At 68.3% G+C, this 56198-nt stretch carries 52 protein-coding genes, 3 tRNA genes, 1 pseudogene and 1 riboswitch; of the genes and pseudogenes, 22 read left to right on the top strand and 34 right to left on the bottom strand.

The window, feature by feature from the left end:
- The first annotated feature begins 181 nt into the window (after positions 1-181).
- Complete coding sequence (locus tag AC5RVZ_RS31170; RefSeq protein ID WP_494069471.1) at positions 182-6049, top strand: Ig-like domain-containing protein; 5868 nt, start codon at positions 182-184, stop codon at positions 6047-6049.
- A gap of 261 nt (positions 6050-6310) precedes the next feature.
- Here the strand turns inward: AC5RVZ_RS31170 and AC5RVZ_RS31165 are convergent, their stop codons facing one another.
- The 7 genes from AC5RVZ_RS31165 to AC5RVZ_RS31135 form a co-directional block, all read right to left on the bottom strand.
- Positions 6311-7117 carry a carbon-nitrogen hydrolase family protein gene (locus tag AC5RVZ_RS31165; RefSeq protein WP_494069470.1) on the bottom strand — a complete coding sequence of 269 codons (807 nt, stop codon included), beginning with the start codon at positions 7115-7117 and terminating at the stop codon, positions 6311-6313.
- 215 nt (positions 7118-7332) lie between these two features.
- Positions 7333-8730, bottom strand: a complete 1398-nt coding sequence (locus AC5RVZ_RS31160) for a pyridoxal phosphate-dependent decarboxylase family protein (protein ID WP_494069469.1) — start codon at positions 8728-8730, stop codon at positions 7333-7335.
- Positions 8731-8914: 184 nt separating this feature from the next.
- The gene (locus tag AC5RVZ_RS31155) at positions 8915-9730 is read right to left on the bottom strand and encodes an energy-coupling factor transporter transmembrane component T family protein (RefSeq protein WP_494069468.1); all 816 of its coding nucleotides are present in this window, start codon (positions 9728-9730) and stop codon (positions 8915-8917) included.
- Complete coding sequence (locus AC5RVZ_RS31150; protein ID WP_494069467.1) at positions 9727-11490, bottom strand: ABC transporter ATP-binding protein; 1764 nt, start codon at positions 11488-11490, stop codon at positions 9727-9729. The genes AC5RVZ_RS31155 and AC5RVZ_RS31150 overlap by 4 nt, the downstream gene beginning before the upstream one ends.
- The gene (locus AC5RVZ_RS31145; RefSeq protein WP_494069466.1) at positions 11477-12103 is read right to left on the bottom strand and encodes an ECF transporter S component; all 627 of its coding nucleotides are present in this window, start codon (positions 12101-12103) and stop codon (positions 11477-11479) included. The genes AC5RVZ_RS31150 and AC5RVZ_RS31145 overlap by 14 nt, the downstream gene beginning before the upstream one ends.
- Before the next feature lie 16 nt (positions 12104-12119).
- The gene (locus AC5RVZ_RS31140) at positions 12120-12791 is read right to left on the bottom strand and encodes a YkoF family thiamine/hydroxymethylpyrimidine-binding protein (protein WP_494069465.1); all 672 of its coding nucleotides are present in this window, start codon (positions 12789-12791) and stop codon (positions 12120-12122) included.
- 32 nt (positions 12792-12823) lie between these two features.
- Positions 12824-12934: riboswitch (TPP riboswitch) on the bottom strand.
- Between the two features lie 166 nt (positions 12935-13100).
- Complete coding sequence (locus tag AC5RVZ_RS31135) at positions 13101-14390, bottom strand: adenylosuccinate synthase (RefSeq protein WP_494069464.1); 1290 nt, start codon at positions 14388-14390, stop codon at positions 13101-13103.
- Positions 14391-14898: 508 nt separating this feature from the next.
- Here AC5RVZ_RS31135 and AC5RVZ_RS31130 point away from each other — a divergent pair.
- Positions 14899-15762 (top strand): DUF72 domain-containing protein, encoded by an 864-nt coding sequence (locus tag AC5RVZ_RS31130; protein ID WP_494069463.1) that lies wholly within the window; start codon positions 14899-14901, stop codon positions 15760-15762.
- An 89-nt stretch (positions 15763-15851) separates the two neighbouring features.
- Positions 15852-16430, top strand: coding sequence for a hypothetical protein (locus tag AC5RVZ_RS31125; protein ID WP_494069462.1), 579 nt, complete (start codon positions 15852-15854; stop codon positions 16428-16430).
- On the opposite strand, the gene AC5RVZ_RS31120 is transcribed toward AC5RVZ_RS31125, so the two are convergent.
- Positions 16400-17020 (bottom strand): thymidine kinase, encoded by a 621-nt coding sequence (locus AC5RVZ_RS31120; RefSeq protein WP_494069461.1) that lies wholly within the window; start codon positions 17018-17020, stop codon positions 16400-16402. The two genes, AC5RVZ_RS31125 and AC5RVZ_RS31120, sit on opposite strands and share 31 nt — an antisense overlap.
- A gap of 206 nt (positions 17021-17226) precedes the next feature.
- Positions 17227-17655, bottom strand: coding sequence for an SRPBCC family protein (locus AC5RVZ_RS31115; protein ID WP_494069460.1), 429 nt, complete (start codon positions 17653-17655; stop codon positions 17227-17229).
- A gap of 105 nt (positions 17656-17760) precedes the next feature.
- Between AC5RVZ_RS31115 and AC5RVZ_RS31110 the strand changes: the two genes are divergently transcribed.
- Complete coding sequence (locus AC5RVZ_RS31110; protein ID WP_494069459.1) at positions 17761-18054, top strand: ArsR/SmtB family transcription factor; 294 nt, start codon at positions 17761-17763, stop codon at positions 18052-18054.
- Positions 18051-18443, top strand: coding sequence for a VOC family protein (locus AC5RVZ_RS31105; RefSeq protein WP_494069458.1), 393 nt, complete (start codon positions 18051-18053; stop codon positions 18441-18443). The genes AC5RVZ_RS31110 and AC5RVZ_RS31105 overlap by 4 nt, the downstream gene beginning before the upstream one ends.
- Before the next feature lie 57 nt (positions 18444-18500).
- Here the strand turns inward: AC5RVZ_RS31105 and AC5RVZ_RS31100 are convergent, their stop codons facing one another.
- The gene (locus AC5RVZ_RS31100; protein ID WP_494069457.1) at positions 18501-19286 is read right to left on the bottom strand and encodes a cyclodeaminase/cyclohydrolase family protein; all 786 of its coding nucleotides are present in this window, start codon (positions 19284-19286) and stop codon (positions 18501-18503) included.
- Positions 19287-19457: 171 nt separating this feature from the next.
- Here AC5RVZ_RS31100 and AC5RVZ_RS31095 point away from each other — a divergent pair, with 171 nt between their 5' ends.
- A complete protein-coding gene (locus tag AC5RVZ_RS31095; protein WP_494069456.1) occupies positions 19458-19979 on the top strand; it encodes an immunity protein CdiI family protein in 522 nt (173 codons plus the stop codon).
- A gap of 18 nt (positions 19980-19997) precedes the next feature.
- On the opposite strand, the gene AC5RVZ_RS31090 is transcribed toward AC5RVZ_RS31095, so the two are convergent.
- Together AC5RVZ_RS31090 and fbaA are read right to left on the bottom strand one after the other, a co-directional pair.
- On the bottom strand, positions 19998-20420 hold the full coding sequence (locus AC5RVZ_RS31090; protein WP_494069455.1) for a DUF3151 domain-containing protein: 423 nt from the start codon (positions 20418-20420) through the stop codon (positions 19998-20000).
- Positions 20421-21443 (bottom strand): class II fructose-bisphosphate aldolase, encoded by a 1023-nt coding sequence (gene fbaA / locus AC5RVZ_RS31085; RefSeq protein ID WP_494069454.1) that lies wholly within the window; start codon positions 21441-21443, stop codon positions 20421-20423. It abuts the gene before it with no gap.
- 222 nt (positions 21444-21665) lie between these two features.
- Here fbaA and AC5RVZ_RS31080 point away from each other — a divergent pair, with 222 nt between their 5' ends.
- Positions 21666-22748: an NUDIX domain-containing protein gene (locus AC5RVZ_RS31080; protein ID WP_494069453.1), complete on the top strand. Its 1083-nt coding sequence runs from the start codon at positions 21666-21668 to the stop codon at positions 22746-22748.
- A gap of 354 nt (positions 22749-23102) precedes the next feature.
- Here the strand turns inward: AC5RVZ_RS31080 and AC5RVZ_RS31075 are convergent, their stop codons facing one another.
- Positions 23103-23720: a TrmH family RNA methyltransferase gene (locus AC5RVZ_RS31075; RefSeq protein WP_494069507.1), complete on the bottom strand. Its 618-nt coding sequence runs from the start codon at positions 23718-23720 to the stop codon at positions 23103-23105.
- 366 nt (positions 23721-24086) lie between these two features.
- Between AC5RVZ_RS31075 and AC5RVZ_RS31070 the strand changes: the two genes are divergently transcribed.
- On the top strand, positions 24087-24578 hold the full coding sequence (locus AC5RVZ_RS31070; protein ID WP_494069452.1) for a YciE/YciF ferroxidase family protein: 492 nt from the start codon (positions 24087-24089) through the stop codon (positions 24576-24578).
- Positions 24579-24751: 173 nt separating this feature from the next.
- Here AC5RVZ_RS31070 and AC5RVZ_RS31065 read toward each other — a convergent pair whose 3' ends face one another.
- From AC5RVZ_RS31065 to AC5RVZ_RS31050, 4 genes are all read right to left on the bottom strand, one after another.
- A complete protein-coding gene (locus AC5RVZ_RS31065; RefSeq protein WP_494069451.1) occupies positions 24752-25765 on the bottom strand; it encodes a thioesterase domain-containing protein in 1014 nt (337 codons plus the stop codon).
- A gap of 23 nt (positions 25766-25788) precedes the next feature.
- Positions 25789-26367, bottom strand: a complete 579-nt coding sequence (gene pyrE, locus AC5RVZ_RS31060; protein WP_494069450.1) for an orotate phosphoribosyltransferase — start codon at positions 26365-26367, stop codon at positions 25789-25791.
- 137 nt (positions 26368-26504) lie between these two features.
- On the bottom strand, positions 26505-26927 hold the full coding sequence (locus tag AC5RVZ_RS31055; protein WP_494069449.1) for a hypothetical protein: 423 nt from the start codon (positions 26925-26927) through the stop codon (positions 26505-26507).
- Between the two features lie 94 nt (positions 26928-27021).
- Entirely contained in the window at positions 27022-28224 is a 1203-nt protein-coding gene (locus AC5RVZ_RS31050) for an ROK family protein (RefSeq protein WP_494069448.1), read from the bottom strand.
- Between the two features lie 116 nt (positions 28225-28340).
- On the opposite strand from AC5RVZ_RS31050, the gene AC5RVZ_RS31045 reads away from it, so the two are divergent.
- From AC5RVZ_RS31045 to AC5RVZ_RS31005, 9 genes are all read left to right on the top strand, one after another.
- Positions 28341-30041 carry a sugar ABC transporter ATP-binding protein gene (locus AC5RVZ_RS31045; protein ID WP_494069447.1) on the top strand — a complete coding sequence of 567 codons (1701 nt, stop codon included), beginning with the start codon at positions 28341-28343 and terminating at the stop codon, positions 30039-30041.
- Complete coding sequence (locus AC5RVZ_RS31040) at positions 30038-31087, top strand: ABC transporter permease (RefSeq protein ID WP_494069446.1); 1050 nt, start codon at positions 30038-30040, stop codon at positions 31085-31087. The genes AC5RVZ_RS31045 and AC5RVZ_RS31040 overlap by 4 nt, the downstream gene beginning before the upstream one ends.
- Complete coding sequence (locus AC5RVZ_RS31035; RefSeq protein ID WP_494069445.1) at positions 31084-32190, top strand: ABC transporter permease; 1107 nt, start codon at positions 31084-31086, stop codon at positions 32188-32190. Before AC5RVZ_RS31040 ends, AC5RVZ_RS31035 begins: the two co-directional genes overlap by 4 nt.
- A gap of 1 nt (position 32191) precedes the next feature.
- A complete protein-coding gene (locus AC5RVZ_RS31030) occupies positions 32192-33427 on the top strand; it encodes a substrate-binding domain-containing protein (protein ID WP_494069444.1) in 1236 nt (411 codons plus the stop codon).
- Positions 33428-33633: 206 nt separating this feature from the next.
- Positions 33634-34482 (top strand): sugar phosphate isomerase/epimerase family protein, encoded by an 849-nt coding sequence (locus AC5RVZ_RS31025; protein WP_494069443.1) that lies wholly within the window; start codon positions 33634-33636, stop codon positions 34480-34482.
- An 89-nt stretch (positions 34483-34571) separates the two neighbouring features.
- On the top strand, positions 34572-35765 hold the full coding sequence (locus tag AC5RVZ_RS31020; RefSeq protein ID WP_494069442.1) for a Gfo/Idh/MocA family protein: 1194 nt from the start codon (positions 34572-34574) through the stop codon (positions 35763-35765).
- Positions 35755-36750 carry a sugar phosphate isomerase/epimerase family protein gene (locus tag AC5RVZ_RS31015; protein ID WP_494069441.1) on the top strand — a complete coding sequence of 332 codons (996 nt, stop codon included), beginning with the start codon at positions 35755-35757 and terminating at the stop codon, positions 36748-36750. The genes AC5RVZ_RS31020 and AC5RVZ_RS31015 overlap by 11 nt, the downstream gene beginning before the upstream one ends.
- Positions 36751-36991: 241 nt before the next feature.
- Entirely contained in the window at positions 36992-37816 is an 825-nt protein-coding gene (nadE, locus tag AC5RVZ_RS31010) for an NAD(+) synthase (RefSeq protein WP_494069440.1), read from the top strand.
- A gap of 47 nt (positions 37817-37863) precedes the next feature.
- On the top strand, positions 37864-38214 hold the full coding sequence (locus tag AC5RVZ_RS31005) for a DUF5655 domain-containing protein (RefSeq protein ID WP_494069439.1): 351 nt from the start codon (positions 37864-37866) through the stop codon (positions 38212-38214).
- 80 nt (positions 38215-38294) lie between these two features.
- Here the strand turns inward: AC5RVZ_RS31005 and AC5RVZ_RS31000 are convergent, their stop codons facing one another.
- Positions 38295-38897 carry a uracil-DNA glycosylase family protein gene (locus AC5RVZ_RS31000; RefSeq protein WP_494069438.1) on the bottom strand — a complete coding sequence of 201 codons (603 nt, stop codon included), beginning with the start codon at positions 38895-38897 and terminating at the stop codon, positions 38295-38297.
- A gap of 227 nt (positions 38898-39124) precedes the next feature.
- On the opposite strand from AC5RVZ_RS31000, the gene AC5RVZ_RS30995 reads away from it, so the two are divergent.
- Both AC5RVZ_RS30995 and AC5RVZ_RS30990 read left to right on the top strand, forming a co-directional pair.
- Complete coding sequence (locus tag AC5RVZ_RS30995; RefSeq protein ID WP_494069437.1) at positions 39125-39928, top strand: exodeoxyribonuclease III; 804 nt, start codon at positions 39125-39127, stop codon at positions 39926-39928.
- Between the two features lies 1 nt (position 39929).
- Positions 39930-40754 (top strand): DUF8083 family protein, encoded by an 825-nt coding sequence (locus AC5RVZ_RS30990; protein ID WP_494069436.1) that lies wholly within the window; start codon positions 39930-39932, stop codon positions 40752-40754.
- A 25-nt stretch (positions 40755-40779) separates the two neighbouring features.
- On the opposite strand, the gene AC5RVZ_RS30985 is transcribed toward AC5RVZ_RS30990, so the two are convergent.
- From AC5RVZ_RS30985 to AC5RVZ_RS30970, 4 genes are all read right to left on the bottom strand, one after another.
- Complete coding sequence (locus AC5RVZ_RS30985; RefSeq protein WP_494069435.1) at positions 40780-41790, bottom strand: LacI family DNA-binding transcriptional regulator; 1011 nt, start codon at positions 41788-41790, stop codon at positions 40780-40782.
- 7 nt (positions 41791-41797) lie between these two features.
- Positions 41798-42754, bottom strand: a complete 957-nt coding sequence (locus AC5RVZ_RS30980; protein WP_494069434.1) for a carbohydrate ABC transporter permease — start codon at positions 42752-42754, stop codon at positions 41798-41800.
- A complete protein-coding gene (locus tag AC5RVZ_RS30975) occupies positions 42751-43716 on the bottom strand; it encodes a carbohydrate ABC transporter permease (RefSeq protein ID WP_493977241.1) in 966 nt (321 codons plus the stop codon). The genes AC5RVZ_RS30980 and AC5RVZ_RS30975 overlap by 4 nt, the downstream gene beginning before the upstream one ends.
- Positions 43717-43813: 97 nt before the next feature.
- Positions 43814-45163: an ABC transporter substrate-binding protein gene (locus tag AC5RVZ_RS30970; protein ID WP_494069433.1), complete on the bottom strand. Its 1350-nt coding sequence runs from the start codon at positions 45161-45163 to the stop codon at positions 43814-43816.
- Between the two features lie 242 nt (positions 45164-45405).
- Here AC5RVZ_RS30970 and AC5RVZ_RS30965 point away from each other — a divergent pair, with 242 nt between their 5' ends.
- Positions 45406-47259 (top strand): glycoside hydrolase family 13 protein, encoded by a 1854-nt coding sequence (locus tag AC5RVZ_RS30965; RefSeq protein ID WP_494069432.1) that lies wholly within the window; start codon positions 45406-45408, stop codon positions 47257-47259.
- Here AC5RVZ_RS30965 and AC5RVZ_RS30960 read toward each other — a convergent pair.
- The 12 genes and pseudogenes from AC5RVZ_RS30960 to AC5RVZ_RS30905 form a co-directional block, all read right to left on the bottom strand.
- On the bottom strand, positions 47256-47867 hold the full coding sequence (locus AC5RVZ_RS30960; protein ID WP_494069431.1) for a hypothetical protein: 612 nt from the start codon (positions 47865-47867) through the stop codon (positions 47256-47258). The two genes, AC5RVZ_RS30965 and AC5RVZ_RS30960, sit on opposite strands and share 4 nt — an antisense overlap.
- The gene (locus AC5RVZ_RS30955) at positions 47864-48478 is read right to left on the bottom strand and encodes a hypothetical protein (RefSeq protein WP_494069430.1); all 615 of its coding nucleotides are present in this window, start codon (positions 48476-48478) and stop codon (positions 47864-47866) included. The genes AC5RVZ_RS30960 and AC5RVZ_RS30955 overlap by 4 nt, the downstream gene beginning before the upstream one ends.
- Entirely contained in the window at positions 48475-48939 is a 465-nt protein-coding gene (locus tag AC5RVZ_RS30950; RefSeq protein ID WP_494069429.1) for a hypothetical protein, read from the bottom strand. The genes AC5RVZ_RS30955 and AC5RVZ_RS30950 overlap by 4 nt, the downstream gene beginning before the upstream one ends.
- Positions 48936-49127 carry a hypothetical protein gene (locus AC5RVZ_RS30945; protein ID WP_494069428.1) on the bottom strand — a complete coding sequence of 64 codons (192 nt, stop codon included), beginning with the start codon at positions 49125-49127 and terminating at the stop codon, positions 48936-48938. Before AC5RVZ_RS30945 ends, AC5RVZ_RS30950 begins: the two co-directional genes overlap by 4 nt.
- Before the next feature lie 31 nt (positions 49128-49158).
- Positions 49159-49638 (bottom strand): Asp23/Gls24 family envelope stress response protein, encoded by a 480-nt coding sequence (locus tag AC5RVZ_RS30940; protein WP_494069427.1) that lies wholly within the window; start codon positions 49636-49638, stop codon positions 49159-49161.
- Between the two features lie 107 nt (positions 49639-49745).
- Positions 49746-50312, bottom strand: coding sequence for a hypothetical protein (locus AC5RVZ_RS30935; protein WP_494069426.1), 567 nt, complete (start codon positions 50310-50312; stop codon positions 49746-49748).
- Between the two features lie 185 nt (positions 50313-50497).
- Positions 50498-51409: a DUF1963 domain-containing protein gene (locus AC5RVZ_RS30930; protein WP_494069425.1), complete on the bottom strand. Its 912-nt coding sequence runs from the start codon at positions 51407-51409 to the stop codon at positions 50498-50500.
- 210 nt (positions 51410-51619) lie between these two features.
- Positions 51620-52243: pseudogene (locus AC5RVZ_RS30925) on the bottom strand (alpha/beta fold hydrolase); the annotation flags it as partial.
- Positions 52244-52363: 120 nt separating this feature from the next.
- Positions 52364-53134: an MBL fold metallo-hydrolase gene (locus AC5RVZ_RS30920; RefSeq protein ID WP_494069424.1), complete on the bottom strand. Its 771-nt coding sequence runs from the start codon at positions 53132-53134 to the stop codon at positions 52364-52366.
- Positions 53135-53230: 96 nt separating this feature from the next.
- Positions 53231-53306 (bottom strand) — tRNA-Phe (locus AC5RVZ_RS30915).
- A gap of 58 nt (positions 53307-53364) precedes the next feature.
- A tRNA-Asp gene (locus AC5RVZ_RS30910) sits at positions 53365-53438 on the bottom strand.
- 85 nt (positions 53439-53523) lie between these two features.
- Positions 53524-53596, bottom strand: a tRNA-Glu gene (locus tag AC5RVZ_RS30905).
- Positions 53597-53742: 146 nt separating this feature from the next.
- On the opposite strand from AC5RVZ_RS30905, the gene AC5RVZ_RS30900 reads away from it, so the two are divergent.
- Both AC5RVZ_RS30900 and AC5RVZ_RS30895 read left to right on the top strand, forming a co-directional pair.
- Complete coding sequence (locus AC5RVZ_RS30900) at positions 53743-54114, top strand: metallopeptidase family protein (protein ID WP_494001987.1); 372 nt, start codon at positions 53743-53745, stop codon at positions 54112-54114.
- A 361-nt stretch (positions 54115-54475) separates the two neighbouring features.
- On the top strand, positions 54476-56053 hold the full coding sequence (locus tag AC5RVZ_RS30895) for a C40 family peptidase (RefSeq protein ID WP_494069423.1): 1578 nt from the start codon (positions 54476-54478) through the stop codon (positions 56051-56053).
- Positions 56054-56198: the final 145 nt, after the last annotated feature.

Here is a 56198-nt window from a genome sequence, read left to right as displayed (position 1 = left end):
GAGGCCCGCCGCCCGCAGCGAAAAGCCCGCCCCTTGTCCCCGGCCTCCCACATGGAGGGCCGGGGCATGGGGCGGGTTTTTTCCTGCCCGCAAGTGGCTAGAGAAAGCCTTCAAGGATTTCCCCAAGGTCCTCGTCGGATGCTGTGGCCAGCCACACATCACACGACTAGGGGGAGTCACCGTGTTTACTGCACCAACCGATCCACAACCAAGGAGGGGCACCGAACGTGCCCACAAGGGGAAGCCATCCTTCCCCCAAAAAGTCACGGCCGGGCTCGCCGCGCTGGTGCTGGGCGCGGGCGTGCTGCCCTCCGCCCTCGCCCCCGCGGCGTTGGCGGCGCCGGTGGGCCAGGGCCTGACCCTGAATGCCGGGGACATGCGGTTCATCCTGAAGCAGATCAAGATCGCGGAGAACCACGCCACCAAGGAAGACGCCGATGGCAAGCCCGTGCCGGGCCAGCCGCTCCTCGGCCCCGGCCCCAACCAGATAGCCAATCCGCTGCTGCCCTACGGGCTGCGCACCGTTGACGGGTCCGACAACAACCTGGTGCCCAACCAAGGGCATTTCGGCGCCGCCAGCCTGCCGTTCCCGCGCCTGGCAGATCCGGAATGGCGGACCACCGCCGGTGGGCAGTCGTACAAGTCGGTCAACGTTCCGATGATCCGGGACGCAGACCCTCGTTTCGTCAGCAACGTCATCGTGGACCAGACCTCCAGCAATCCGGCCGCGATCGCCGCGGCCGGCAAGGCGCATCGGTCGGTGAACGACGGCCCGACGGCGGTTCCCTGCGATGCCGAGAACCTGCCCGAGAACTGCGTGCCCGAAGGCGAGACACTCGACATCCCGAATGTCACCACCGACTTTGGGCTCTCGCCGCCATACAACGGCTTTTTTGCCCTGTTCGGCCAGTTCTTCGACCACGGCATCGACTTCACCAAGAAGACCAGCAACGTCGTCATGATGCCGCTGCTACCGGGCGATCCGTTGTACGTGGAGGGCTCACCGACCAACTTCATGATGCTCAACCGGGCGGAGAACCAGCCCGGGCCTGACGGCGTGCTCGGCACGCCGGACGATATCCAGGACGCCACAAACACGGATTCCCCGTGGGTGGACCAGAGCCAGACGTACTCCTCGAACCCGTCCCACCACGTCTTCCTCCGCGAGTACGAGCTGAACGAAAACGGCGATCCGGTCTCGACCGGCGAACTGCTTGAGGGCGGCCCAGGCGGTATGGCGACTTGGGCGGATATCAAGGACCAGGCCGCATCCCTGCTCGGCATGAAGCTCTCCGATAAGGACGTCGTGAACATCCCGATGCTGGCCACTGACCAGTACGGGCGCTTCCTGCGTGGTCCTAACGGCTTGCCGCAGTACATCACCCAGGACAAGCAGTTCGTGGAAGGAAACCTGGAAGATCCCGTGGCGCCGCCGGCCGATGTCCAGCGAATTGGCATCGCGTTCTTGGACGACATCTCGCACAACGCGGCACCGTTCGACTCGCGGGGCGCGGCCCTGACTGCCGACGGCGACACCGACATCACCCCCACGAGCGGCCAGCAGGCCGCCGGCACCTACGACGACGAAATGCTCAACGCGCACTTCGTTGCCGGCGACGGCCGCGTGAACGAGAACATCGGACTCACCGCCGTCCACCAGGTCTTCCACTCGGAGCACAACCGACTGGTCACCTACATGGAAGAACTGCTGACGTCCTTGAACCTGGACCTGAACGAGTGGAAGCTCCCCAACGGCGAATGGAACGGGGAGCGTCTCTTCCAGGCCGCACGGTTCGTCACGGAGATGGAGTACCAGCACATCGTCTTCGAGGACTTCGCGCGGAAGATCCAACCGGGCATCAATCCGTTCAACGTCTTCACCCAGGCGGACACGGGAATCGACCCGGCGATTGAGGCGGAATTCGCCCACGCGACGTACCGGTTCGGACACTCCATGCTGACGGAAACGGTGGACCGGAAGACCAACGGCGGCGCAGATATCGGCCTCCCGCTGCTGGACGCATTCCTGAATCCACCGGCCTACTACGCAAACGGGGACAGCACGATGACCCCCGAACAGGCCGCCGGCGCGATCGCGATGGGCATGACGGACCAGGTGGGCGCCGAACTCGACGAGTTCGTCACCGACACGCTGCGCAACAGCGTTCTCGGCCTGCCCCTGGACCTGGCCGCACTCAACATCGCCCGGGGGCGGGACACGGGCGTTCCGTCGCTGAACAATTTCCGCAAGGATCTGTACGCGAAAACCAGCGAATCGTCCCTGAAGCCCTACAGCAGCTGGGTGGACTTTGGGCAGGCGCTGAAGCATCCGGATTCGGTGGTCAACTTCATGGCCGCTTACGGGACGCACCCCAGCATCACCGAGGCCACGACCATTGATGCCAAGCGCGCCGCGGCGCAGAAGCTCTTCGACATGAGCCCCGACCCGGCGGCGGAAACACCGGCCGACGCCTATGACTTCGTCAACAGCAACGGCGAGTGGGCGAACGGTGGCGACGCTTCCAAAACCGGCCTGGACAAGGTAGATCTGTGGGTCGGAGGCCTGGCTGAAGCCCAAAATCTCTTCGGCGGGCTGCTTGGTTCCACCTTCAACTACATCTTCGAACGCCAAATGACGGAGCTGCAGGACGGGGACCGGTTGTACTACCTGTCCCGCACCTCGGGCCTGAACCTGCGGACCCAGCTCGAAGGCAACTCCATGGCAGAGCTGGTGATGCGCAATACCGACGCCGCCGCCCTCAAGGCGGATGTCTTCGGCGTCGCAGACTGCGAGTTCGAGATGGGCAATATCGTCCACACCTCGGGCAACAACGTGGCCGATGACCCCGCCTCCGCCTGTGACGAGTCAGCGCTGCTGCTCCGCATGGCCGACGGCACCATCCGCTACCGCGTCTCCAACACCGTGGACCGCCCGGGCCTGAACGCCCAGGCGACCTACAACGGCAAGGACGACACCGACGGCGCCGACGGGACCGACCGGATCTGGGGCGGCGTCGACAATGACACCGTCTGGGGCAACGGCGGTGATGACATCATCGAAGGCAACGACGGCGCGGACACCATCCTGGGCGGCGCCGGCAACGACCGGATCACCGACTCCCACGGGGACGACGTGCTCAAGGGCGGACCGGGCAACGACGCGATCGACGCCGGTCCCGGACTGGACATCATCATGTCCGGCGAGGGAGACGACTTCTCCAACGGCGGGCTCAACGGTAACGAAACCTTCGCCGGTGAGGGCAATGACCTCATCATCGCCGGCGACGGCCCGGACACCGTGTTTGGCGGCGGCGGTGATGACTGGGCGGAAGGCGGCAACGCAAACGACCTGCTCCAGGGCGACAGCGGCGCACCGTTCTTCGACGACATCAACAACCCCGGCCACGACGTCCTCATCGGCGACAGCGGCGAGGACGACTACGATGCCGAGGGCGGGGACGACATCATGGTCGCTGGCCCGGGCATCGAGCGCAATCACGGCGTTTACGGCTTCGACTGGGTGACCCACGCCCGGTCGGTCGAGGCGGCCGATTCCGATATGCGCATGGTCGTTGTGGAGGGCCCGAACGCCCTCAAGGACCGGTTCCTGCTGGTCGAGGCCCTTTCCGGCTGGGACAAGGACGACGTCCTGCGCGGCGATGACGTGATTCCGGCGGACCCCGACAACGAGGTGGCCGTGCCCGGCCTCAGCAACACCCTCGACGCCGAGGGAATCAAGCGGATCGCCGGACTGGCCGACCTGCTGCCCGCCGGTGCCACCGAGTTCGGCGCCGGCAACATCATCATCGGCGGCTCCGGGAGCGACCAGATCTGGGGCAACGGCGCGGATGACATCATCGATGGCGACAAGTGGCTGAACGTGCGACTGAGCGTGCGCGACGCCCAGGGCGCTGAACTGCGGTCCGTCACCAGCCTGAAGAGCATCCAGGCCGACATCATGGCCGGCCGGATCGACCCGGGCAACGTCGTCATCGTGCGGGAAATCCTCAACAGTGCGGCTTCCACGGACATCGACACCGCCAACTTCTCCGGCGAATTCGAGGAATACGACATCACCACCGTCGACGGAGTCACAACTGTGGCGCACGTCCGGGGCACCGGGGACGACGGCACCGACACCATCACCAACGTCGAGCGCCTCCGGTTCACGGACCAGACGATTGATCTGACGGACAAGGTAGCCCCCACGGTGACGGAACGCGCGCCGGCTCCCGAAGCTACTAATGTGCCGGTGGACACCAACATCATGGCAACGTTCAGCGAGGCCGTCACCGGGGTTAACGGGACAACGGCAACGTTGACGGCCGCGGGAGCAACCGCACCCATCGCCGCCACCGTGACCTACGATCCGGCCACCCGAACGGCGACGCTGGACCCGCAGGCGAACCTAGCGCTTAACAGGGTCTACACGGTTCGGCTCACCAGCGGAATCCGGGACGCGGGACGCAACACCCTCGCTGATACCAGCTGGAGGTTCACTACTGTCGGACCGGTTCCGTCGGTAACTGGGCGCACCCCGGCGGCGAACGCCACCGACGTGGCGGTCAACAGCAACATCACCGCTACCTTCAGCGAACAGGTCACCGGAGTCAACGGGACCACCTTTCGGGTCACCAACCCTGCCGGCCAAGCAGTGGCTGCGACAGTAAGTTACAACCTGTTCACCAGGACAGCCACGCTCAACCCGAGTGCCAACCTGCTGAACAACACCACCTACACCGTGACGTTGACCAATGGCATCCGGAATCTGCAGGGCGGCGCCCTTCCTGCGACCACGTGGGATTTCACGACCATCGGGACTGCACCGGTCATCACCGGGCGGAATCCGGCGGCGAACGCCACCAACGTAGCGGTAAACAGCAACATCACCGCTACCTTCAGCGAACAGGTCACCGGAGTCAACGGGACCACCTTCCGGGTCACCAACCCGGCCGGCCAAGCAGTGGCTGCAGCAGTAAGCTACAACCTTTTCACCCGGACGGCCACGCTCAACCCGAGTGCCAACCTGCTGAACAACACCACCTACACCGTGGCGTTGACCAATGGCATCCGGGATCTGCAGGGCAACGCCCTTCAGGCGACCACCTGGAACTTCACCACCGCAGCCGCTCCTCGCATCGCAGGACAGGCACCGGGGGCGAACGCCGCCAACGTGGCAGCCAACGGCAACGTCACCGCTACCTTCAGCGAAGCGGTCACCGGAGTCAACGCCAACACCTTCCGGGTCACCAACTCGGCAGGCCAGGCGGTGACTGGCGCAGTGAGCTACAACGCTGCAAACCGGACGGCCACCCTCAATCCGAACTCCAACCTGTTGACCGGCCGCACCTACACCGTGCAGTTGACCAATGGCATCAGGAACCTGGCGGGTGACCCGATCACGGCAACCACGTGGAAATTCACCACCGAAGCCGGGCCGTCCGTCACCGGACGGACTCCGGCGGTGAACGGCACCAACGTGGCCACCAACCGGAACCTGACGGTGAAGTTCAGCGAACCCGTCAAGGGCGTCAGCGCCAGCACCGTGACGCTGAAGACCTCGGCGGGCAAGCTGGTACCGGCCACCGTCAAGTACGACGCTGTAAAGCGCACGGCGACCGTGGATCCCAAGGCGATTCTGCCGAGCAGCACCCGCTTCACGGTCAGCCTCAGCAACGGCATCACGGACGTCAACGGCAACCGCCTGGCGGCCTCCAGCTGGAACTTCACGACGGAAAGCCGGCCCACCGTGTCCAAACGGACACCAGCAGCCGGAGCCAAGTCGGTCAGCCGGAGCGGCAACGTCTACGTGAAGTTCAGCGAGGCTGTCTCCGGAGTCAGCGGGTCCAGCTTCAAGCTGGTCGACAGCAAGGGCAAGACCGTTTCGGCCAAGGTCAGCTACAACTCGCGCACCAAGACGGCAACCCTGAACCCGTCGAGCACCCTGAAGGCCAATGCCAGCTACAAAGTTCAGCTGAGCAGCAGCATCAAGGATGCCTCGGGCAACCGGCTGTCGGCCACCAACTGGTCCTTCCGGACCGGACGGTAGATAACCGCCTCAACCAGTAAAGAGTCCAGGCCTCGGAGAAATCCGGGGCCTGGACTCTTTTCGGGGCCCAAGAGCCCGGAGCTTCACTGTCGCCCACACACCCCGTCCGGCGGGATGACAGAAGCCGCGCCACAGCTTGTTGGGGGGATAAGCTGTGGCGCGGCTTCCTCATCTACGTAATCGCGGGCGGGTACGAAAAAGTTACGGGTTCGGCGAAACTTTTTTAAGATAGTTTTTGGGCCGCCGCCGCCCGCTGCACCATCAGTGCGCCGCGACGATCTCCACGGTGCTGGCGAGCCGCCGGTTTTTCAGCACCGGCAGGAACTCGCGCACCTCGTCGATCCGGCGCCTGGTCACGTCAACGGTGACCACGCCGCGGAGTTCGTCGTCCAGGAAGCCCTTCGGAATGCCCATCGGGTCCAGGATGGCCGAATGCCCCACTGTGTTGGTGCTCGACGTCCCGGCCGCGGCCACCCAGCAGGTGTTCTCGATGGCACGGGCGCGCAGCAGCGTTTCCCAGTGTTCGATCTTGTGGTCTCCCTTGAACCAAGCGGCGGGCACGCACAGCAAGTCGGCGCCCTCCGACGCCAGCGCGCGGGCGAGCTCGGGGAAGCGCAGGTCGTAGCAGGTGAGCACCCCGATGTTCAGGTCGCCCAGCTGCACGATCTTCAGGCCGCCGTCACCAGGCTTGATCCGCTTGGACTCCTGGTAGGAGAACGCGTCGTAGAGGTGGAGCTTGCGGTAGGTGTCGACGATCCGGCCCGTGGCATCGACGATCACCAGCGTGTTGTACGGCCGTTCCTCGCCGCTGGATTCGTAGCCGCCGGCGATGATCGCGATGCCGACTTCAGCGGCGATGAAGGACAGCTGCTGCACGAACTTGCTCCAGTTGGCGTCGACGGCCGCGGCCAGGTCGCCCTCGACGTGGCGCACGGTGAACATCGATTCCTCGGGAAACACGACCAGCTCGGCGCCGTCTGCCTTGGCTTCTTCCGCGAGTGAGCGCACCGTCTGGAGGTTCTCCGTCACGTCCCCGCTGGGGTTGAGCTGTCCGACGCTGATCTTCATACTGCGCTCCCGTCTTGATGGCGGCGTGTGTCCTTCCAGCCTACCTAAGACCAACCTGCCCGGCGCTTCCGCGGGGGCAGTGGATCCACGGCCCGACGGCAGCGCACCGGGGAACGCAGAGGATTCACAGCCCGACGGCGGCACACCGGCTCAGTGGTTGCCGGCGCCAACCCCTTGGCCCGGCTTGCGGAGAGCCCCGCCCATCCCGGAAGGGCTCAGTGGTTACCGGCGCAGCGCAGGATCGCCTCGACGGAGCGGTCGGCGTCTTCTTCCGTAGTGGACCAGTTGCTGACGCTGATCCGCATGGCGGCCTGACCGTGCCACGTGGTCCCCGAGAGCCAGAGTGTTCCGTCCTCCTGCACCCGGCGCACCACCTCGCGGGTGAAGTCGTCCGGGTCGGAGCCGTCCTGCGGGGTGAACCGGACCAGCACCTGGTTGAGCACCACCTCGTTGAGGATCTGAACGCCGTCCGCCTCGGCCAGCCGCCCGGCCATCCGCGACGCCAGCGAACAGCAGCGCCCCACGAGGTCCGCCACCCCCTCGCGGCCGAGCGTCCGCAGCGCGGCGTAGGCCGGGAAGCCGCGGGCACGGCGGGAGAACTCAGGCACCCAGGCCACCTCGTCCCGTTCGGCCCCGTACTCCAGATAGGCGGCATGCGGCGGGGACATGGTGCGCTGGTGCACCTCGGCGTCGCGGACAATGGCAACGCCGGAGTCGTACGGGACGTTGAGCCACTTGTGCGCGTCGGTGGCCCAGGAATCGGCAAGGTCCACGCCGTCCACCAGGTGCCGGTACTCCGGGCTGGTGGCGGCCCACAGCCCGAACGCGCCGTCGACATGGACCCAAGCCCCGTCCCGCCGTCGAACACGGTCCACCGCCGGCCGGATGGGATCGAAGGACCCGGTGTTCACATTGCCGGCTTGCAGGTTGACGATCAGCGGCATGTCGGCGGGAATCCGCTCAAGCACGGCGTCGAGCGAGTCCAGCCTGATGCTGCCCTGCGCGTCGGTGGCCACCGAGTAGATTCTGCGGCGGCCCAGGCCCAGGTACTGCAGCGCGGTCAGCACGGTGCTGTGGGCTTCTTCCCCTACAACGACGGCGATTTCCGGCGCGCCGAACAGGCCGTCGCCCACCACGTCCCAGCCCACCCGTTCCAGCACTGCCGTCCGTGCCGCAGCCAGGCAGGTGAAGTGTGCCATCTGGCAGCCGGTCACCAGGCCGAAGCCGGCATCCGCGGGCAGCCCGAACAGGTCCAGCAGCCAGGCGCCCACTGCCTCTTCCACCACGGAGGCGGCCGGACCGGCCACATACAGCCCAGCGTTCTGGTCCCAGGTGGAGGTCAGCCAGTCGGCCGCGAGCGCGGCGGGCTGGGCGCCGCCGATCACGAAGCCGAAGTAACGCGGACCGGCCATCGCCACGGCGGCCCGCCCGCCGACGTCGGCCAGGTGCTCAATGACCGCTTGCGGGTCTTCGCCCTGCCGCGGCAGGTCCCCCGCCAGTTCACGGCGCAGGGCAGCCACATCCAGCCCAGATTTCACCGGCCGCCCGGGCAAGGATTGAAGGTATTTTGCCGCCAGCTCGGCCGTGCGGTGGAGCAGTTCGTCGTCCCCCATGACGAGCATGTTACGCCGCGGCCCTGCCCTGCGACAGGCGGAGGGCCCGAACGCACTGGCCGCGGGCAGATCCGCGGCAAGCAGGGCAGGTCCCGCAGCACTCATGACGGATCCCGCGGCGTTCATGGGCTTGCCAGAGCATACGGGCGGGCCGAGCGTCGCGTCTCAATTTCCGAGCGGCGTCTCAGTTCCCGAGCGCCTCGAAGCCGGCCAGGTATCCCAGGGTGTGGCTGATGAACAGGATGGCCGCGAGGACCCCCAGGACGCCGGCAGCCAGCAGCCAGTCCGCCCTGTCCAGCGGGATTTTCCGCCAAACGGTCCGCGGGCTCAGGCCCAGGCCACGCGACTCCAGCGCCTGGGCCATCCGTTCGCCCTTGCGCACGGAGACGACGAGCAGGGCAAACGCCGCGTTCCCGTAGGCGCGCAGGCCGCGCGGCAGCGAACCGTCCGGTCGGAGCTGGGCCCGGACGGCGTGGGCCTGCCGGATGGTCAGCCACTCCCGCGGCATCTCCTGCAGCATGCGGTACCCGGCCAGAATGGCGTAGGTAATCCGGGGCCCAAGCCGGGCGTGCTGGTGGAGGCTGCCCATCAGCGCGACGCCGTCGGTCGAGGCAAGGAAACCGATGGCCAGGATCCCGATGACCAGGGTGCGCAGGGCCAGGGAACCGCCGACGGCGAGGCCTTCGACCGTGATCCGCAGGGGCCCGGAGGTCCATAACACCTCGCCGGGCCGGCTCAGCGCATTGACCATGAAAACCCCCAGCCCGAAGGCGACGAATGGCACGTGCGCCAGCGCCAAGGTCCTCAGCCTGAGGCGTGTGGAGGCGGCGACCGCGGCCAGGGCCACCAGGTAGAGGACGGCGGGCGTCACCGGATCGAAGATGAAAACCAGTCCCAGCGACACGACAAACAGGAGCGCGAGCTTGATGGTGGGATTCCGCCGGGCCAGGACGCCGCCGGTGACGGCGGAAGCCGGGCCGGCGGCGAAGTGCGCGCTCATGCCCGGCTGCCGATCTGCGGGCGCGCGGTGCCGGCGCGGGTAACGGCGGCATCGAGCCGGTCGAGGACGCGCCGGATCTCGTCCGCCGAGGCGAACTCGGCCAGCAGCCAGTCGATCAGCGGTGGTAGCCGCAGGCCGGCGCGGTGCAGGACGGCGGGGTCGCGCAGGATGTCGAAGACGGGGCCGTCGGCAATTACCGTGCGGTCCGCGATCACGATGGCCCGGTCCGCCAGCGTGGCGACGGTCCGCAGGTCATGGCTGGAGAAGAGGATGCCGCGGCCAGCGGCGGCGGCCTCCCGGAAGGCTGCCATCGTGGCGATGGTGTCCCGCCGGTCGAGGCCGAACGTGGGTTCATCGGCCAGGAGCGCGGGCCGCTCGTGGGCCAGCATGGCCGCCACGCTCAGGCGGCGCTTCTCGCCGCCCGACAACCGGAAGGGGCTCTGGTCCGCCACATGGGTTAGCCGGTGCCGCGCCAGGAGACGGCCGAACCGTTCGGCTGGGGCGTCGGGAAGGCCGTGCCGGACTTCGTCCCGGACGGTGTGCGCCACGAACTGGTGCTCGGGATTCTGGAACACCATCCCCGGACGTTCCCCGCCGACGGTTCCCGCCGCCGGCGGAAGGAGCCGGGCCAGGGTGAGCAGCAAGGAGGTTTTGCCGGCCCCGTTCGCTCCCAGCAGGGCCGCGATTTCGCCGCGCCTCAACCGGAGCGCCACATCCTTGAGAATGGCAGCCTCCGGCGGGACATCGCCTGCGTTCGGGCGCTTCTTCCGCCCGGGCACCGTCCGCGAGACGGACAGGCTCTCCGCGGCCAGCACCGTCTCGCCGGTCGCGGGCGCCGCGGCAGCGGGCACTGCGGCCTCCCCCTCGGGGCCAGGCGGGGCCAGGTCCTCGGGGTCCGGCGCCGCCAGCTGCCGCAGCTCCGAACAGACGTCGGGCGCGCCGAGGCCGCCGGGCCGGCCGGTGACGGCCAGCAATTCCGTCTCCAGCGGCAGCCAGCATCCGGCCGCGTTCAGCTGGACGGCATGGGCCCCCAGCACGTCGGCGGTCGCGCCGTCGGCCAGGACCTGGCCCGCGTCGCCCAGGACGACCGCCCGGTGCGGCAGGCCGGCTATGCCGGCCACCCCGGCGTAGTCGTCCAGCCGGTGTTCGACCAGCACCACTGCCGGCCCGTAGGCGGCCGTGGCAGCGGAGACGGCGTCCCGCACCGCGGCCAAGCCTGCCGGGTCCAGCATGGAGGTGGGTTCGTCGAGCAGCAGCAGGTCCGGTTCGGCGATGAGGCTCGCGGCCAGCGCCACCCGCTGGCCTTCTCCGCCGGAGAGCTGGGCTGTCTGGCGGCCGCGGAGGCTGGCGGCACCAACCGAGGCCAGCGCGGCGTCGATCCGTGCCGATATTTCCTCCGGAGGCACCGCACGATTCTCGAGCGGCAGCGCCAGCTCCTGTTCGACGTCCGGGAGGCAGACCCCGGAGGAGGGATCCTGGGCCAGCACGCCGACGTGCCGGGAAAGCTCGGCGACCGAGGAATCGGTGGTGGCCACGCCGTTCACCGACACCGTGCCGGCCAGGGTGGCGACCACCGAGTGCGGAACCACCCCCGTGACCGCCTGCAGCAGGGTGGACTTTCCCGACCCGGAAGCCCCGAACACGATCAGGTGTTCCCCGGGCCCAAGCCGCAGCATGATGTTGCGCAGCACGGCTGTGTCCCGGCGGGGGAAGCCTACGGATACCTCATCGAGCTCCAGGACCGGGTCAGCGGTGCGCATCGGTTGTGCCCAGCCGGGCCCGGCCAATCGCGAAGTTGTCCACCACGCCGGTCTTCGCCAGCCCGTCGACGATGATCTTGCCCAGCAGCCCGCCCAGAATCACACCGGAGATCAGGTGGATGACCAGGCGGGTCCAGAACAAGTCCTGGCCGTACCAGCCGGACCGGAAGGCCGAATAGAAGAAGACCAGGCCGGCGCCGAACAGCCCGGACAGGGCGTAGGTAAGCCAGCCGTAGGAACGATAGCGGGTGGCCGCGAACGGGATCTCACTGCCAACGCCCTGGATGGCGGCCGCGACGAACAGCAGCGGACCGACGGCGGAGCCCAGGAACACCACCTCTATCACCGAGGCCAAAACCTCGGCCAGGACACCGGCGAAGGGACGCTGGACGATGGCGATGGCGATCGGAGCCACCAGGAGCCAGCTTCCGGCCAGGAAGTGCTGCGATAGGTCTCCGGCCGGACCCATCAGCAGGGACAGGGCGGTCCAGGCCTGGACGAAGACCCAGTAGAGGAAACCGAAGACGACGCCCAGGACAACCAGGAGGACGAGGTCCTTTAGGGTCCAGGCACCGCGCGGGAGGGCATGCTGCTGCGACGACGATGATGGCATGACTGGTCCTTCCGCTTCAGGAGGCGCTGGGGCTGTTGATGGAGAGCGTGGCGTGGGTCGTCACGTGCTGGACGGACCGGCCCACCAGTATCCAGCCGGCGGCAATGGTCTGCAGCACCTGGGCGACGTCGCCGTCCAGGCGGGTGACGAAGTGCTCCGCCTGCACCGCGACACCCGTGGACTTCGCGTAGTCGATGGCGGCGTAGATATCGCGCATGTGGTCCGCCGAGGAACCGCCGGTACCGCCGTCGGCCAGGGGATAAAGCGCCCAGTCGGCGGCGGCCTCGATTCCCGTGGGTTCCAGTTCCGGGATCTCGGAGTACAGGGCCGCGCCGCCCTCGGGTATCTCGCAGCTGACGCCGCCCGGGCAGCCCCGGGACAGGAGCACGGAGGCCGAGACATGTGCCCCGGTGCGTCCCGCCGCGGCAATGACCTGGCTCAGGTAGCGCAGCACATCCTGCTCGGTGCCGGTCAGGTAGGTGCTCACCTTGCCGGTCTGCACGTCGAGGCCGGTGGAGTCGGCCTGGTCCAGTGCCGCCAGGATGACGTCGGCGTAGTTGTCGGCCATGACCGCCAGGGTCAATCTCGCGCCCACGCCGAACTCGCGGGGAGTGGCGGTGAACTTGTCGCTGCCGACGGCAGCAGTGGGGGTGTTCGTCGCTGTGACGATCGAGTCTGATGTTCGCATGTCGCGCCCTTAGGTTCGTTAAACGGGGCACGGGTAGTAAAGAGTCAACGTCCCTGCGCTGGCATGATCCAGATCAGGTTCGACGGTCGAAACTTGAGAAGTTTCCTCTCAGCCCGGCTCACCGGACTCCCGTGTTGCCCACGAGTCTAACCCATCGCGCGCGGTAGAGGCGAAAGGTTTCAACGGCCTGAAAGGGGCTGTGAAGGCTGGGATGCGACGGGGCGCGGACATCACTGCCCGCGCCCCGCGCTCGTCATCCAGCGGGGACGGCCCGACGCCGAACCGGACGCACCGCCGTCGTTGGTCCTGCTATTCGTTGATCAGGTCCCGCACCACGATGGTCTGGTCGCGGTCGGGGCCAACGCCGATGGCGGAAAACCGGGTGCCGGAGAGTTTTTCGAGCGCCAGCACGTAGTTGCGGGCGTTCTCGGGCAGGTCTTCCAGGGTCCTGGCGCCGGTGATGTCCTCGGTCCAGCCCTCGAAGTACTCGAAGATCGGCTTGGCGTGGTGGAACTCAGTCTGGGTCATCGGCATTTCGTCGTGCCGGATGCCGTCCACGTCGTAGGCGACGCAGACCGGGATCTGTTCGATGCCGGTGAGGACGTCCAGCTTGGTCACGAAGTAGTCCGTGAAGCCGTTGACGCGGGCGGCGTGGCGGGCCAGCACGGCGTCGTACCAGCCGCAGCGCCGCGGCCGGCCGGTGTTCACGCCGAACTCCCCGCCCTTCTTCTGCAGGTACTCGCCCATGTCGTCGAACAGCTCGGTGGGGAACGGCCCGGCGCCCACGCGGGTGGTGTACGCCTTGATGATGCCCACGACGCGGTTGATCCGGGTGGGGCCGATGCCCGAGCCCACGGACGCGCCGCCGGCGGTCGGGTTGGAGGAGGTCACGAACGGGTAGGTGCCGTGGTCCACGTCCAGGAACGTTGCCTGGCCGCCCTCCATCAGCACGACCTTGCCCTCGTCCAGCGCCTTATTCAGCACGTAGGTGGAGTCGATGACCATCGGGCGCAGCCGCTCGGCGAAGGAGAGGAAGTACTCCACGACCTCCTCGACGTGCACGTCCCGGCGGTTGTACACCTTGACGAGCAGTTCGTTCTTCTGCCGCAGCGAGCCTTCGACCTTCTGCCGCAGGATCGATTCGTCGAACACGTCCTGCACGCGGATGCCCAGCCGGGCCACCTTGTCCATGTAGGCGGGGCCGATGCCGCGGCCGGTGGTGCCGATCGCGCGCTTGCCCAGGAAGCGTTCGGTCACCTTGTCCATGGTCTGGTGGAACGGGGCCACCAGGTGGGCGTTGGCGGAGACGCGCAGCCGCGAGGTGTCCGCGCCGCGGGCCTCGAGCCCGTCGATCTCCTCGAAGAGGGCCTCAAGGTTGACCACGCAGCCGTTGCCGATGATCGGAGTGGCGTTGGGGGACAGGATGCCGGCCGGCAACAGCTTCAGCTCGTACTTCTCCCCGCCGACGACGACGGTGTGCCCGGCGTTGTTGCCGCCGTTCGGCTTAACCACGTAATCCACGCGGCCGCCGAGCAGGTCGGTAGCCTTGCCTTTTCCTTCGTCGCCCCACTGGGCTCCGACGATCACAATTGCTGGCATGGGATCCTCCCCCATTCGATGCGGCGGAAGCCCCGGACAGACTGCACATCAAGGAGCCGCTGCCGCGCATGAGAACGCCCCTCACTCCGGATGGAGTATTTGGGGCTCTTACCCGCCAAGTTTAGCGGATGGGCCTCAATCGACCGGAATCCGCGCGGCCGGATTCGGTTTCGGGGCCGAAACCGGTGCGCGGTGGCGGGCCCGGCGGCTCCCGGGAGCGCAGACGTCGCTCGAGGGTCGCGACCGGGAGCGCGTCCGCAGCCCCTCCGGCTCCCGGTGAACAGACGTCGAACGACGTCGAGCTCGGCCGAAACCGGGACGCCGCGTCGAGTGGCGGGAAGTTGCAGCGAAACTGCCCGTAAACCTGCATCTTCTCGCCACTCGAAATAGCGAAGGCTCTCGTGCCCGGTTACGGCAGCGCTTCAACGGACACGCAACGCCCCACAGCACGACGGCGGAGGGCGGCTTGCTCTGGCCTGCACCGCCGGGGCCGGGTAGCCTGCGGGACATGGCCGCCTCTCACCCGATGGCACGGATCGGCATTTCCGGCTGGCGATACCCGCGCTGGCGCGGCACGTTTTACCCGAAGGGACTGCCCCAGCGCCGCGAGCTGGAGTATGCCTCCGGCCGCCTGAATTCAGTCGAAATCAATGGCACGTTCTATTCGCTGCAGCGCCCCTCCAGCTTCCGGCAGTGGCACGCCGAGACGCCTCCGGACTTCGTGTTCGCGGTCAAGGGCGGGCGGTACATCACCCACATGAAGGGCCTGAAGGACGTCCGGGACGCCTTGGCGAATTTCTACGCATCGGGAATCCTGGGCCTGGGCGAAAAGCTCGGACCGTTCCTGTGGCAGCTGCCCGAACGCGCCAACTACGACGCCGAGGTGATGGAGAAGTTCTTGGTCCAGCTGCCGCGCAGCACGCACGCGGCCGCCGCCTTGGCCGCCGGGCACACCGACCTGATGAAGGACAGGACCTGGATTCCCGACGACGGCGCCGACCGGCCGCTGCGCCACGCCCTCGAGATCCGCAGCACCACGTTCATCAACGAGGAGTTCTACGACCAGCTGCGCCGGCATAACACTGCCCTGGTGCTGGCCGACAGCGCCGGAAAGTGGCCGATGTTGGACGAGATCACGGCCGACTTCGCCTACGTCCGGCTGCACGGAAAGGACGAACTCTACGTCAGCGGTTACCGGGACGAAGACCTGGACCGGCTGGCCTCGACGGTCGGCGGATGGCTGGACGGGTCGGGCTGCCCCGACGGCGCGGGCCGGGATGCCTACGTGTACTTCGACAACGACGTCAAGGTCCACGCACCGTTCAACGCGATCGGGCTGGCCGAACGGCTGGGCCTGCCCCGCGGCCCCTGACGCCGTGCCGTTCCCGCGCGGCATACTGGACACTGTTACGGGCAGCCCGGAGCCCCGTCAGCGCCTACCCACTACTGATCGAGGAAGCCTTGACAACGCCCCAGCTGACCAGCACAACAGCTATCCTGTCGCGGGCCGTCCGGGACCTCCAGGAGTTCGCGGAACATCCTGCCGATTATCTCGAAGACCTGTATGAGAATGCGGAGGCGGCAGCCCGAACCTGGCTGCGCGTGGGCGAAACCAATCGCTTCCAGTACAACGACGGCGTCGTCAGCTTGGCGTGGCAGGGCACACCGCTGCTCGGCGCACCCATCTGGGACGACGTCTGTGGGATCTGGCGGGGCCTGGTTGGGGTGGCTGCGGACTATTTGGCTACCGGGCGGGGCGAGACGCTGCTTCCAGACCAGCCCGTACCGGTAGTGCTGGAGCGAATCCGCGGCGGAGCGCTGCTCAGGATTGGAGACGCGGCCGTCCGCGTGGATCCGGCGGTCTTCAACCTAGAGCTCTTGGCCGAGGCTGAGCGCTTCTGGCAATGGACCGTGCTGCACGGCATCCCGGTGGAGGCGCCGGACGCCCTTCAGGAGATCGCCCGGGCAAGGACCGCACTGAGCCCTGAACGGTCAGGAGGCCCTCAGACCTACAGTTCGCCGCCGGAGGCCTCGAGGTAGCAGGTGCCGCAGAGCGATTCGTACCAGACGTCCTCGCCGTCGATGGCGACCTGCTCGCCGTCGAACACAATCTCCCCGCCCACGCGGCGCGTGTTGAAGACTGCCTTGCGGCCGCAGCGGCAGATGGTCTTCAGCTCCTCGAGGGAGTGCGAGATTTCCAGCAGCCGCCGGGCCCCCGGGAAGGCCTGGGTGCGGAAGTCGGTGCGGATGCCGTAGGCCAGCACCGGCACGTTGTCCATCACCGCGATGCGGAACAGGTCGTCGATCTGCTCCGGCTCCAAGAACTGTGCCTCGTCCACCAGCAGGCAGGCCACCGGCTGCACGTCCACATGTTCCAGGAGGGCTTCGGGGTCCTCGCCGGCGGCCACCCGGCCGAAGTGTTCGCGCACGGATTCGCCCGGGCGGATCAGAAAGTCCACGTCCCGGGCCATGCCCAGCCGGGAGACGATCTTGCTGTCCCCCTTGGTGTCCATCTGCGGCTTGGCCAGCAGCACGCGCTGCCCGCGCTCCTCATAGTTGAAGGCTACCTGGAGCAGTCCGGTGGATTTGCCGGAGTTCATCGCCCCGTAGCGGAAGTAGAGCTTGGCCAACGCAGTCCTTTCAAGCGGTCCCAGCAGTCGATTCTACTGAGCCGGAAGCCGGGTGGGCGGCAGGAAGGTCGGCGCGCGGCTCCCGCGCAGCGCTTCGGCGGGGATCGCGGTGCAGGCTCCCATCGCAGCGCACGACCGGGATCGCGCGGCTCCCGCGCAGCGCACGACCGGACTCAACGCGGCTCCCGTGAAGGACACCACCGGGATCACGGTGCAGCTTCCGCGAATTGCTTGAAGCTGGCCAGCTGGCCGGAGTCGGCCTCCGCGATGGCCCGCCGGATCTGTTCTGCCATGGCGGCCAACTCCTCGCTGACCACCACGTCGGCGGTCAGCGTCAGCCGGGTCGCCCCGGCCTCGCCGTCCAGTTCATAGCGGTAGTCGGCCCGCACGTCCCCCTGCGACGAGGTGATGGTGATGCTGCGGCCGACGTCGAGCTCGGTCACCGTGCTGCTGCGGTCATGGCCCTGGGAGCGGAAGCTGATGGTTTGGCCGACCGCCAGCGGCCCATCGGCGTGCATCTCGTTCACGCCGGGCATCCATGCGGGCGCGGCAGCCCAATCCGTCAACAGCGCCCAGACTCGCGCCGGCGGCACAAAGACCTGCTCGGAGGCCGTGAATGCCGTGGTCGCACCCATACCTGCATCATGCCTGCCCGGCTGCCGCGGCGAAAGACCACTCGGCTGAGCGCCAAGAAAACCCGCCCCTTGATTGGCAACCTAAGGGTTGCCTATTATGGGCGGGTGGACACGGTCTTCCAAGCCTTAAGTCATCCGACTCGGCGGATTTTGCTGGACGAACTGGCCGCGCACAACGACCAGACGCTGTTCGAGCTGACCGTGCGCCTGATCAACAACCACCATCTCGCGATCACCCGTCAGGCTGTCACCAAGCATCTCGCGATCCTGCGCGAGGCCGGCCTGGTGACCGCCAGCAATCGTGGACGCACCACCATCCACCATCTGAACACCGCCCCGCTCACCCCCGCGAGGGAATGGCTAGCCAATCTCCCGCCGTCTTCGAAGGAATCATCATGATCATCACGACAACCAGCGTTTTTGTTGACGACCAGCAGAAAGCCCTGGAGTTTTACACCGAGAAGCTGGGGTTCCAGCTCAAGAACGATGTGCCAGTAGGCGACGACCGGTGGCTGACCGTTGTCTCACCCTCGGCCCCGGACGGCGTGGAACTGCTCCTGGAACCCTCCGGCCATCCGGCGGTCAAGCCGTTCAAGGAAGCCCTGGTCGCCGACGGCATCCCCTTCAACAGCTTCGGGGTCGACGACGTGCACGCTGAGTACGAGCGCCTGACAGCGCTGGGAGTGCAGTTCGTTCAGGATCCGGCCGACATGGGACCGGTTGTCACGGCCGTGTTGGACGACACCTGCGGCAACCTCATTCAAATCGCCAGCATGAAGGAGGCGTAGCCGGGGCCTCGCTCCGTCAAGCCCGCGGCGGAGTCGTGCCCTGTCGATGGCGCTCGTTTAGTCCAGGACGCGGCGCCGGACCGACGCTGACAACTCCTCGGCGCGGCGCACTACGTCGTCCGCCTTCTGCGTGTGGTCTTGCAGCGACTCCTGGATGGAGTCCTCCCGGATGGACGTCAGATTGGCCTCGACCGTGATCCGCGCCGTCGCCGCGGCGGCCCGCGCCGCTTCGGCGGCCACGGCAATGTCGCTCAGCACGTTTGGATTGCACACGCCCACCAGCTCTGTGCCCAGGCGCACGACGGCGGAGGCCAGGTCCAGTTGGGCCCTCGCCGGGAGCGTCGCCTCCACGAGCGCTTCCCGGATGGCCGCGCTGCGCCGGCTGCGTTCGTCATCCGTTGCGGTCGGGAGCTTGTAGCAGTCGACGACCCTGCGGAACTTCTCCTCGTCGGACACCGCCGCGTGTACCGCCGCCCGGGTCAGTTCGCCGGCCTCGGCCAGTATGGCCTCCAGGTCCGGATCCGGGCTGGAGCCGGCGGAGGCACCGCCGTCGTTGCGGGCTGAGCCTGTGGAGGCACCGTTGCGGTCCGTGCCTGAGGAGGCATCGCCGTCGTTGCGCGCCGGGCCCGCGGAGGCATCGCCGCCGTCGTCGTTGTGCGCCGAACCCGCGGAGCCACCGCCGTCGTTGTCCTTCGCCGCGCTCCGCTCGGTAAACCGCGTCACCATGCCGATCAGCGCCGCTGCCTGCGCCGCGTGGATCGCTCCGACCGCTCCGGCGCCGGGCGTCGGCTGGTTGGAACCGAGCCGGCCCAGGTACTCGTCGATGGTCTCCGATCCCGTCATATGCCTGGCCCCGCTGTTGCTGCTACAGCTGTCTCGAAAGCTTTCATTCCCATTCACGCATCATGTCGAAGGTTCGTCCGCCTGGGAAGGGGCAGGCGCTGGAGCGTGAAGCGCCGGCGCCCCGAGCCCGGTCATGGCAGGCCCGTTGGCACGGGGCGATAGAGTCAGCGCATGAACCCGGATGAGGCCATAAGTGTTCCGGTAGTGCGTCTGTTCCCGGACTACGCGGATACCGTTCTCTGGCTCGGCGGTCCCGTGGACTACGCGGCCTCCGGCCTGACTCCTCGCCTGATCCAGGACCTTCGGCGTTGGGAGCAGGGCTACTATGACGCCGTCGTCGACTTGGAGTGGAGAACGCCGGAACTGGCCGCGCAGTTCACCAGGGACGGAATCCGGTTGGCCCAGCGTGTGGCCGGGGAACTGGGCGAGGCCTTTGCGGTGGAGTTCCAGTCGTACGAGGAAGGTTCGAGGGCACGCCGGTTCCGGGGCAGCGGGCCCGGCTCTCCTGCCGCGGCCACGGCCTTCCGCCAGCGGGTCGTTGCCATGCGCGACGACCGGGAACGGCTGGCGCGCCTCAGGGCCAATGACGATGCAAGCCGCGGGGCGGGCGGCTGGTATGCCTACGGCCCGAAATCCGGAGCCGTTTTCCGCCCTGGCAGGGCTGGCGAAAACGACGGCCGCCCGGACGAGTAGTCCAAGCGGCCGTGCTGATCAGGCGCCTTCGATGGCCGCCCGGGCGGTCGGGTCCGAGTCGGCCAGGAACTTGCCGATCCGGTCCACTTCTTCCGCCTCGCCGATCGCGCCGGCGGCGCGGCCCAGCGCGTAGAGCGCGCGCAGGAAACCGCGGTTAGGTTCGTGCTCCCAGGGGATGGGGCCGGCTCCGCGCCAGCCCGCCCGGCGCAGGGCGTCCAGGCCGCGGTGGTAGCCCACGCGGGCGTAGGCGTACGACTCGATGGTCCGGCCCTCGGAGTAGGCCTCGTCGGCAAGGATCGCCCAGACCAGCGAGGAGGTGGGGAACTTCGCGGCCAGGTCCAAAGCCTCGTCGCCGGCCTCCAGCCGGGCCAGGACGTCGGTCTCCTCCGGCAGGTAGGTCGGCTCCGGGCCCAGCAAGTTAGTGCGGAACGATTCGGTCATTTACTTCACCGACTTTCCGGCCGAGCCCAGCCGTTCGGCTGCTTCGACAACCCGGGCGGCCATCGACTTCTCGGCGGCGGCACCCCAGACACGCGGGTCGTAGGCCTTCTTGTTGCCGACCTCGCCGTCCACCTTCAGCACGCCGTCGTAATTGCTGAACATGTGACCGGCGACCGGGCGGGTGAAGGCGTACTGGGTATCCGTGTCCACGTTCATCTTGATGACGCCGTAGGCCACGGCGTCGGCGATCTCCTGCTCGGAGGAGCCGGAGCCGCCGTGGAAGACCAGGTCGAACGGATTGGTCTTGCCGATCTTGGCACCGACCTCGGCCTGGATCTGCTTGAGCAGCTCGGGGCGCAGCTTCACTCCGCCCGGCTTGTACACGCCGTGCACGTTGCCGAAGGTCAGCGCGGTGATGTAGCGGCCCTTCTCCCCCGCGCCAAGCGCCTCGATGGTCTTCAGGCCGTCGTCGACCGTGGTGTACAGCTTTTCGTTGATCTCGTTTTCGACGCCGTCTTCCTCGCCGCCGACGGTGCCGATTTCCACTTCCAGGATGATCTTGGCCGCGGCGGTGCGGGCCAGCAGGTCCTCGGCGATGCGCAGGTTCTCCTCCAGCGTCTCGGCCGACCCGTCCCACATGTGCGACTGGAAGATCGGGTCCTCGCCGCGCTTCACGGCAGCCTCGGACTCGGCCAGCAGCGGCAGCACGAAGTCGTCCAGCTTGTCCTTCGGGCAGTGGTCGGTGTGCAGCGCCACGTTGACCGGGTACTTCTTGGCGACTTCGCGGGCGAAGGCGGCGAAGCCCAGGGAGCCGGCGACCATGTCCTTGACCCCGGCGCCGGACCAGTAGGCGGCGCCGCCGGTGGACACCTGGATGATGCCGTCGGAACCGGCGTCGGCAAAGCCCTGCAGGGCAGCGTTGAGGGTCTGCGAGGAGGTCACGTTGATCGCAGGGTAGGCGAAGCCGCCCGCCTTGGCGCGGTCGATCATGTCGGCGTAGATCTCAGGGGTTGCAACGGGCATGCTGACTCCTTGGCTAGCGATACGGATTCGAAGGCGTTGCCTCTGAGCCCATCCTATCGACTCGTGTCGGGGCAGCAGCCGCCGCGACGACTGTGAAGCCGGGTTACCCCCGTCGGCCGGCGGGCCGACGGCCCCGTTGCTCGCTTGCGACCTCGGCCGGGCCGCGCCACGGGCCGCTCCTCGCCCTCCACCTGGCCCCGCCGACCGTGGCAAGCTGGAATCATGACTGAAACTCCGCCGCCATTCCACGGTCCGCGCGATCCCGGCGACGCCTGGGTGGAGGGGCCGGACGGCACCCGGATGTGGGGCCGGTTCGGCTCGGCCGGGCTGCTGGCGGTGGACCGCGAGCGCGGCATCCTGCTCCAGCACCGCGCAAAGTGGAGCCATTTCGGCGGCACCTGGGGAATCCCCGGCGGGGCGAGGCATCAGGACGAACCGGCCGTCGATGCAGCCCTCCGCGAGGCCACCGAGGAAGCCGACGTCCCGCTCGACGCGCTGGCCCCGCTGTTCACTACCGTCCTGGACCTGGGCTTCTGGTCCTACACAACCGCCGCCGCCAGGACCGTCCGCCCGTTCGAACCGGAAATCACCGACGCCGAGAGCCTGGCCCTGGCCTGGGTCCCGCTGGATGAGGTGGACCAGTTGCCGCTGCATCCGCACTTCGGCGAGGCATGGCCGCGGCTCCGCACGCTGTTGGAGCACCCGCCGGTGCTTGTGGTCGACGCGGCGAACGTGGTTGGCTCCCGGCCGGACGGCTGGTGGAAGGACCGCCCCGGCGCCGCCCGCCGGCTGCTCGCATCGCTCCACGCCAGCCTGGCGGCGGGGCTTCCCGCGGGCCTGCTGGAAGTGCCCGCCGGCACGGTGTGGCCGCGCACCGTCGTAGTACTGGAAGGCGCCGCGAAGGAGGCCGCCCCCGCTGGGCTGGCGGGCCCGGCAGTCGCGGGGAGCCCGGACGGGCAGGCACGCCCGGTGGATCTGGCAAGCCCGGATGGGCACGACGGCGGGGCGAACCGGGCGCGGGCCGGCGTCGCCGCGGACTCTCCGGCAACTTCCCCGACGACGGCGCAGGATGGCGAAACAGCAGGGCAGGCCTCGGCAGCGCGCCGCCGAGGTGTGGAGTTGGAAGTGGTGCATGCTGCCGGGTCGGGCGACGACGAGATGGTGGCCCAGGTGGAGAAGGCCTTCGGCACAGATCCGGAGGCGCCGGTGACCGTGGTCAGCTCGGACCGCGGTCTGCGCGAGCGGGTTGGAGCCCTCGGGGCCCGCACCGTCGGCGCCGGAGCATTACTGGAGCTGCTCGGCTGACTGCTGGCTCCCGCGTCACTTCTGAAATCGCCGACGACGCCTGGCTCCCGCGCCTGCAACCGCCGACGACGACGACGACCGGCCCACCCCTGAAACCGCCGGTGGACGCTGACCGACCGCCCCGTCACAGGGCCCGGCACGCCCCTCCACCCGCTCTTTCGCTCCCACGTTTCGGACGGCCCCCAGAACGTTTCCGCACGTCAGGGGCAGATGGCCAGCCCGACACATGGGGAGATACGGCTATACGTGGGAAGTTAGCTACGGGACCGACCGCGTGCCGGCTACCCGACGCCGGACACAGGCCGGGCGCGTGTCGGACGCAGCCGGACCCAGGTCGGACGCGTGGCCTTAACGCTAAGGGGCAGTCGGAACCGGCGGCTGCGCGAAGACGTGGCGCCGGACCCACGCGTGCATCGCGATGGCCGCGGCGGCTGAGGCATTGATCGACCGGGTCGAGCCGAACTGCGCGATGGACAGCGTGGCATCGGCTGCGGCGTGGACCTCCGGCGTCAGCCCGGGCCCCTCCTGCCCGAACACCAGCACGGCGTTCTCCGGCAGGTCATAGGTCTCCAGCGGCACCGAGTCGGGGAAGTTGTCGATCCCGATGATCCGCAGCCCCTCGCCCTGCGCCCACGCCACGAAGTCCTCCACGGTGGGATGGTGCCGGACGTGCTGGTAGCGGTCGGTGACCATGGCCCCGCGCCGGTTCCACCGCCGTCGTCCGATGATGTGCACTTCCTTGGCCAAAAAGGCGTTGGCGCACCGCACCACCGAGCCGATGTTGAGGTCGTGCTGCCAGTTCTCGATGGCCACGTGGAAGTTGTGCCGGCGGGTGTCCAGGTCCGCGACGATCGCCTCGTGCTTCCAGTAACGGTACTGGTCAGTCACGTTGCGCCGGTCGCCGTCGGCCAGCAGCTGCGGGTCCCAATGGTCGCCGTCGGGCAACGGCCCGTCCCACGGACCGACGCCGATGGCCGGCTCCTGCCCGCCCGCCTCGGCGCCGTTCGGCGCAACAGCCGGCGGGCAGGTCTCGGAGTCACTCGTGGCTTCCCCCGTCCCCGCGGTTTCGGAGCCGTTCGGGGCATCCGTCGGGGTATCCGGCCGTTCGCCGACCCCATCGGTCAACCTCGGTCCGGCCCCGGTTTCACCTGCTTTTTCTTCCACCCCACAAGCCTAGGGGACAGATCGCAGCGTCAGGCACCGTGGCGGGGAAGGGTCGCCGCAGGGTGATGCGGAAGGACCGCGGCGGGAGCCGCCGACGGAGCTGCAGCGGGTTGTAAACGATCAACCAGGAATGATAAGCATGCTGAATAACGACCCATCGGAAAAGGAGTTTCAATGGCTGAATTGACCACCCCCGAGGAACTTTTCGCTTTCAAGCTGGGCGTCGCCCTGCGGTCGGAACATGACGTGCTCAAAATGCTCGAAGAGAACCAGAAGGTTGCACGGAGCCAAGAGCTGAAGGACATGCTCAGCCACCACCAGGACGAGACGCGTGAACAAATCACGTACATCGAAAAATGCTTCAAGGTCCTGGGCTTGGAGGCCAAGGAGCAGCGCTCCCCGGTGAGCAAGGGTTTGGCCGAGGAAGCGCAGGCCGCCTTGGACAAGGTGGACCCGAGCATGGTGGACATGGTCATCGTGGCCGGCGCGCTGGACACGGAACACCATGAGGTCGCCTGCTACACCACGCTGATCACCTCCGCCGAGGCCCAGGGCCAGACCGAAGTCGTGGAGCTGCTTCAGCAGATCCTGGGCCAGGAAGAAAGCACTCGGGACAAGCTGACCGAGTTCGGCCGGAAGCTCGCCCAGGAAGCCGCCGCCAAGTAGCGCGGCAGGCCGGCGCGATGGCCTGGCCGGCACACACGGGTACACAGCGAAAGGGAGCGGAGCTGCGTGGGAGGCCCCGCTCCCTTCCGCGTGCCTGCCGCTCCGATCCGCGCGACGGCCCGGCTCCGCTTCCCGTCGCGCGCAGCGGAAGTGACCTGCCGCCGGTCCGCTTACTAGTAGTAGGTCTTGCGCCCGCCGACCACCGGCAGCGGGAAGAATTCGTCCGCCACCTGCTGGACGATCGGCACGTAGATCGCTGAATTCCACTGCGGGCTGGCGTGGGCCGGCCGGGCGCCTTCGGTGACCAGGTTGTTGGTGAGAAAGTTGTCCTCATAGTTCACGAGCCAGCTGCGCCGGGCCGTTGAGTAGTTGACCGTCTGGTCTCCGGGGTTGCCCATCCAGGCGATGCGGGTGTCGCCGATGCTGTGGCGGAAGCGATACGCGTCAAAGTGGTAGATGTACGAGGACTGCGACTGGATCAGCGTGCTGGACACGGCCAGTGGCGACAGCTGCTCCATGGTCTGCTCTACGATCTGCCGCCAGGTGCGCTCGTCCTTGTGCACGATCCGCTCGCCCAGCTCGTATCCGCCGCGCAAGTAGCTGGGCACCCGATAGCCGGCCTCGTAGAGGAAGACCACGCCTTCGAACATGGTCTTGTCCAACACGTCGAAGCGGCTGTACGGGGACGAATCCATCAGGATCAGTTCCACCGGGAAGCCCTTGGCACGCAGCCGCGCGGTCATTTCCACGGCCACCATGCCGCCGAAGCTGTGCCCGTAGAAGTAGAGCCGCTGCAGGTCGTTGTCCTGGATGTGCTTCTGCAGCACCTCGGTCAGTTCGGCCAGGTCCAGGCCGCGGTTCGAATAACCGGCCACCGCCAGCCGGCCACGGTCCACGAGGCCGCCGCGCAACGAGTTCAAAATCCACAGCCCCTCTTCCCAGCTGGTCTTGTACCCAGGGAAGACCACCCAGCTGGTGCGGGGGAAGCGCCGGTCCGCGCGCTCGTCGTCCAGCGTGAGGATCTGCGCTTCGTTGCGCATCTCCTGAATGGCGCGGGTGGCCGCCAGGTCGGCGGCGGTGCCCAGCCCGAAGGCGGCGCCAATCAGGAACGAGCGGCGCGAAACCCGGTGCAGGTTGCTGGCCAGGCGCAGCTGGCGGAAGGCGTGGTTCCTGCGGAGATCCATCATTCGAGCTGGCCGGCCACCGGCGGCTAGTCCAGCTCCAGTTCGTCCTTGCCGAACGCGAAGAGATAGGGCACGCCGGCTTCGGCCTCGATGCGTTCCTTCGCTCCGGTGTCGCGGTCCACAATGACGGCCACGGCTTGGACCTGCCCGCCGGCCTGGCGCACGCCTTCGACCGCGGTCAGCGCGGATCCGCCGGTCGTGGAAGTATCCTCCAGCACGACGACGGGGCGATCCTTCACCTCCGGGCCCTCCACCTGGCGGCCCATTCCATAGGACTTCTGCGCCTTGCGCACCACGAAGGCGTCGACGGCCCGTCCGCCGTCCCCGGCCGCGTGCATCAGCGCCGTCCCCACCGGATCGGCCCCCATGGTCAGGCCGCCGGCGGCCTGGAATTCGATGCCGGCCTCGTCGAGCATGGCCAGCATGACCCTGCCGACCAGCCGGGACGCTTCATGGTGCAGGGTGACCCGCCGGAGGTCGATGTAGTAGTCGGCTTCGGCACCGCTGGAGAGGGTGACCCTGCCGCGCACCACGGCCAGTTCCTTAATCAGTTCGAGCAGGCGGGCGCGGTCGGCCGCTGGATCGGCCACGGGAGTCTGGGTCATGGCTCTTAGTCTATGGGGTTGCCGCCGCCGCACCGGGAATCCATGACAGGCCTTGCGGCCCCACCGGAGCCCCCATTCCGGGTGCGCCGACCCCAAACCGGAACGCCGCCGGACTCCGCCGGAGGCGCCGGAGCCCGTCAGAGTCCGCGGACCAGCAGGTTCGGGTGCAACTGCTCCCAGCCCTCGGCCAGATCCTTGGCGGCGTCGTAGTTGTCCTGGATCAGCTTGGCTACCACCCCGGCCGTGCCGAGTTCGACCGGCTCCGGCCCCGTACCCCCGCAGCCGCTCGCCGCCCCGGCAGCCTCCACCTCCACGATGATCACGCAGACGCCGTGGTCGGCCGGGTTGTCCGGGACGGCGGCATAGAAGGCGAAACCGCCCTTTTCGGCCAGCGACCGGACGCTGCCCGGCGCCACGCGCAGGACCTCAGCTCCGCCCGCCAGCTTGTCCTTCGGGCCGGCCGGGGCCTCCAGCGCCCCGATCCCGGACGTCGACCCGGCGCAACCGGCGAGCGCCAGCAGGACGGCGCCACCGGCAGCCAGCGTGGTCAATGTGCGCATGACGCCCTGCCCCCTCGAAAGATGTTTGTCCCACGCTAGCCGCGGAAAGACAAGGACGGGACGCCCGCTCCGTTACGAAGCGATAACTTCGCAGTCAGGCCGACGCGGCCGCTTCAATCGCTTCGGGCGAGAGCACGTGCCCGATGGCCAGCGCCGCCGCCCCCAGCACGCCGGCGCGCTGCCCGGCCACGGACGGGGCGATCCGCAGATGCTCGGTCGCCAGCGGCAGCGAGCGCCGGTAGACCACTTCGCGGATCCCGGCCAACAGGTGTTCGCCCGCCTGTGCCAGCCGCCCGCCGATCACGATGACCGACGGGTTGATCAGGTTCACGCAGGTGGCCAGCACGTCGCCGATGTCCCGTCCGGCCTGGCGCACCGCCTGGATCGCCTGCGGGTCGCCGGCGCGGACCAGTTCGATCACGTCCTGGCTGCTTTCGGCCTTCTTTCCACCGGCCGAAAGCACGGCCGCCAGGGCGGGCCCGCCGGCGAGCGCCTCCAGGCAGCCGGTGTTCCCGCACCGGCACACCACGTCGTCGCCCCGGGGCACCCGCACATGCCCCAAGTCCCCGGCGGTGCCCTGGGCGCCGCGTTGCAGCTGCCCCGAGGAAATGATGCCGGCCCCGATCCCCGTGGCCACCTTGATCAGCATCAGGTCGGCGGTGTCGGGCCAGGCCATGGCCTGCTCGCCCAGTGCCATGATGTTGACGTCGTTGTCCACCAGCACCGGCACGTCGAAATGCTGCTGCACCCGCGCCGGGACGTCCGCCCGGTCCCAGCCGGGCATGATCGGCGGATTGATCGGCCGCCCCGTGTCGTGTTCGACCGGTCCGGGCAGCCCGATGCCGAACGCGCCCAGGTCCGCCGCGCTCCGCCCCGCGTCCTTCAGCAGCCGCCCCACGGAGTCGGTCAGCCAGCCGAGCACGATGTCCGGGCCGCTGGCGATGCTCAGCTCGGCACGTTCCTCGGCCAGCACGTCGCCGGAGAGGTCCGCCACCACGACCCGCGCGTGCGTGGCGCCGAGGTCGGCGCCGATCACCAGCCGTGCGGCCGGGTTGAGCGCAAACAACGACGGCGGCCTTCCGCCGGTCGAGGTCGCTCCCCCAATGGGGGCAATCAGTCCCAGCCGCATCAGCGCATCCACGCGGGCGGTCACCGTGGACCGCGCCAAGCCGGTCAACTGCGCCAGTTCTGCCCGGGTGCGCGGCTGGCCGTCGCGCAGCAGTTGGAATACCTCGCTTGCTCCGGCGGCCGGCTGGGCGGCCAGGCGTTGCGGCGGGGCGACATCGGACTTCAACACGCTTTCAGTACAGCACGCAGCACTTCTGTTTGTCTCTAGCGAAACTAACAATTCATGGTCAAACAACTTTTGCCTCACTCTCGACAAAACTATGTGACGCGTGCCACAGTGAGTGGGTGGAGCAGACGAGCAACACCGTGGCCGACAGCGGCGCCGGACGGGGGGAACCCGTTCTCGAAGTCCGCGGGCTGACCAAGAGTTTCTTCGGCAATCCCGTCCTGCAGGACGCATCACTGACGCTGCACGCTGGAGAGGTCCACGGCGTCGTCGGGGAAAACGGCGCAGGAAAGTCGACGCTGATGAAGATCCTGGCCGGCGTGTACCAGCGCGACTCGGGAACTGTGCTGCTGGACGGCGAAAGCGTCCAGTTCAGCCACCCCACCCAGGCGCACGAAGCCGGCCTGTCCACCGTCTTCCAGGAATTCAACCTGCTGCCGGACCGCACGGTGGCGGAGAACATCTACCTGGGCCGCGAGCCCCGCAAGGGCCTGCTGGTCAACCGGGCCAAGATGAACGCCGCCACCGCGGAACTGCTGGAGTCGCTGGGCATCGGCTCCATCCGGCCCACGGCGCTGGTCCGGTCGCTGTCCGTGGCCGAGCAGCAGATCGTCGAGATCGCCAAGGCCGTCAGCTACGAAGCCCGGATCATTTCGATGGACGAGCCGACCGCCGCGTTGTCCGGCCCGGAGGTGTCCCTGTTGTACGGGATCGTGCGGAGACTGGCCGAACGCGGCACCGGCATCCTCTACGTCTCGCACCGGCTGCGCGAGGTCTTCGACCTCTGCCAGACCATCACCGTGCTCAAGGACGGGCGTGTCGTGGGTACCAAACCGGCCGCCGAACTCGATGATGCCTCGCTGGTCCGGATGATGGTCGGCCGCCCCATCTCCGCCTACTTTCCGGGCAAGCTCCCGGCCGCGCCCGCGGCACAGAGCACCGACCGCAATGCCCCGTTGCTCGAACTCGCCGACGCCGGCAACGACCAACTGGACGGCATCAGCCTGCGCCTCATGCCGGGCGAGATCGTCGGGGTCGCCGGCCTGCAGGGGTCCGGCCGCACCGAACTGCTGCAGGCGATCTTCGGCGCCGCGCCGTTCAACCGCGGCAGCATGCAGCTGGCCGGCCGTCCGGTCCGTCCGCATTCTCCGCGCCAGGCGGTGCGGCACGGCATCGCGCTGATCACCGAGGACCGCAAGGCGCAGGGCCTGAGCCTGAACCAATCCCTGCTGGACAACGCGCTGGGCGTGGTCCGCGCCGTGTTCCCCAAGCGAACCGCAACCGTGCGCCGCGCCGTCGCGGGGTCGTTCAGCGCGCTGGAAGTCGTCGCCCGGGACCTGGATCAGGAGGTTCAATACCTCTCCGGCGGCAACCAGCAAAAGATCGTGCTGGCCAAGTGGCTGGCGGTGTCCCCCGGCGTGGTGCTGCTGGACGAACCGACCCGGGGCATCGACGTCGGGGCCAAGGTGGCGGTGTACCGGCTGATGCGCCAGCTGGCGGCCGAGGGGAAGGGCGTCCTGATGGTTTCCAGCGAGCTGCCCGAGGTGATCGGGATGTCCGACCGGATCCTCGTGATGCGCGACGGGCAGATTGCCGGCGAGCTGCCGGCCGGCGCCACGGAGGAGGAAATCCTGCGGCTGGCCACCGGCGCGCGCGTACCGGGCGCGGCCTCGGACGGCCCCCCGCCGGCTTCGGACCACGACGGCGGTGCTCCTCTTCCAGCCGCAGGGCACGACGGCGGCGCCCGCCTTGGGGACGCAGGCCGCGGCGGCGGGTCACATCTGGCGGAGGACCGCGGCACCACGGGAGGGACACCATGACGACCACGCAAACCCCGGCCCGCACCCGGCGGGCCCGGGCCGGCGGCGGCTTCTTCGCGCGGCTGACCTCCACCCAGATCGTGTACCTGGTGGCCCTGCTGACCCTGATCGCCGGCAGCATCCTGGTGGCCACCGCCGGCCGGAACTTCTTCAGCCCGGGCAACATCTCCGCCATCCTGACCGGCACGAGCGTGCTGGGCTTCATCGCCATCGGCCAGACCCTGGTGATCCTGGTCGGCAGCCTGGACCTCTCGGTGCCCTACGTGACCAGCCTGGCCAGCCTGATAGCGGCCGGGGTGATGGCCAACCGGAGCGAAAACGTGCCGGCCGCCGTGCTGCTAGCACTGGGCGTCTCCGCCGTCATCGGCCTGGCCAACGGACTGATCGTTGCCGGCCTCAAGGTGCACGGGTTCATCGCCACGCTCGGGATGGGCCTGGTGATCAGCGGCTACCTGGGCACCAACTACAAGGGCAGTTTCGGCCAGACCCCGTTCTCCTTCCGGCTGATCGGTGCCACCGGGATAGGGCCGGTGCCGATCTCCACCCTCATCATGCTCGCCTGCGCCGCCCTGGTGCTGCTGATGCTGCACCGCACCCGCATGGGGCACCACATCTACGCCGTCGGCGGCGACAGCAACGTGGCCCGGATGTCCGGCATCCGCGTCCCGGGCGCGGTGATCACCGCCCACGTCATCTGCTCCACCCTCTCCGGCATGGCCGGACTGCTGCTGGCCAGCCGGCTGGGCGTCGGCAGCCCCACCGTGGGCTCGCAGGGCGGCTATGACCTGCTCTCGATCGCCGCCGTCGTCCTGGGCGGAACGCTGCTGGCCGGCGGCAAAGGCTCGGTTACCGGCACCCTGGGCGGCGTGCTGATCTTCGCGATGCTGGACAACATCATGTCCGTGCTCCAGATCAACCCGTTCCTGAAGGACGTGGTCCGCGGCGTGGTGATCGTGGTCGCCGTCGCCGTCTATGCCCGCCGCACCATCGTCGCCCGGCCGCCGCGCTACGGGCACGGCGGCCAACAGCAGGAGGTGCAGGCATGAGCACAGTTCTGGATTCGGAGGCCGGCGGCAGGGTCCTGCAGCAGAACCGGGCCGGCCTCGGCGAGCGTTTCCTGCGCAGCCTGCGGACTCCCGGCGGCGGCATCTTCGTGCTCCTGGCCGCGCTGCTGGTCGCCATCATCATCCTGAACCCGTCGTTCGGCGAGCCCGGGTCCTTCATCCGGTTCATCGGCCGGACCGCCCCGATCGCGATCGCCGCCATCGGGCAGTACTTCGTGATCGTTTCCGGCGAGTTCGACCTGTCCATGGGATCGGTAGTGACCATGCAGGTGATCGTGGCCGGCAACCTGATCGGCCAGGACGACGCCAAGGTCATCCCCGTGCTGGCGCTGATGTTCGTCCTCGGGGCGGTCATCGGGCTGATCAACGGCCTGGTCACCACCCTGCTCAAGGTCCCCAGCTTCATCGTCACCCTGGGCATGATGCTGGCGCTGCTGGGCCTGGTGCTCAACTGGACCGGCGGCGCCGCCCAGGGCAACCCGGCGGACAGCTTCCGGCAAATAGGCCGGGGCGGCATCGAAAACGTGCCGGTGCTGGAGGTCATCCCCTATCCGGTCATCATCCTGGCTGCCGTCGCCGTGCTCGCCGTCTGGATGATGCGCCGGCCCTACGGGCGCACGCTGGTCGCCGTCGGCGACAACGACGTTGCCGCGGCCCTGACCGGCGCCCGGGTCTGGTGGGTGCGCACGCGGGCCTTCATGCTCTCGTCGCTGGCCGCAACCGTCTCGGGGATCCTGCTGGTCGGGTATGCCGGGGTCCATCCGTCGGTGGGCCAGGGCTATGAGTTCACGGCGATCACCGCCGTCGTACTGGGTGGGGTGGTGCTGGGCGGCGGCCGCGGCTGGGTGCTCTCTGCCGCGGCGGGCGCGTTCGCCCTGGAGTTGCTGTTCACGCTGCTGAATTTCCTGGGCGTGGCATCCACCTGGCGGGACACCGTGCAGGGCGCCATCATCATCGTCGCTGTTGCTGCCGCCGCGCAGTCGTGGCAGCGCAAGCGGCGCGGGGGCTCTGCGGCCGCGCATTCCGAACAACACATCATCGCGGCACCAGAGCCCGCTGAGGGCACCGACAAGGGAGGGAACTGACATGACGGGAAAACGTCTAAGTACCGCGGTCGCGCTCACAGCGGCCGCGTCGTTAATGGCCATGACCGGCTGTACCACCGATCCGTCAATCACCGAGGAGACCGGCGGACCCGGCGGTGCGGCCAGCCCGTCACCGGCGGAAACCACGGAGGCCTCCACGGAATGGTTCGACCAGGCCGTCTACGACGAACAGTTCGAACAGCGGACCGCCGAATTCGAGGGCGACCCGGAGCAGCCGTGGCTTCAGTACATCGACGGCGAGATGACGGACACCGCGGACTTCGCCTCCGAGGGCGCCAAGAAGGTCTGCTTCGCCAACGCGTCGATCTCCAACCCGTGGCGGCAGACCGGCTGGATCACCATGAACCAGCAGCTGCAGGTGCTGCAGGACGAAGGCGTGATTTCCGAGATGGAAACCCGCGACGCGCAGGACGACTCGAACACCCAGATTGCCGACATCGATTACTTCATCAGTGAAGGCGATTGCGACGCGTTCATCATCTCGCCGAACGCCACCGCGGCGCTGACGCCGGCGGTGGAGCGCGCCTGCGAGACCGGCAAGCCGGTGGTCGTGTTCGACCGCGGCGTGGAAACCGACTGTGCCACCACGTTCATCCACCCGATCGGCGGGTTCGCCTGGGGCATCGACACCGCCAACTTCCTGACCGAACGGCTGCAGGAAGGCGACAAGGTGGTGGCGCTGCGCATCCTGCCCGGCGTGGACGTGCTGGAGCAGCGCTGGGCGGCGGCGGAGAAGATCTTCGAGGAGAACGGCATCGAAGCCACCGACTACTTCACCGGCGCCGACCCGACCGAGATCAAGAAGATCATCTCCGACGAGCTCGCCACCGGCGATGTCCAGGGTGTCTGGATGGATGCCGGCGACGGCGCGGTCGCTGCGATCGAGGCGTTCGAGGACGCGGGCAAGGACCTGCCGGTGATGACCGGCGAGGACGAGCTGAGCTTCCTGCGCAAGTGGAAGGACACCGGCATCGACGCGCTGGCTCCGGTCTACTCCAACTTCCAGTGGCGCACGCCGCTGCTGGCCGTGCAGAAGATCTTCGCCGGAGAGGAAGTTCCGACCGAGTGGGTGCTGCCGCAGGTTCCGATCCCCGCCGACGAGCTGGACGACTGGCTGCAACGCAACGACGGCATGCCGGACGGGCACTACGCGAAGTTCGGCGGCGAAGACCTGCCCGGCTACCCGGAGGTCTGGCAGGAACGCCAGATTCCGTAGAACGTGCGGGCCGGCCGGGCCCGGGGAGGGTGCCCGGCCGGCCCGCCAGTTCCCGTAAGGACACGTGACCGCCGGACCCGGCGCGGGCGCGGGCCGTTTGCGCCAGCATCCCCGCATGTTCCCGCGGGAACGTACCCGCGGCGCGGCAGCGTCCGGTTGCCGCCGGACGAGATGCACCAGCAGCGGCAGACAAAGGAGACGGATCAATGGACCGGCCGATCGGCGTCAACACCTGGGTGTGGCAGTCGCCGCTGCGCGACGCCGAGCTGCCCGGGCTGCTGGCGAAGATCGCCGGCATGGGCTTTGACGGCGTCGAACTGCCGCTGGAGAACGTCGGCGACTTCACCGCCGGCACCGCCCGGGACGCCCTCGCGGCCACGGGCCTGAAGCCCTACATCGTGGGCGCCATGGCACCCGGCCGCGAATTGGTCCTGGCCGACGCCGGGTCGGTGCAGGCAACCCAGGACTATCTGGCGGCCTGCATCGACCTGGCACACGACGTCGGCGCGCCGGCGGTGTCCGGCCCGTTCTACGCCAGCACGGGGCGGGTGTGGCGGATCGACGCCGAAGACCGAGCCACAGCGTACCGCCAGCTGCGGGAGAACCTGGCGCCGCTGGCCGCCCAAGCCGAGGCGGCCGGCGTCGTACTGGGAATTGAGCCACTCAACCGGTACGAGACCTCGCTGGTCAACACCGTGGAACAGGCGCTCGACGCGCTGGGACCGCTACTCGGCCGCGGGGTGGGGCTGGCGCTGGACAGCTATCACCTGAACATCGAGGAACGCTCCAGCGCCGCCGCCATCCGCGCGGCCGGCGCACACCTGGTCCACCTGCAGGTGTGCGGCAACGACCGCGGGGCGCCGGGCGGTGACCAGACCGACTGGCCGGCTCTGGTCAAGGCGCTGGACGACGTGGGCTACGCCGGCCCGCTGAACATCGAGAGTTTCACCGCGGACAACGCGGCCATCGCGACGGCCGCTTCGATCTGGCGGCCGCTGGCGCCGAGCCAGGATCAACTGGCCGAGGACGGGCTGGCATTCCTGCGCAGCCTCTAGCCATGTGTCCCGGCGTCGAGGTGCGGCCCGGACCCGGACGGCAGCCCATCCCGCCGCACCACCGACCGACGAGCACGAAGGAGAAGACGATGACCGCCAATCCCGACTCGCCGCCGCTGGGGGTGGCGGTGCTGGGACATGCCTTCATGGGCAAGGCCCACTCCAATGCCTGGCGCAACGTGTCCGCCTTCTATCCCGGCGGGCCCGCGGTGGCGCGGCGGGTGCTGGTCGGCCGGAACGCCGAGGGCGTGGCCGCGGACGCGGCCCGGTACGGCTGGGCGGAGGGCTCCACGGACTGGCGGGCCGTCCTCGAGCGCGACGACGTGCAGATCGTGGACATCTGCACCCCCGGCCACCTGCATGCCGACCTGGCCGTGGCCGCGCTGGAGGCGGGCAAGCACGTGATGGTGGAGAAGCCGCTGGCCAACTCGGTGGCCGAAGCCGAGCGCATGGCCGCCGCGGCCCGCGCCGCCGGAGCGGCCGGAGTCCAGTCGATGGTCGGCTTCAACTACCGGCGGGTGCCGGCGCTGGCGCTGGCGCGGCAAGTGATCGCCGAGGGCAGGATCGGCGCCGTGCGGCAGGTGCGGATCGCCTACCTGCAGGACTGGCTGGCCGATGACACCGCCCCGATGACCTGGCGGTTGCGCCGGGAGACCGCCGGCTCCGGCGCGCTCGGCGACCTGGCTTCGCACGCGGTGGACCAGATTCACTTCCTGCTCGGCGCGCGGGTCACGTCGGTCTCCGCCACGCTCAACACCTTCGTCGAAACCCGGCAGGGCCCGGACGGGCCCGAACCGGTGACGGTCGACGACGCCGCCTGGGCCACCCTGCGGCTCGATTCCGGCGCGGTGGCCAGCCTGGAGGTCAGCCGGATGGCCGCGGGCCGCAAGAACGCGCTGCGGATCGAGGTCTACGGATCCGCCGGGCACCTGGGCTTCGACCTGGAGCGGCTCAACGAGCTCTCCTATTACGACGCCGGGGCCCCGCCGGGGCTCGCGGGTGCGGCGAGGATCCTGGTCACCGAGGAGACTCACCCGTACCTGCGGGCCTGGTGGCCGCCCGGGCACGTGCTCGGCTGGGACCACACGTTCACCAGCCAGGCCGCCGATTTCCTGGCCGCGGTGGCATCCGGCCGGGCACCCAGCCCGAGCTTCGAGGACGGCCTGGCGGTGCAGAAGGTGCTGGACGCCATGGTGCGCAGCGCCGGGCAGGCGGGCACCGCCGTCGTCCTTGCCGAAACCGACACCCGCGCCGACTATGCAGGAGCAACCGATGGCCCGTAATTTCACGCTGTTCACCGGCCAGTGGGCGGACCTGCCCCTGGAGAAAGTGGCCGAACTGGCCGCGGGCTGGGGCTACGACGGCCTGGAGATCGCGGTGTCCGGCGACCACTTGGATGCGTGGCGCTGGGACGACGACGACTACATCGCCGACCGGCTCGGCATCCTGGAGCGCAACGGCCTGCGGGTGTGGGCGATCTCCAACCACCTGAAGGGCCAGGCGGTGTGCGACGACCCGATTGACTTCCGCCATCAGGCGATCGTCGGCGAGCGCGTGTGGGGCGACGGCGAGCCCGAGGGCGTGCGGGCGCGGGCGGCCGAGGAGATGAAGCACACCGCGCGGCTGGCGCAGCGGCTCGGGGTGAAGACCGTGGTGGGATTCACCGGGTCCTCGATCTGGCAGTACGTGGCGATGTTTCCGCCGGTGTCCGCCGACGTGATCGAGGCCGGCTACCGGGACTTCGCCGACCGGTGGAACCCGATCCTGGACGTGTTCGACGAGTGCGGGGTCCGGTTCGCGCACGAGATCCACCCCTCCGAGATCGCCTACGACTACTGGTCGACCGTGCGGGCGCTCGAGGCGCTGGGGCACCGCGAGGCGTTCGGCATCAACTGGGATCCCAGCCACATGATGTGGCAGGACATCGACCCGGTCTCGTTGATCTGGGACTTCAAGGACCGGATCTACCACGTGGACTGCAAGGACACGAAGCTGCGGATCACCGGGCGCAACACGCGGCTGGGATCGCACCTGCCGTGGGGCGACCCGCGGCGTGGCTGGGACTTCGTCTCCACCGGGCGCGGCGACGTGCCCTGGGAGGCCAGCTTCCGGGCGCTGGCGGCGATCGGCTACGACGGGCCGATCTCGGTTGAGTGGGAAGACGCCGGGATGGACCGGCTGCAGGGGGCGCCGGAAGCCCTGAGGTTCCTCAAGCGGTTCGACTTCGATCCGCCGCAGGCCTCCTTTGACGCCGCGTTCAAGCAGTAGGGCTGGGGCCGGAGGGAGGGGCAGCGGGCGGCAGTAGGGGCTGGGCGGACACCTTCCGATTGCGCTAGCTGTCCATGTTCAGCCGGAATTGTCCATGTTTTGGAGGGACCCGCGGCACTGACCTGCGGAGATGCTGAACGGCCGCCCAGAACAAGGACAACCGGGGCCTCTGGCTGGAGCGGTGGGGACCTGCCCGCCGGGCTCCCTGCAACTGGCCCGGGTCCTTTAGTAGGCTGTGGCCATGCGCGAACTCCAGGCCACGATCATTGACGAACTGGGCGTCCAGCCCTCCATCGACCCGTCGCAGGAAGTCGCACGGCGCGTCGAATTCCTCAAGGACTACCTCAAGACCACCGGCAGCAGAGGTTTTGTGCTGGGCATCAGCGGCGGCGTCGACTCCAGCCTCGCCGGCAAGCTGGCCCAGCTGGCGGTCGACGAACTCGAGGCAGAAGGCGTCGAGGCCACCTTCGTCGCGGTGCGCCTGCCGTACGGCGTTCAGCACGATGAAGCCGACGCGCAGGCAGCCATGGATTTCATCCGGCCGAAAACGTCGTGGACGTTCAACATCAAGTCGGCCGTGGACGGCTTCGAGTCCGAATTCACGACGACGACCGGCGAAGAGATCACCGACTTCAACAAGGGCAACATCAAGGCGCGGGCACGGATGATGGCCCAGTACGCGCTGGCCGGCCAGCACAACTACCTGGTGCTGGGCACAGACCACGGCGCCGAGTCCGTCACCGGCTTCTTCACCAAGTTCGGCGACGGCGCCGCTGACGTGCTGCCCCTGTTCGGACTCAACAAGCGCCAAAACCGGCAACTGTTGGAGCACCTTGGTGCCAGCGACCAGGTGGCACACAAGGTGCCGACGGCAGACCTGTTGGACACCACGCCCGGCCGCACGGACGAGGACGAGCTGGGGATCAGCTACGACCACATCGACGACTACCTTGAGGGCCGCACCATCCCCGACGAGGTCGCCGAGAAGGTCGAGCAGCGTTACCTGATGACCCGGCACAAGCGGACCACGCCGGTGTCCATCCTCGACAAATGGTGGCAGGGCTAGGCCCCCTCCGGATGGGCGGGGCTGGCTGAGCGGGAAGGGGCCGGGCCGTGGAGCTGGATGAATTCCTCGCCGGCAGGAACCCGGAAGCGGTCGCGCTGTTCCACGCGTTTCGCGGGACCGTGCTGTCCCTCGGTCCCGTCCACGAACGGGTGCATCGGACGGAAGTCGCTTGGGCGGACAAACGGGTCTTCGCGGACGCGTTCACCATCTCCAACCGGCTGGAAGTTGCCGTCCATCTGCTGCGGCGGGTCGACCACCCGCAACTGCTGCAGGCCTTTCCGACCACCCGAAAGGTCATGACGCACCGGCTGTCCATCACCGCAGCGGACCAGCTGGACGAAACCCTCGAGGCGCTGCTGGCCGAAGCCTTTGACACCGTTGGCCCGGGCACCCGCTGACCGTTACCCGCTCATGCGAAGACGGCCGGTCTGCGGGCCCGTCTCCCGCTCAAGCAAAGCACGGCCGGCCGGCTGAAGCGTCAGCCGACCAGGCTCTTCGCCCGCATCACTGCCTTGCGGAACTCGTCCTGGTTCTTCCGGCTGATCATCGCCCTGCCACCGGGGCTGGGGGCCTTGATGACGGTCGGGCGGGTGAACGCACCCATGTGTTTCGCCCACTGGGTCTTGGTGAAGGTCCCGCACAGCACGACGGCCTGGAGCCGAGGCAGCAGCCCCAGGACTGACTTCAGGGCCTTGACGCCGGCTATTGTCTGGACCGGCGTCGGCTCGGCGCCGTTCAGGAAAAACGGCACTGTATTCCAGAGGAGAACCCCCTCGTGCAGCTCCGCTTCCTGGCGTTCGTTCCAGCACCGTTCGGCCGCCTGGTCGGGGTTGTCTACCGAGACGAATCCCGGCCCCTCTGCCGTGACCGTTTGGCTTCCCGGGCTATCGAGCAGAAAGAGCACCCGCGCCTCAACGCCCGCATCCGCCGGATCGAAATGCGGAACGGGCTCCGTGCGGGTCCGCGCGTAGGCGTCCCGCCATTCCTCAAGCTTCTGTACGGCCGGCTCGGATTGCAGCATGGCTTGCCGCCGCTGCCGTTCGAGTGGATCTGCTAAAGACTGCGGCTTATCAGCAAACATCTCTCCAACATACCCCCGATGCCTTGGGGCGGTGAGGGATACGACGGCGATCCAAGCCATTGGGCCGTGAGGGATTCGACGGCGAGCACAGCCGCCCGAGAGGCGAGCACAGCCTGCCGCCGCCCGAGGGTCCAGCCGCCCCGGGCGGCGGCTGCACTGCCCCGACAGCGGGCCCAGCCGCCCCGAGCGGCGAGCACAGCCTGCCGCCGTTGGGTAACGTAGCTGTTGTGAAGATTGCTACCTGGAATGTGAACTCGATCCGTGCCCGCGCCGACCGCGTTGAGTCCTGGCTGCAGCGCTCCGACGTGGATGTGCTGGCCATTCAGGAGACTAAGGCCAAGGATGAGAACTTCCCGTGGGACCTGTTCGAGAAGAACGGCTATGAGGTGGCGCACTTCGGCCTGAACCAGTGGAACGGCGTGGCCATCGCCTCCCGGGTGGGCTTGGATGACGTGGAACGGACGTTCGACGGGCAGCCGCACTTTGGCAAGACCGAGGACACCACCGCCGCCGAGGCCCGGGCCATCGGGGCGACCTGCGGCGGCGTGCGCGTGTGGAGCCTGTATGTCCCCAACGGCCGCACGGTCGACGATCCCCACATGCCCTACAAGTTGAACTGGCTCAAGGCCCTCAAGGAAGAGGCCGCCGGCTGGATCCAGGCCGACCCGACGCTCCCCGTCGCACTGATGGGCGACTGGAACATCGCTCCCACCGACGACGACGTCTGGGACATCGATTGGTTCCGGGCGCAGAACGCGACGCACGTGACCGAACCCGAGCGCGCCGCCTTCCGCGCGTTCGAAGAGGCCGGATTCGTCGACGTCGTCCGCCCGCACACGCCCGGGCCAGGCGTCTACACCTACTGGGACTACACGCAGCTGCGCTTCCCCAAAAAGGAAGGCATGCGCATCGACTTCATCCTGGGCTCCCCGGCGCTGGCCTCCCGGGTCACCGGGGCGATGATCGACCGCGAAGAGCGCAAGGGCAAGGGCGCCTCGGACCACGCGCCGGTCATCGCGGAGCTGCACTGAGATGAAGTTCCCGTACGTCTCCTACCTGCGGGTCTTCGAACCACTGGATGTGTTCGACGACGACCAGCAGCTGCTCATCATGAGCCAGCGCGGCCGCGGCAGGGACGTCACGGAGGACCTGGACCGCGGTGACTCGCTGCGCCGGATCACCCGCACCGTGTCGGACCCGTTTCCGCACTCCAGCGACGACCTGATCCGGGTCCTCCACTATCCGACGCCCGAGGGCATCACCACGCCGCGGTACTGCCCCAACCAGCTGGCCGTCCGCAGCACCTTGGCCGCCGAATCGCTCTCCAGCAGCCTGCGCGATCCGCTGCTGGGGCTGCTGGTGCCCGAAGCGGCGCGGGACGCCCAGCAGTCCCGGCTGGACCCGGACAACTTTGTGGACGCCTTGGCCAAGCTGCACACGCGCAGCTCCACCTGGGGCATCCCGTTCGGCTGGTTCGTGCTGTTCCGCGAGGACGACCACACCGAGAAGGTGGAAAGCGACCACACGCTGAGGACGGTCCGGCTGGCCGCCCCGGTCCCGCAGTGCATCGACCGGGCCCGTTACGCAGCCGCTTCGCTGGCCCTCGCCGCGCCGGGCCTGGACCTGCTGGAAGAACTGACCGAGCTGACCGAGTGGCTGGAAACCTTCACCGCGGACGGCATCGTGGAGCTCGATTACGGCCGCGTGGCAGAGCTGGTCTACCCGGACGAATCGCCCTCGGACGTGCACGCCGGGATCGAATCGCTGGCCGACGGCGACATGACCGGCGCCGCCGCCGCCTACCGCCGCCTCGCCGGCCGCTGGATCAAGATCCGCCAGCTGGCCCGCGCGTCCTGACCGCCGGCCCGGAGCCAACCGGCAATCACGACGACGGCGGGGCGGTCGAGGCCCGGACCACCAGCTCGTGGGGCTGGATCCGCGGCACGTCCAGCCGCGCCTTCCCCTGCAGTTCTGCCAGCAGCAGCCGGGCCGCGTAGCCTCCCTGTTGGTCCGGCCGCTGCCGGACGGTCGTCAGCCCCATCGGCTCGGCGAACTCGTGGTCGTCGATGCCCACCACGGAAACGTCCTCGGGGACCCGCAGCCCGCGCTCCTGCGCGGCCCTCAGGGCGCCGAAGGCCATCTCGTCCGCGGAGGCGAAGATCGCCGTCGGCCGCTCCCCGGGTGTGTCGAGAAGCCTGCCGGCGGCAGTCCTGCCGCCTGCGAACCGGAAGTCGCCCATGGCCAGCCATTCCGGCCGTACCCGCAGCCCGTGCCGGGCCATCGTGTCCCGGAAGGCCAGCTCGCGGCGGCGCGGCACGTCGAAGTCGATCCCGTAGGCGCCGCCGCCCTGCAGGTGCGCGATCCGCGTGTGCCCAAGCCCGATGAGATGCTCGACGGCCTCGGCGGCCGCGGCGGTGTCATCCACGCTCACGCTGCGCAGACCGTCCACCTGGCCGCCGACGATCACGTTCGGATACTCCAGCGCCTGCAGCGCCGCCAGTTCGTCCGCGGTCAGCTCCATGCACATCACCAACAGCGCGTCGATCCGCTTGCGCAGCATGGACCGGTGGAACACCCGTTCGCGGTTGGTGCCGGTGCCGCCCAGACTGAACACGATCAGGTCGTAGCCGGCCGCCCGCAACACGCGGTCCACGCCTTCCAGGGCGGACGCGAAGTACCACCGGTCGATCACCGGCAGCAGCACGCCCATGGCCCTCGTGCGGCCCGATGCCAGGTGGGCCGCCGACGACGACGGCACGTAGCCCAGCGAGTCGGCTGTCGCCAGCACGCGGTCGCGGGTGGCCGTGGAGACTCCGGACAAGCCGCGCAGGGCACGGGAAACCGTTGCGGTCGAGACGCCGGCGGCCCGCGCGACGTCGTCGATCCCGGTCACGGCGCGCTCACCCCTTAAGGCCACCAGCCAGCAGGCCGCGGACAAAGTAGCGCTGCAGGCCGAAGAACACCGCCAGCGGCACGATCATGGAAACGAACGCGCCGGCGGTCAACCGGTGCCACTCGTCGCCGCGGGTGCCCGTCAGCTCGGCCAGCCGCTGGGTGATCGGCGCGACGTCGGCGGTTCCCCCGGAGAACACCAGGGCCACCAGCAGGTCGTTCCAGACCCACAGGAACTGGAAAATGCCGAAGGAGGCGATCGCCGGCACGGACAGCGGCAGGATGATCCGCCAGAAGATGGTCGCGTGCCCGGCGCCGTCCACCCGCGCCGCCTCGATGACCTCCCCGGGGATCTCGGAGATGAAGTTGTGCAGCAGGAAGATGGCCAGCGGCAGCGCGAAGATGGTGTGCGCGATCCACAGCTGGGTGTAAGTTCCGGCCGGCAGCAGCTGGAACTCGCCGATCTTGAGGTTGATGAACAGCGAAAGCAGCGGGATCAGCGCCATCTGCAGCGGTACGATCTGCAGCGCGAACACCACAATGAACAGGGTGTCCTTGCCGCGGAACCTGCCCCAGGCGAAAACGTAGGCCGCCATCGAGGCGATCACCAGGGGGATCAGGGTGCCGGGGATGACGATCGCCAGCGAGTTGATGAAGTACTGCCCCAGGTTGGACGCGGACCCGCCCTTGGAGGCCAGCACGTCGGTGTAGTTCTCGGTGGTGAACTGCAGGTCGCCCAGGATGTTCCACCAGCCGTTGGCCTGGATGTTGTCTTCCGGGCGCAGCGAGGAAATGAACAGGCCGAAGGTCGGCACGGTCCAGATGACGGCGATGATGATGGCTGCCGCGGTGGCTCCGCGCGAGGTCAGGCGCTGCTTGACCCGCCGGGTGATCGGGATCTGCTGTTCGGTGGTGCTGGCCAGGACGGCGTCGGGAGCGGTGGGGATGGCAGGCGTAGCGCTCATCGGATTTCCCTCTGCTTCTTCAGCTGCCGGGCGTTGTAGACGACGATCGGCAGCACCATCAGGAACAGGATCAAGGCCAGCGCGGCGCCGCGTCCGGGTTCGTTGGCGCGGAACGCCTGGGTGTACATCTCGTTGGCCACCACCGAGGTCTCGAAGTTCCCGGCGGTCATGGTCCGCACGATGTCGAAGACCTTCAGCGTGCCGATGGTGATGGTGGTGACCACTACGATCAGGGCCCCTCGGATGGACGGGATGGTGATGGAGCGGAACTGCTGCCAGGCGCTGGCCCCGTCCAGCCGCGCCGCCTCCACGATTTCGGTGGGGATGCCCTTGATCGCCGCGGAGAGGATCACCATGGCGAAGCCGGTCTGGATCCAGACCATGACCGCGATCAGGAAGAACGTGTTCTCCGGCGCGTCGAGCAGGAACTGCTTGGGTTCGCCGCCAAACCACACCAGAACCTGATTCAGCAGGCCGATCTGTTCGCGTTCGCCGCCGCGGTACGTGTACATGAATTTCCAGATCACGCCCGCGCCCACCATGGAGATGGCCATCGGCATGAACACCAGCGCCTTCAGCGCCTTCTCGCCGCGCGCCCGGTCGATGAACACCGCGTAAGCCAGGCCGATGCCGGTCGACAGCAGCGGCACCAGGACCACCCACAGCAGCGTGTTCCGCAGCGTGACCAGCGCTTCGGGCTGGGTGAACATCCACACGAAGTTGTCCATGCCGTTCGGCGTTCCGGTGCGGTCCGTGAACGCCAGGTACGTGGTCTGGATGGCCGGCCACACCAATCCGATGCCCAGGAGTACGACGGCGGGGGCCAGGAATCCGATGATCGTCGCCTTGTCGCGGAACGACTTCGGGGCCCGGTCCACCAACAGCATGATCAGGGCGATGATCGCGGCGAAGACCGCCAGGGCGGCCGCCACCTGCACGAGTTTTTCGCCAACGTCCTCCATGGCACTTACCTCCTAGGTGCGTGGAAGGGACAGGCCGTGCCCGGCCGCACCGCCTGCATCGGGTCGCAGGCGGTGCGGCCGGGCTGCCGGCGGCTGCCTAGTCGGAGGGCCAGCTGGCCTCGATGGAGTCCACGACCTCTTGCGTCGACTTGCCGTTGATCCACTCCACGATGCCGCTCCAGAAGGAGTTGGCGCCGACCGCGCCCGGCATCAGGTCCGAACCGTCGAACCGGAAGGTGGTGTCCTCCGACTGCAGCAGTTCGATGGACTGGCGGTCCAGGTCGCTAGCGGCCAGCGCCGGGTCGAGGCCCTTGTTGGCGCTGATCGCGGCGCCCTGCTCCACCCGGTTGTTGGCGAACTCGGCCGAGGCCATGAACTGCAGGTAGGCCGAGACCTCTTCGCTTTCGGTGTAGGCGGCCACGAACTCGCCGCCGCCGGTGATCGCGCTGGCACCGGCCTCCTGGCCGGGAGTGATGAAGGCCCAGACGTCGCCGTCCTCGGCCACGTTGGTGCCTTCCGGCCAGTTGGCCGCCTGGAACGTGGCCTGGTGGTGCATGGCGCAGGTGCCGTCGATCACCGGGATGCCGCCGTCGTCCACCGAGGTGGAGATGATCGAGCGGACGTCGCCGATGCCGCCGTTGACGTAGTCCTCGTTCTTCAGGATGCCGCCGACGGCGTCGAAAGCCTCGGCCACCTGCGGATCGTTGAACGGGATCTCGTGGTTGACCCACTGGTCGTAGACATCCGGTCCGGCCTGGCGCAGCAGCGCGTCCTCGATCCAGTCGGTGCCCGGCCAGCCCGTGGCCTCGCCGGACTCGAACCCGGCGCACCACGGCTTCATGGTGCCCTCATCGGCGATGGTCTGGGTGAGTTCCATCATCTCGTCCCAGGTCTGCGGAACTTCCCAGCCCTTCTCCTGGAACGTGGCCGGAACGTACCACACGTAGCCCTTCACGCTGGCCAGCATGGGGGCGGCGTAGAAGGTGCCGTCCACGGTGCCGTAGGTCTTCCAGTCCTCGGACCAGTTTTCGTCGACCAAGTCGGACACTTCCTGCGGCGCAGGCTTCAGGTAGCCGGCCTGGGCCTGGGCGGCCAGCAGTCCGGGCTGCGGGAAGATCGCCACGTCCGGCGGATTGCCCGCTTGGGCGCGCACACCGATCTGCGTCTCGAACTCGTTGGACCCCTCGTACACCACGTCGATCCCGGTGCACTCCTCAAAGTCCACCCAGGAGTTCTCCAGCAGATCCTGCTCGGCATCGGTGATGGTCGAGTAGACGCTGACCTCGGCGCCGTCGAAGGTGCCGTAGGCCTCGTAGGCGGCGCAGTCTGCGGCAGGCGCCGGCGACTCCTCGGATTCTGTTCCTCCCCCGCAGGCGGACAGTGTCAGTGCCATGGCGCCGAGCGCGGCCACCGGCAGGACGGCCTTTCTGGAGCGTGCATAGTGCATGGTGTGACTCCTTTGTCCGGTGGCCCCGACAGAGCTGAACAGGTCAGCAAGAAGCCACCAAGTACCCATCTGATAACTCGTAACGTAAACGCTTACGGTGTGTGTCGCAAGGCACATTTTCGGGGCCGCAGCGTTCGATGCCGAATCGTGATCTGCGCCGCATCCTTGGCCTTCGCTGCCTGTTAGGCACCAAAGATCATTAGGCTGGAAGTGGTCCTGACCCCCCGAATCGAGGAGAGCCAATGACCGCAGCAAACGCTCCCTGGTGGCGCGACGCCGTCATCTACCAGATCTATCCGCGCTCCTTCGCCGACCACAACGGCGACGGAATGGGCGACCTGGCCGGAATCAGCGCCAAGATCCCCTACCTGAAGAACCTGGGGGTGGACGCCATCTGGCTTTCGCCCTTCTACGTCTCCCCGCAAAACGATGCCGGCTACGACGTGGCGGACTACCGCGACGTCGACCCGCTGTTCGGCAGCCTGGACGACTTTGACTCGTTGCTGGCGCGCGCCCACGAGCTGGGCCTGCGGGTGATTGTAGATCTGGTGCCGAACCACACGTCCGACCGGCACGAATGGTTCGTGAGCGCGCTGGCGTCCGAGGCCGGATCGCCCGAACGTGCCCGCTATGTTTTCCGGGACGGCAGGGGCCCGGACGGCAACGAGCCGCCCAACAACTGGCAGTCGGTGTTCGGCGGCGAGGCCTGGACCCGCATCACCGAACCCGACGGCACGCCCGGCCAGTGGTACCTGCACCTGTTCGACTCCACGCAGCCGGACCTGAACTGGGAGAACCCCGAGGTCCGGGCCGAAATGGTCTCCGTCCTGCGGTTCTGGCTGGACCGCGGCGTGGACGGGTTCCGGATCGACGTGGCCCATGGCCTGGTCAAGGCCGAGGGCCTGCCGGATTGGGCGGCCAAGACCTCCATGGTGGCCGGCAGCGAGCGGCTGCCGGGCGAAGATGCGCTGCCCGGCGGCGACGAAACGGCCGTCGGCCGGCCCGCGGGCGCCTCGCCCACCCCCGATGCGCGTGCGTCCGAGGAACAGGTGCTGGAACCCGCCGGGGCGGATGCCCGCGGAGCGGCGGCGCAGCCGGCAGGGGCCCGGGAGGAGGAGCGGATCCATCCGGAGACCCCGCCCTACTTCGACCAGGACGGCGTGCACGAGATCTACCGCGAGTGGCACAAGGTCCTGGCCGAGTACGACGGCGACCGCATGCTGGTCGCCGAGGCCTGGGTCGAGCCTGCCGAGCGGCTCTTCGCCTACGTCCGGCCCGACGAGATGCAGCAGGCGTTCAACTTCGACTTCCTGCTCGCGGGCTGGGATGCCCGGCGGATGGCCCGCAGCATCGAGGATTCGCTCGCCGCTGCAGCATCGGTGGGTGCGCCGAGCACCTGGGTGCTGTCCAATCACGACACGGTCCGCCACAGCACCCGGTACGGCCTGGCGGACCCCACCACGTTCCCCAAGGGCATTGGCCCGGACGACGAACAGCCCGACGAGGAACTCGGCCACGCCCGCGGCCGTGCCGCGGCGCTGGTGATGCTGGCGCTGCCCGGCTCCGCCTACGTTTACCAGGGCGATGAGCTGGGCCTTCCGGAGCACACCGCCCTGCCGGCCGAGGTGCGCCAGGACCCGGCGTTCTTCCGCACCGGCGGCGAAGAGCGGGGCCGCGACGGCTGCCGGGTGCCGATTCCCTGGCGCGCGGAGGCGCACGGCTACGGCTGGGGCTCCACCCAGCATGAACCGTGGCTGCCGCAGCCCGAGAGCTTTGCGCGCTATGCGGTGGATCAGCAGGTGGGAGTGGCCGCTTCCACCTACGAGCTGTATCGGGCGGCGCTGCGCCTGCGGGCGGAGCAGAAGCTGGGCCAAGGCAGCCTGGAATGGGCCGCCGGGCACGATCCGGCGGCGGGCATCCTGAGCTACCGCAACGGGACGCTGCAGGTGCTGGCGAACATGGGCAGTTCCGCCATCCGGCTGCCCGACGGCGCCTCCCTGGTGCTGGCGTCGCAGGAGGGCGCAGTCTCCGACGGGTTGCTGCAGCCCGACGGGGCCGTCTGGCTTACCCCTGCCGCCGACGGGCAGTCCGGCTAGCGGACGCGGTCGGCGCGGACCAGCCGCGAGCGCGCGCCGGCCACCAGGTGGATGACCACCGGGAAGCTGACTCCGACGGTCAGGTCCAGCGCCTCCACGAGGTCGGAGACTTCGTCCGCCACGGCCTGCGGGGATACGCCGAGGCGCGGAGCCACCCGAACGCGCAGGCCGCCGCCGCCCTCGTAGTCGTAGGCGGTGACCGTTGCCTGCAGGATGTTGTCGCGTTCCCGCAGCGCATCGCGCAACGCCTGCTCGGCCACGGCGGCACTGAGCCAGACGGCGCCGGGGTCGCCCGCGCCGTCGTAATCAGCGGCGATGGTGCCGGTGCGGCCCTTGCCCTGCTGAGCGGCCCACGCGATCATCAGCAGCACCGTCAGGAGCAGCACCAGCGCCACCACAATCCACAGCCAGCTGTCCCGCTGCCCGGCCAAGGTGGTGGCGTCCAGGACCGTCTGCAGGTTGGCGCCGGCCTGCTCCGTGGCGGCCTGCCACCGGCCGGCGAGCGCGGGAACCAGCGCCAGCGCCAGCGCGGTGCCGCCGGCCAGCATGAGCAGCAGCCCCAGAAGGGTGATCAGGATGCGGTTCAGTGTCCGGGGCGTCTGGTTCACTGTCCCACCACCCCCGAACTGGACACGAACACGCGGACCTGCGGAACCGGGCTGATCCGCGCCCTGCGGACCTCGTCTTCGACCGCGGCCTGGACGGCGTCGGCGTCCACCGGCTGGCCGGAGGTCGGCCGGAGCCGGACATCCACCAGCCCGCGCGAGACGACCACCAGCACCTGCTCGCGCGTCACCTGCGCCTCGATGCGCGCGCGTCGCGCCAGCGAGGCGGCGATGACCTCATCGTCCGCCACCACGACGCCGCGGCGGCCGGGAATGCGGTGCCGGTGCAGGTGTCCGGGGAGCACGCCCTGCAGGAAGAAGAGCAGACCGAGGAACAGGATCAGCGCTCCGGAGGCGCCCAGGACGGTCGGCGCGACGTTTCCCGGCAGCTGGTGGATCCAGCCCGCCATTTCTTCCGGCGAGGCCAGCCACGGGCGCTGCCCGATCGCCTTCAACGCCGCTTCGAGCAGCAGGTAGAGGCAGGCCAATCCGACGAGGACGGCGGCGATCACCGCGGCGATGGCGCGGGAGCTGCGCAGTTCCCGGCCGGCCAGGCGCTCGTCGCCCGGGCGCAGGTCAGCCGGCCCCCCGCCGGTTTTGACGTTGGTGCTCACCGAACCCGGCCTCCTTCCTGCACGCGGATGCCGGTGACCCTGATGTCCACCCGGCTCAACCTCGACCCGCTGATCCGGGAGATCCTCTCCAGGATGGCTCCCTTGGCGGCATGCGCCCGGTCCCAGACCGATCCGCCGAAGCCGTCCACCAGGTGCGGGTCCCGCACTACCCGGTTCAGCGAGGGAATGCCGAGGGGAAGGGCCAGGGACAGCGCGAGGGAACCGGCATCGTCCCGCCACGTCGCACGGACCAGGGCAGGTGCAATGCCCAGCACCTCCGCTGCAACCCCCTGCGCGGTGCTGGTCAACGCCTGCGTGCTGACCCGGGTATGTCCGGCATAGTGTTGCCCCGGCGGGTCGGTCGGGAGCGACGCCGGGGGCGGTCCGTCCGGCTGCCCGGCCGGCGGCGGTCCTTCCGGGCGGGGAGGCAATTCGTCCGCGCCCACAACGGGTTCCGTCATGAAGACGAGCGGCGTCCGGTCAGCGCATCGCGGATGCTGCGCCAGTCAAGCTTGCCCTCCGCGGCGCGGCCCAGCAACGCCCCCACCACCAGGAAGACCGCCATCAGCAGGAAGCCCCAGAAGTTAAACACCAGCGCGGCCCACGCCAGCACCGCGCCGACGCCCATGCCGACTACCGTGTAGCTCATCCTTGTTCCTCTCGCCGTCCCGAACATCCGGTTACTGGGCCGCCTGCCGCACCGGCTTCTCCGCCGGAGCCTTGGCGTCCAGGCCGGGCACGTGGACGTCATTGATCTCCACGTTCACCTCAATCACGTCCAGCCCCACCAATTGCCCGACGGCGGTGTACACCGCCGCGCGCACGGCGCCCGCCAACTCCTGCAGCGGCTTGCCGTAAACGGCCACGAGGCTGATGTCCACGGCAACCTGCGTCTGGCCGACCTCCACGTGTACGCCCTGGCCGGCGTCGCTGCCGCCCACGACATCCCGCAGCGCACTCAGCGCCCGTGCCGTGCCGCTGCCCAGCGCGTAGACCCCGGGGACGGAGCGGGCGGCGACGGCCGCGACCTTTGCCACGGCGGCTTCGGAAATGGTGGTGCGTCCGGGGGCGTCCGGGATGCCGAGGCCTGCAGCCTGATGCGGGTCAACCGCTGCCGGCGCCGATGCCGGCGCGTCCGGGACGCCGACAGGTGCGGTCACCGGGTGTGCCCCGGGTGATTCTCCCGCGGACGGGGCAGCCGGCCGATCCTCGTTGTGCATCTGTTCTCCCCTGACGCTGTGATGACTCTCAGGGCAAGCCTAACGCCTCATTCCCCGCAGTGTTCGGACAGCCAGTCCTTCACCGGTTGCAGGGCCCGGGCAAACCCGGCGGCGTCGAAGCGGCCGGTTGCGGACGCGTGATCCAGCTGGGCCTCCACCCTGTCCAGGTGGTCCCCCAGCCGGGGCGGAACGTCGCGGCTGAATTCGTCCAGCTCATCCTGCAGCGCCTCCAGGTCGGAGTCCTCCACGCCAGTCATGAAGCCGAGCGGGACCAGCAGCAGTGAAGCGACGTTTGCGGCCACGGCGGCGCACGCGTGGTCCCGGCTTTTGTAGATGCCCCAGCGGGCGTCGCCTCCGCCGGCTCCCCCGCCTCCCTCGGCGGGACCGGCCGCGTCCGACGGCGGCGCCTGGCCGGGCGGCGCCGTGGGCGTTTGATCAGGGGCGGGGGCAGGTGCTGGGGGTGTTTCCGCGGGGGCCGTCGCTTCGGTGTCGTCCGAAGCGACGGGGGCGGGCGCCGTCGTCGCTGATTCCGACGTTCGGCCCGCGTCGCTGCAGGACGTCAGCAGAACGGCGGTGGCCAGGCCGACGGCCGTCGCCTTCAAAAGGGCCTGCACGATGCTCCTCGCTCCAATCGTCCCCCTGGTCCGGTGCCTCATCAGGTGCAGGCGGCACGGGAAATCCCTTCCATGGTAGGCCAGTGACCCTGAGTGGAAACTGGGAGCCCGCAGCGGCGGCCGCGGGCGGATCCGATCGGCGCAGGCCCGTGCCTCGGCGGCAGGAGCACCCGGGCGCCCGCTGGTCAGTCAGTCCGGATCAGGCACCATGCCCGGTTGAAGTCACGGTTTCGCAGATCCGATCCACGCATCCACACTTCGAGATTTCCGGCGTCCCCGAACCATCCTTCCAGCGCGGTCCAGGATTCCAGATCCAACAGAAGGCGGTATTCGTCACCGGGTTCCAAAGGCAAAACTGCGGGCAGGATCTCTTCCACCGCAGTGATGTGACCCCGATGACTGTGGCCGTAGATGTGGCTGAACGGAATCGGGATCCCCTTGGCCGACCCGGTCCGCTGGGCCAGCCAGCCCCGCTGCAGGGCAATCTCCAGGGCCTCGATTTTGTCGAATTGGGGCTCGGGTGCCGAGGCAGAGTCGGAAGCGGCCGGCAGCGTAAACCCGGGTAGGGGCATCACGACCTGGCACACTTCGGAAGGAGGATCGAAGTCCAAAGGGGCATCGATAAGACCAGTGCGGTCAGGGTCTTCGACCCACCGCACCAACCATGCTCCGGATTGTCCCTCTTCGGACCCGTAGCCGAAGGACTCAAGGTCATGGAAAACCTCGAGAACGCCCTCCTTCGGCAGACCCTCACGGAGGCCGGACACTGGCCAAGCGGCCTTGCCTTCAGCGTCCACTGCTGCATCGACGTCGGCGAGGTGAACGGCCGCCACATGAGCCAACGGCCTGCCGTCGGCCCGCCGGGGCCATTCGGGCAGTGGGGCAACGGCGGGTCCCCCGAGCCAACTAATCCATGCCCCCTCAGGCCAGACCTCGCGCAACTCGGCGTCGCCCGGTTCGAATGACTGCTCACTGAACACCGGTGAATATGCGGCCTCGGCAAGTAGGTCTGCAGCGCCGGCCGCCTTGAGCCACTTCTCCACCTGGCCGTAGGGTCCGTGAATTGGTGATGTGGGGATCTTTGTCTTCGCGGCCATGGGACCCGGTTCCTTCCGTCGTGCGTGGGGGTGGGGGTTGGAGCAGACGCGTTAGGAGCTTCTGCCCCACTATGCATCTGTTTCCACTTCAACTGCCGGTATTGGTGAGCGGTCGGATCGAGACGGCCCCGCTTCAGTCGGGGTGGTTAGACGGGCAGCAGCGTCCGGGGCAGCACCGTGGGGTCTGCCAGCCACTCCTCCGGGGTCCGGTTAAAGGTTTGCGGACGGTTCATCGGCCATTCGTGCGGCGACTTCGGAGCCAACCCGGCACGGGCGTTCGGCAACAGCCCGGCCAGGACTGCCGCCGATTCCCGGGCAGGTTGCCTTGTCGGTACCCGCGACGTCGGTGCCCCCGAAGATCTCCGAGATGATCGCGCGGTAGTGCCGGGGATCCAGCGGCCGGTTCTCGGCCAGGTGCGCGGCGATTTGTTCGGGTTCGAGCCGCAGGTACTTGGCGGACGCCCGCCACAGGACGGGATTCCGGGTCAGGCCGGCCAGGGCCAGTTGGGCCTTCAGCATCCACCGCGGCACCGGGAGCACCAGCACCCCGGTCAGGAGCGCGCTCTGCACCAGTTCCGGGCGTTGAGCCAACAGTCGAAGTCCCACGTCGCCGCCCATCGAAAGACCTACCACGTGGACCGGCTTGTCGGTGGTCGACTCGATGAGTTCGGCGACCAGTTCGGCGGTAGCATCCAGGCTCCGCCAGTCGATTCCATGGCTGGCTCCATGGCCGGGCAGGTCCGCGGCAAGGCAACGGTACGCGCCGGAGAAGTGCTGCGTTTGCTGGTGCCAGGTGATGCCCGGCCATCCCGCCCCGTGCAGGAAGAGGATAGGTTTCCGCGGATTCGGGCCCCGAGGACACGAAGGAAAGAGTAGGCACGCCCTTACTGTATCGACACTGTACCGACGCCGGCCGGTGCCGCTGGCCGACGGGCGGCCCGCCGGAGCGTGGACTTACAGGGCCAGTTTCCGCCCGGGTGTGGGGATGCGGAGCCGGTCTTCTAGGCCGTTGGCGGAGAACCGGACACGGAGTTCTTCGTGGCCTTCGCTGAAGTGCTGCCACCCCTCGGCGTGGACCGGCACGACGGTGGTCGCGTCCAGGGTGCGCGCCGCCTCGACCGCGGCGTCGGCGGTGAGTGTTAGCGGGGCGTTGTCGAAGGCTCCCACGCGGGCGGCACCGGCGAAAAGCACCGCCGTGGCGATCGGCGCGAAACGTGCCGCGACGGCGTCGACCACGTCCAGCGAGGCGTTGTCGCCGCTGATGTAAACAGTCGGGAGGTCGAATCCTGTCAGGACGAATCCGGTCACGGTGCCGGTCACCGGTTCGCATCCTTCGGGTCCGTGCCGGGCCGGGACGGCTGTGACCGTGACAGTGGTCCGATCGGCGGCCTCGAGAACTGTCCGCTCCCACGGGGCCATCCCGGTAACCGTCGTGAGGCGGTCTGCTGCCTCCAGGGTGCCGAGGACCTTGGCCTCGCCGGATTCCACGAGGCGCCGGCCGGACGTATCCAGGTTGTCCGCATGCTGGTCATGCGAGAGGAGGATGGCGTCCACCACCGGCAGGTCCGCGACTTGAACGGCAGGCCCGGAGGTTTTCACCAGCGTACCGGCTGTTGTCGGGTACTCGCCGGGTTCATCAAAGGTGGGGTCGGTCAGGAACATCCAGCCGCCGAACTCCAGCAAGGCTGTCGGACCGCCAATGTGGGTGATTGCGGTTTCGTTCATGCACCCATGGTGCCCGACGAATCCGGAGGTGGACAGAGCGGGCGGACACGACGAAGCCCCGCATCCTGAACAAGGACTGCGGGGCTTCGCTTTTGCTGGTGGCTCCGACCGGCGTCGATCCGGTGACCTTTCGATTTTCAGTCGAACGCTCTACCAACTGAGCTACAGAGCCTTGGCAACATCTTGCGATGATCACCGATGGCGTTCCGAAATCGCTCCGGAAACCAAAGCGACCCTGACGGGACTTGAACCCGCGACCTCCGCCGTGACAGGGCGGCGCGCTAACCAACTGCGCTACAGGGCCTTGCATTTTTTACGAGACTCAATCCTACCAGCCTTTCGAAGCGGTTCTGACCACTCCAGCGGGCTGCCATTCATGACGTCTCGCGTACCCCCAACGGGATTCGAACCCGTGCCGCCGCCGTGAAAGGGCGGTGTCCTAGGCCGCTAGACGATGGGGGCCAGGACCACTTGGGATTCATTTCCCCGCTGTGGACCTATAAAACTATAGGGCCTGTCCTGGGAAAAACCAAAACCGGCCGCCGAGGCCTGCCGCGGCCACCACCCGGGCGCTTTGGAGGCCGCCGCCCGCGGGTAAAGTCGGCTGCATGCCGATGGAGATGTCCCTGCCGGAATTCGAGGACGCGGTAAACGACGCGATCGACCAGATCCCGGAAGACATCATGCGCGAGATGACCAACGTGGGCATCTTCGTGGAAGAGGAATACACCCCGCAACCCTGGGAAGACCCCGAGACGGAACTGCTGGGCGTCTACGAAGGCACGCCGCTCACCGAGAGGGACCACTGGTGGGCCGCCGGGTCCATGCCGGACCGCATCGTCGTCTTCCGCGGCCCGCTTCAGCGGATGTGCTCCTCCCGCGAAGAATTGGTCCACGAGGTCCTGGTAACCGTGATCCACGAGGTCGCCCACCACTTCGGCATCGACGACGCCCGCCTGCACGAACTGGGCTGGGGCTGACCGCCGCCTCACCCGCTGGGGGCACAGTTTGGCCGTCGAATAAGCAGGCCCGTTGGCCGCGGCCGGCACAGCGGGCCCACTCCGGCACGCCTCCCATCCGGCGTTCCAATTTCCCTGAAATTCCCTAGTGACACGCCGCTTCCTCGCCAATGCTGTTCAAATGACACTGGTGTTGTTTATGTTATTAGTGGGACAAATGTTGCAACTGTGACTGATGTTGCATATCCTCAACGTGCTGTGTGAATGCAGTTCGGTCTAGTTGGGGTGCCACCCGTTCGCACATTTGACCGTTCCGGCCCCAAGGCCGGCCGTCCCGAAAGGGCGCGTGCATTTGCTGCGCTCCTAGTAAGGACCCGTTTGGATGAGGCTGCTTCCCTCGGGGCGTCCTGCCCCGCATCGATCGACGACGACGAGGCGCGCCGTCGCGCTCTTCTCGGCTACCGCCTTGTTGATCTGCGTTCCGGCCTTGGCGCCGGCCGTCGCCGCACCGGCGGGAGAGTTGCCGCAGGTGACATCGCAGCGGATCATCCTGCCGGCGGCGCCCGCGCTGCCTTCCGGCGAGGAGATCGACGACGCCAAGGGCGATGCAGCGGCAACCCAGGCCCTGGTGGACCGGATCGAGGAGCAGCTCAAGGCGGCTTCGGGAAACCTTACGAACGCGCAGTTCGATTCAATGCGTTCCCAGAACGCCTACAGCGAGTCGCTGCTGAGGCAGCAGGAGCGGACCACCGAACTCGCTGATGCCAAGGCCAAGGCGTCGCAGGCAGCGCAGTACTTCGATTCAGTCAAGAACCAAGTGGGGCAGCTGGCCGGTGAACTCTACCGGAACGGCGGCGTCAACCCCGGCCTCAGCTCGCTGCTGGACAGCAAGGACGCCGGCGACGTGCTGTACAAGGCCTCCACGCTCGATGCGCTGACGGCGAACCGCTCCCAGACCCTGAGCGAATCCCAGCAGGCCGCCCAGCTGTGGGCAGCCTGGGAGCTCTATGTCACCCAGGCCGAAGAGGCCGCCCGGGACGCGGCAGTAGCCGCGGAGGCCGCGGAGTCGGACGCGAAGGCCGCCAGCGCCTCGCAGGAGCAGCTGGTGGTCCGTTACGAGGAACAGCGGCAGTCGCTCCTGGAACATCTGGCCGAATTGCGCGGAACCAGCACCGGTGAAGAGGACGCACGCATCACCGCGCTGGAGCGCGCCGAGCAGGAACGACAGCTCCAGGCCCTGGTCGAGCAGTCGGCACAGGAAGCCGCCGCCGCCCAGCGGCCCGCCGGCGGCAGTTCAAACCCTCAGGGCTCCACCGTTGCAGCGGCCAGTGAAGACATCACACCGGCCCGGCCGGCCGCGCCGCCGGCAACCTCCGGGCCGGCATCCCCGTCGACCCCGCCGGCAACCTCCCGGCCGGCTCCGTCCACCCCGCCTCCTGCGTCACGGCCCTCGACGCCTGCGCCGTCCCGGCCCTCGGCGCCCGCCCCGGCCCCGCCTCCGCCGCCGGCCCCTCAACCGGCCCCGAAGCCCAAGCCGAATCCGGCACCGCCGGCACCGGCTCCGGCTCCCGGCAGCAACGCGAGCATCGCCAACGCTGCGATCAACTATGCGATGGCGCGGCAGGCCGACCCGAAAGCAAAGTATGTCTGGGGCGGCAACGGTCCGGTCGGGTTCGATTGCTCTGGCCTGACGCAGCAGGCGTTCGCCAATGCAGGACGCAGCCTCCCCCGCGTTGCCCAGGCCCAGTTCGACTACGCGCCGCACAAGGTGCCGCTTTCCCAGCTTCAGCCCGGAGACCTGGTCTTCTGGGGCGAGCCAAACGCCCTCTGGCACGTTGGCATTTACATCGGCAACTGGCAGGTAGTCCACGCACTGAACCCGGACGTCGGCTTGACCGTCACTAATATCAGCCACATGTACGGCAAGCTGCACACATTCGGTGCCCGCTGGGCCGTCTAGCCTGCACTGCTTAAAAGGGGCGGGGCCCGCACCCTTTTGGGGTTCGGGCCCCCCCCGATTGAACCCGCCGTTTATTGGGCGGCCGGCCGGGGGGGCACGTTGGGGGGGGGGACACACCCAGGGGCAACTTTTTCGGGCCCCCCCA

This window comes from Arthrobacter sp. Cza30, from assembly GCF_059090765.1.
This window is presented reverse-complemented; position numbering and strand designations above follow the sequence as displayed.

Bases quoted from the DNA above. Each gene is read 5' to 3' on its own strand.
- AC5RVZ_RS31165 (WP_494069470.1), bottom strand. From the start codon at position 7,117: ATGAAGATCAGCGTCGGACAGCTCAACCCCAGCGGGGACGTGACGGAG.
- AC5RVZ_RS31160 (WP_494069469.1), bottom strand. From the start codon at position 8,730: ATGGGGGACGACGAACTGCTCCACCGCACGGCCGAGCTGGCGGCAAAA.
- AC5RVZ_RS31155 (WP_494069468.1), bottom strand. From the start codon at position 9,730: ATGAGCGCGCACTTCGCCGCCGGCCCGGCTTCCGCCGTCACCGGCGGC.
- AC5RVZ_RS31150 (WP_494069467.1), bottom strand. From the start codon at position 11,490: ATGCGCACCGCTGACCCGGTCCTGGAGCTCGATGAGGTATCCGTAGGC.
- AC5RVZ_RS31145 (WP_494069466.1), bottom strand. From the start codon at position 12,103: ATGCCATCATCGTCGTCGCAGCAGCATGCCCTCCCGCGCGGTGCCTGG.
- AC5RVZ_RS31140 (WP_494069465.1), bottom strand. From the start codon at position 12,791: ATGCGAACATCAGACTCGATCGTCACAGCGACGAACACCCCCACTGCT.
- AC5RVZ_RS31135 (WP_494069464.1), bottom strand. From the start codon at position 14,390: ATGCCAGCAATTGTGATCGTCGGAGCCCAGTGGGGCGACGAAGGAAAA.
- AC5RVZ_RS31130 (WP_494069463.1), top strand. From the start codon at position 14,899: ATGGCCGCCTCTCACCCGATGGCACGGATCGGCATTTCCGGCTGGCGA.
- AC5RVZ_RS31115 (WP_494069460.1), bottom strand. From the start codon at position 17,655: ATGGGTGCGACCACGGCATTCACGGCCTCCGAGCAGGTCTTTGTGCCG.
- AC5RVZ_RS31105 (WP_494069458.1), top strand. From the start codon at position 18,051: ATGATCATCACGACAACCAGCGTTTTTGTTGACGACCAGCAGAAAGCC.
- AC5RVZ_RS31100 (WP_494069457.1), bottom strand. From the start codon at position 19,286: ATGACGGGATCGGAGACCATCGACGAGTACCTGGGCCGGCTCGGTTCC.
- AC5RVZ_RS31095 (WP_494069456.1), top strand. From the start codon at position 19,458: ATGAACCCGGATGAGGCCATAAGTGTTCCGGTAGTGCGTCTGTTCCCG.
- AC5RVZ_RS31090 (WP_494069455.1), bottom strand. From the start codon at position 20,420: ATGACCGAATCGTTCCGCACTAACTTGCTGGGCCCGGAGCCGACCTAC.
- fbaA (WP_494069454.1), bottom strand. From the start codon at position 21,443: ATGCCCGTTGCAACCCCTGAGATCTACGCCGACATGATCGACCGCGCC.
- AC5RVZ_RS31080 (WP_494069453.1), top strand. From the start codon at position 21,666: ATGACTGAAACTCCGCCGCCATTCCACGGTCCGCGCGATCCCGGCGAC.
- AC5RVZ_RS31070 (WP_494069452.1), top strand. From the start codon at position 24,087: ATGGCTGAATTGACCACCCCCGAGGAACTTTTCGCTTTCAAGCTGGGC.
- AC5RVZ_RS31065 (WP_494069451.1), bottom strand. From the start codon at position 25,765: ATGATGGATCTCCGCAGGAACCACGCCTTCCGCCAGCTGCGCCTGGCC.
- pyrE (WP_494069450.1), bottom strand. From the start codon at position 26,367: ATGACCCAGACTCCCGTGGCCGATCCAGCGGCCGACCGCGCCCGCCTG.
- AC5RVZ_RS31055 (WP_494069449.1), bottom strand. From the start codon at position 26,927: ATGCGCACATTGACCACGCTGGCTGCCGGTGGCGCCGTCCTGCTGGCG.
- AC5RVZ_RS31040 (WP_494069446.1), top strand. From the start codon at position 30,038: ATGACGACCACGCAAACCCCGGCCCGCACCCGGCGGGCCCGGGCCGGC.
- AC5RVZ_RS31035 (WP_494069445.1), top strand. From the start codon at position 31,084: ATGAGCACAGTTCTGGATTCGGAGGCCGGCGGCAGGGTCCTGCAGCAG.
- AC5RVZ_RS31030 (WP_494069444.1), top strand. From the start codon at position 32,192: ATGACGGGAAAACGTCTAAGTACCGCGGTCGCGCTCACAGCGGCCGCG.
- AC5RVZ_RS31025 (WP_494069443.1), top strand. From the start codon at position 33,634: ATGGACCGGCCGATCGGCGTCAACACCTGGGTGTGGCAGTCGCCGCTG.
- AC5RVZ_RS31020 (WP_494069442.1), top strand. From the start codon at position 34,572: ATGACCGCCAATCCCGACTCGCCGCCGCTGGGGGTGGCGGTGCTGGGA.
- AC5RVZ_RS31015 (WP_494069441.1), top strand. From the start codon at position 35,755: ATGGCCCGTAATTTCACGCTGTTCACCGGCCAGTGGGCGGACCTGCCC.
- nadE (WP_494069440.1), top strand. From the start codon at position 36,992: ATGCGCGAACTCCAGGCCACGATCATTGACGAACTGGGCGTCCAGCCC.
- AC5RVZ_RS31000 (WP_494069438.1), bottom strand. From the start codon at position 38,897: ATGTTTGCTGATAAGCCGCAGTCTTTAGCAGATCCACTCGAACGGCAG.
- AC5RVZ_RS30990 (WP_494069436.1), top strand. From the start codon at position 39,930: ATGAAGTTCCCGTACGTCTCCTACCTGCGGGTCTTCGAACCACTGGAT.
- AC5RVZ_RS30980 (WP_494069434.1), bottom strand. From the start codon at position 42,754: ATGAGCGCTACGCCTGCCATCCCCACCGCTCCCGACGCCGTCCTGGCC.
- AC5RVZ_RS30975 (WP_493977241.1), bottom strand. From the start codon at position 43,716: ATGGAGGACGTTGGCGAAAAACTCGTGCAGGTGGCGGCCGCCCTGGCG.
- AC5RVZ_RS30970 (WP_494069433.1), bottom strand. From the start codon at position 45,163: ATGCACTATGCACGCTCCAGAAAGGCCGTCCTGCCGGTGGCCGCGCTC.
- AC5RVZ_RS30965 (WP_494069432.1), top strand. From the start codon at position 45,406: ATGACCGCAGCAAACGCTCCCTGGTGGCGCGACGCCGTCATCTACCAG.
- AC5RVZ_RS30950 (WP_494069429.1), bottom strand. From the start codon at position 48,939: ATGACGGAACCCGTTGTGGGCGCGGACGAATTGCCTCCCCGCCCGGAA.
- AC5RVZ_RS30945 (WP_494069428.1), bottom strand. From the start codon at position 49,127: ATGAGCTACACGGTAGTCGGCATGGGCGTCGGCGCGGTGCTGGCGTGG.
- AC5RVZ_RS30930 (WP_494069425.1), bottom strand. From the start codon at position 51,409: ATGGCCGCGAAGACAAAGATCCCCACATCACCAATTCACGGACCCTAC.
- AC5RVZ_RS30920 (WP_494069424.1), bottom strand. From the start codon at position 53,134: ATGAACGAAACCGCAATCACCCACATTGGCGGTCCGACAGCCTTGCTG.
- AC5RVZ_RS30900 (WP_494001987.1), top strand. From the start codon at position 53,743: ATGCCGATGGAGATGTCCCTGCCGGAATTCGAGGACGCGGTAAACGAC.
- AC5RVZ_RS30895 (WP_494069423.1), top strand. From the start codon at position 54,476: ATGAGGCTGCTTCCCTCGGGGCGTCCTGCCCCGCATCGATCGACGACG.